54 protein-coding genes (1 of these 54 only partly in view) are annotated in these 56136 nt (G+C 63.6%); 13 read left to right on the top strand and 41 right to left on the bottom strand.

Going from position 1 to position 56136, the window contains the following annotated elements:
• Positions 1–643 carry the beginning of a bifunctional acetate--CoA ligase family protein/GNAT family N-acetyltransferase gene (locus tag ABI660_RS07375; RefSeq protein WP_348066430.1) on the bottom strand. Its footprint begins 2033 nt before the window's first position, so only the first 643 of its 2676 coding nucleotides appear in the window; its start codon is at positions 641–643; its stop codon lies beyond the left edge, outside the window.
• Positions 644–778: 135 nt separating this feature from the next.
• On the opposite strand from ABI660_RS07375, the gene ABI660_RS07370 reads away from it, so the two are divergent.
• The 3 genes from ABI660_RS07370 to ABI660_RS07360 all read left to right on the top strand — a co-directional run bounded on the left by ABI660_RS07370 (position 779) and on the right by ABI660_RS07360 (position 3891).
• Positions 779–1165, top strand: coding sequence for a TraR/DksA family transcriptional regulator (locus tag ABI660_RS07370; RefSeq protein WP_348066428.1), 387 nt, complete (start codon positions 779–781; stop codon positions 1163–1165).
• Between the two features lie 303 nt (positions 1166–1468).
• A complete protein-coding gene (locus tag ABI660_RS07365) occupies positions 1469–2992 on the top strand; it encodes a thymidine phosphorylase family protein (protein ID WP_348066426.1) in 1524 nt (507 codons plus the stop codon).
• Complete coding sequence (locus ABI660_RS07360) at positions 2992–3891, top strand: ribose-phosphate pyrophosphokinase (protein WP_348066424.1); 900 nt, start codon at positions 2992–2994, stop codon at positions 3889–3891. Before ABI660_RS07365 ends, ABI660_RS07360 begins: the two co-directional genes overlap by 1 nt.
• 209 nt (positions 3892–4100) lie before the next feature.
• On the opposite strand, the gene petA is transcribed toward ABI660_RS07360, so the two are convergent.
• Complete coding sequence (gene petA, locus ABI660_RS07355; protein ID WP_348066422.1) at positions 4101–4745, bottom strand: ubiquinol-cytochrome c reductase iron-sulfur subunit; 645 nt, start codon at positions 4743–4745, stop codon at positions 4101–4103.
• Between the two features lie 200 nt (positions 4746–4945).
• On the opposite strand from petA, the gene ABI660_RS07350 reads away from it, so the two are divergent.
• Positions 4946–6283, top strand: coding sequence for a sigma-54-dependent Fis family transcriptional regulator (locus ABI660_RS07350; protein ID WP_348066420.1), 1338 nt, complete (start codon positions 4946–4948; stop codon positions 6281–6283).
• Between the two features lie 160 nt (positions 6284–6443).
• Here the strand turns inward: ABI660_RS07350 and ABI660_RS07345 are convergent, their stop codons facing one another.
• From ABI660_RS07345 to ABI660_RS07315, 7 genes are all read right to left on the bottom strand, one after another.
• Positions 6444–6824, bottom strand: a complete 381-nt coding sequence (locus ABI660_RS07345; protein WP_348066418.1) for a rhodanese-like domain-containing protein — start codon at positions 6822–6824, stop codon at positions 6444–6446.
• 179 nt (positions 6825–7003) lie between these two features.
• On the bottom strand, positions 7004–7450 hold the full coding sequence (locus ABI660_RS07340; protein ID WP_348066416.1) for an OsmC family protein: 447 nt from the start codon (positions 7448–7450) through the stop codon (positions 7004–7006).
• 2 nt (positions 7451–7452) lie between these two features.
• Entirely contained in the window at positions 7453–7677 is a 225-nt protein-coding gene (locus ABI660_RS07335; RefSeq protein ID WP_348066414.1) for a DUF2892 domain-containing protein, read from the bottom strand.
• A 39-nt stretch (positions 7678–7716) separates the two neighbouring features.
• Positions 7717–8988 (bottom strand): FAD/NAD(P)-binding oxidoreductase, encoded by a 1272-nt coding sequence (locus ABI660_RS07330; RefSeq protein WP_348066412.1) that lies wholly within the window; start codon positions 8986–8988, stop codon positions 7717–7719.
• 41 nt (positions 8989–9029) lie between these two features.
• Positions 9030–12326 carry an efflux RND transporter permease subunit gene (locus ABI660_RS07325; RefSeq protein ID WP_348066410.1) on the bottom strand — a complete coding sequence of 1099 codons (3297 nt, stop codon included), beginning with the start codon at positions 12324–12326 and terminating at the stop codon, positions 9030–9032.
• A gap of 7 nt (positions 12327–12333) precedes the next feature.
• Positions 12334–13413, bottom strand: coding sequence for an efflux RND transporter periplasmic adaptor subunit (locus tag ABI660_RS07320; RefSeq protein ID WP_348066408.1), 1080 nt, complete (start codon positions 13411–13413; stop codon positions 12334–12336).
• Between the two features lie 164 nt (positions 13414–13577).
• On the bottom strand, positions 13578–14438 hold the full coding sequence (locus tag ABI660_RS07315; RefSeq protein ID WP_348066406.1) for an MBL fold metallo-hydrolase: 861 nt from the start codon (positions 14436–14438) through the stop codon (positions 13578–13580).
• A gap of 119 nt (positions 14439–14557) precedes the next feature.
• Here ABI660_RS07315 and ABI660_RS07310 point away from each other — a divergent pair, with 119 nt between their 5' ends.
• The gene (locus ABI660_RS07310) at positions 14558–14890 is read left to right on the top strand and encodes a metalloregulator ArsR/SmtB family transcription factor (protein ID WP_348066404.1); all 333 of its coding nucleotides are present in this window, start codon (positions 14558–14560) and stop codon (positions 14888–14890) included.
• Between the two features lie 31 nt (positions 14891–14921).
• Here ABI660_RS07310 and ABI660_RS07305 read toward each other — a convergent pair whose 3' ends face one another.
• From ABI660_RS07305 to ABI660_RS07275, 7 genes are all read right to left on the bottom strand, one after another.
• Positions 14922–15239, bottom strand: coding sequence for a chaperone modulator CbpM (locus ABI660_RS07305; RefSeq protein ID WP_348066402.1), 318 nt, complete (start codon positions 15237–15239; stop codon positions 14922–14924).
• The gene (locus ABI660_RS07300) at positions 15220–16143 is read right to left on the bottom strand and encodes a DnaJ C-terminal domain-containing protein (protein ID WP_348066400.1); all 924 of its coding nucleotides are present in this window, start codon (positions 16141–16143) and stop codon (positions 15220–15222) included. The genes ABI660_RS07305 and ABI660_RS07300 overlap by 20 nt, the downstream gene beginning before the upstream one ends.
• Before the next feature lie 16 nt (positions 16144–16159).
• Positions 16160–16948, bottom strand: a complete 789-nt coding sequence (fnr, locus tag ABI660_RS07295; protein WP_348066398.1) for a fumarate/nitrate reduction transcriptional regulator Fnr — start codon at positions 16946–16948, stop codon at positions 16160–16162.
• Positions 16949–17180: 232 nt separating this feature from the next.
• Entirely contained in the window at positions 17181–17585 is a 405-nt protein-coding gene (locus tag ABI660_RS07290) for a response regulator transcription factor (protein WP_348066396.1), read from the bottom strand.
• Positions 17586–17759: 174 nt separating this feature from the next.
• Positions 17760–18599 (bottom strand): universal stress protein, encoded by an 840-nt coding sequence (locus ABI660_RS07285; protein ID WP_348066394.1) that lies wholly within the window; start codon positions 18597–18599, stop codon positions 17760–17762.
• Positions 18600–18702: 103 nt separating this feature from the next.
• The gene (locus tag ABI660_RS07280) at positions 18703–19347 is read right to left on the bottom strand and encodes a response regulator transcription factor (RefSeq protein ID WP_348066392.1); all 645 of its coding nucleotides are present in this window, start codon (positions 19345–19347) and stop codon (positions 18703–18705) included.
• On the bottom strand, positions 19344–20810 hold the full coding sequence (locus ABI660_RS07275) for a PAS domain-containing sensor histidine kinase (protein WP_348066390.1): 1467 nt from the start codon (positions 20808–20810) through the stop codon (positions 19344–19346). The genes ABI660_RS07280 and ABI660_RS07275 overlap by 4 nt, the downstream gene beginning before the upstream one ends.
• A gap of 140 nt (positions 20811–20950) precedes the next feature.
• Here ABI660_RS07275 and ABI660_RS07270 point away from each other — a divergent pair, with 140 nt between their 5' ends.
• Complete coding sequence (locus ABI660_RS07270) at positions 20951–21421, top strand: universal stress protein (RefSeq protein WP_348066388.1); 471 nt, start codon at positions 20951–20953, stop codon at positions 21419–21421.
• A 35-nt stretch (positions 21422–21456) separates the two neighbouring features.
• Here ABI660_RS07270 and ABI660_RS07265 read toward each other — a convergent pair whose 3' ends face one another.
• The 11 genes from ABI660_RS07265 to ABI660_RS07215 all read right to left on the bottom strand — a co-directional run bounded on the left by ABI660_RS07265 (position 21457) and on the right by ABI660_RS07215 (position 32605).
• Positions 21457–22086 (bottom strand): phosphoribosyltransferase family protein, encoded by a 630-nt coding sequence (locus tag ABI660_RS07265; RefSeq protein ID WP_348066386.1) that lies wholly within the window; start codon positions 22084–22086, stop codon positions 21457–21459.
• 82 nt (positions 22087–22168) lie between these two features.
• A complete protein-coding gene (locus ABI660_RS07260) occupies positions 22169–24688 on the bottom strand; it encodes a cation-translocating P-type ATPase (protein WP_348066384.1) in 2520 nt (839 codons plus the stop codon).
• A 119-nt stretch (positions 24689–24807) separates the two neighbouring features.
• Positions 24808–25089, bottom strand: coding sequence for a hypothetical protein (locus ABI660_RS07255; RefSeq protein WP_348066382.1), 282 nt, complete (start codon positions 25087–25089; stop codon positions 24808–24810).
• Positions 25090–25115: 26 nt separating this feature from the next.
• On the bottom strand, positions 25116–25391 hold the full coding sequence (locus ABI660_RS07250) for a FixH family protein (RefSeq protein WP_348066380.1): 276 nt from the start codon (positions 25389–25391) through the stop codon (positions 25116–25118).
• A 33-nt stretch (positions 25392–25424) separates the two neighbouring features.
• Positions 25425–26855, bottom strand: a complete 1431-nt coding sequence (gene ccoG, locus ABI660_RS07245; RefSeq protein WP_348066378.1) for a cytochrome c oxidase accessory protein CcoG — start codon at positions 26853–26855, stop codon at positions 25425–25427.
• A 13-nt stretch (positions 26856–26868) separates the two neighbouring features.
• The gene (gene ccoP, locus ABI660_RS07240) at positions 26869–27789 is read right to left on the bottom strand and encodes a cytochrome-c oxidase, cbb3-type subunit III (protein ID WP_348066376.1); all 921 of its coding nucleotides are present in this window, start codon (positions 27787–27789) and stop codon (positions 26869–26871) included.
• 99 nt (positions 27790–27888) lie between these two features.
• On the bottom strand, positions 27889–28026 hold the full coding sequence (locus tag ABI660_RS07235) for a cbb3-type cytochrome c oxidase subunit 3 (RefSeq protein ID WP_348066374.1): 138 nt from the start codon (positions 28024–28026) through the stop codon (positions 27889–27891).
• 9 nt (positions 28027–28035) lie between these two features.
• The gene (ccoO, locus tag ABI660_RS07230) at positions 28036–28665 is read right to left on the bottom strand and encodes a cytochrome-c oxidase, cbb3-type subunit II (protein ID WP_348066372.1); all 630 of its coding nucleotides are present in this window, start codon (positions 28663–28665) and stop codon (positions 28036–28038) included.
• 15 nt (positions 28666–28680) lie between these two features.
• Positions 28681–30114: a cytochrome-c oxidase, cbb3-type subunit I gene (gene ccoN / locus ABI660_RS07225; RefSeq protein WP_348066370.1), complete on the bottom strand. Its 1434-nt coding sequence runs from the start codon at positions 30112–30114 to the stop codon at positions 28681–28683.
• A gap of 64 nt (positions 30115–30178) precedes the next feature.
• Complete coding sequence (gene ccoS / locus ABI660_RS07220) at positions 30179–30316, bottom strand: cbb3-type cytochrome oxidase assembly protein CcoS (RefSeq protein ID WP_348066368.1); 138 nt, start codon at positions 30314–30316, stop codon at positions 30179–30181.
• Entirely contained in the window at positions 30317–32605 is a 2289-nt protein-coding gene (locus tag ABI660_RS07215; RefSeq protein WP_348066366.1) for a cation-translocating P-type ATPase, read from the bottom strand.
• A gap of 107 nt (positions 32606–32712) precedes the next feature.
• Here ABI660_RS07215 and ABI660_RS07210 point away from each other — a divergent pair, with 107 nt between their 5' ends.
• Both ABI660_RS07210 and ABI660_RS07205 read left to right on the top strand, forming a co-directional pair.
• Positions 32713–33156 carry a universal stress protein gene (locus ABI660_RS07210; protein WP_348066364.1) on the top strand — a complete coding sequence of 148 codons (444 nt, stop codon included), beginning with the start codon at positions 32713–32715 and terminating at the stop codon, positions 33154–33156.
• A 33-nt stretch (positions 33157–33189) separates the two neighbouring features.
• Positions 33190–33612: a universal stress protein gene (locus ABI660_RS07205; protein ID WP_348066362.1), complete on the top strand. Its 423-nt coding sequence runs from the start codon at positions 33190–33192 to the stop codon at positions 33610–33612.
• Positions 33613–33735: 123 nt separating this feature from the next.
• Here the strand turns inward: ABI660_RS07205 and dcd are convergent, their stop codons facing one another.
• The 5 genes from dcd to ABI660_RS07180 all read right to left on the bottom strand — a co-directional run bounded on the left by dcd (position 33736) and on the right by ABI660_RS07180 (position 38928).
• Positions 33736–34308, bottom strand: a complete 573-nt coding sequence (dcd, locus tag ABI660_RS07200) for a dCTP deaminase (RefSeq protein ID WP_096663150.1) — start codon at positions 34306–34308, stop codon at positions 33736–33738.
• A 218-nt stretch (positions 34309–34526) separates the two neighbouring features.
• Entirely contained in the window at positions 34527–34901 is a 375-nt protein-coding gene (locus tag ABI660_RS07195; protein WP_348066360.1) for an RNA-binding protein, read from the bottom strand.
• Positions 34902–35449: 548 nt separating this feature from the next.
• Complete coding sequence (gene guaD / locus ABI660_RS07190) at positions 35450–36754, bottom strand: guanine deaminase (RefSeq protein WP_348066358.1); 1305 nt, start codon at positions 36752–36754, stop codon at positions 35450–35452.
• 319 nt (positions 36755–37073) lie between these two features.
• A complete protein-coding gene (locus ABI660_RS07185; protein ID WP_348066356.1) occupies positions 37074–38150 on the bottom strand; it encodes a BMP family ABC transporter substrate-binding protein in 1077 nt (358 codons plus the stop codon).
• A gap of 382 nt (positions 38151–38532) precedes the next feature.
• On the bottom strand, positions 38533–38928 hold the full coding sequence (locus ABI660_RS07180; RefSeq protein WP_348066354.1) for a surface-adhesin E family protein: 396 nt from the start codon (positions 38926–38928) through the stop codon (positions 38533–38535).
• A gap of 125 nt (positions 38929–39053) precedes the next feature.
• Here ABI660_RS07180 and ABI660_RS07175 point away from each other — a divergent pair, with 125 nt between their 5' ends.
• The gene (locus ABI660_RS07175) at positions 39054–39833 is read left to right on the top strand and encodes a response regulator (protein WP_348066352.1); all 780 of its coding nucleotides are present in this window, start codon (positions 39054–39056) and stop codon (positions 39831–39833) included.
• 42 nt (positions 39834–39875) lie between these two features.
• On the opposite strand, the gene ABI660_RS07170 is transcribed toward ABI660_RS07175, so the two are convergent.
• The 6 genes from ABI660_RS07170 to ABI660_RS07145 form a co-directional block, all read right to left on the bottom strand.
• Positions 39876–40910 (bottom strand): adenosine deaminase, encoded by a 1035-nt coding sequence (locus ABI660_RS07170; protein WP_348066350.1) that lies wholly within the window; start codon positions 40908–40910, stop codon positions 39876–39878.
• 198 nt (positions 40911–41108) lie between these two features.
• Positions 41109–42260, bottom strand: a complete 1152-nt coding sequence (locus tag ABI660_RS07165) for a BMP family ABC transporter substrate-binding protein (protein ID WP_348066348.1) — start codon at positions 42258–42260, stop codon at positions 41109–41111.
• 49 nt (positions 42261–42309) lie between these two features.
• Positions 42310–43230 (bottom strand): ABC transporter permease, encoded by a 921-nt coding sequence (locus ABI660_RS07160; protein ID WP_348066346.1) that lies wholly within the window; start codon positions 43228–43230, stop codon positions 42310–42312.
• A complete protein-coding gene (locus ABI660_RS07155) occupies positions 43230–44315 on the bottom strand; it encodes an ABC transporter permease (protein WP_348066344.1) in 1086 nt (361 codons plus the stop codon). Before ABI660_RS07155 ends, ABI660_RS07160 begins: the two co-directional genes overlap by 1 nt.
• Positions 44302–45984 (bottom strand): ABC transporter ATP-binding protein, encoded by a 1683-nt coding sequence (locus ABI660_RS07150; protein ID WP_348066342.1) that lies wholly within the window; start codon positions 45982–45984, stop codon positions 44302–44304. Before ABI660_RS07150 ends, ABI660_RS07155 begins: the two co-directional genes overlap by 14 nt.
• 60 nt (positions 45985–46044) lie before the next feature.
• The gene (locus ABI660_RS07145) at positions 46045–46977 is read right to left on the bottom strand and encodes a LysR family transcriptional regulator (protein ID WP_348066340.1); all 933 of its coding nucleotides are present in this window, start codon (positions 46975–46977) and stop codon (positions 46045–46047) included.
• 71 nt (positions 46978–47048) lie between these two features.
• On the opposite strand from ABI660_RS07145, the gene ABI660_RS07140 reads away from it, so the two are divergent.
• Both ABI660_RS07140 and xdhB read left to right on the top strand, forming a co-directional pair.
• Positions 47049–48695, top strand: coding sequence for an FAD binding domain-containing protein (locus ABI660_RS07140; protein ID WP_348066338.1), 1647 nt, complete (start codon positions 47049–47051; stop codon positions 48693–48695).
• 155 nt (positions 48696–48850) lie between these two features.
• Positions 48851–51118, top strand: a complete 2268-nt coding sequence (xdhB, locus tag ABI660_RS07135; protein WP_348066450.1) for a xanthine dehydrogenase molybdopterin binding subunit — start codon at positions 48851–48853, stop codon at positions 51116–51118.
• 128 nt (positions 51119–51246) lie between these two features.
• Here xdhB and ABI660_RS07130 read toward each other — a convergent pair whose 3' ends face one another.
• Entirely contained in the window at positions 51247–52416 is a 1170-nt protein-coding gene (locus tag ABI660_RS07130) for an FAD-dependent monooxygenase (protein ID WP_348066336.1), read from the bottom strand.
• A 78-nt stretch (positions 52417–52494) separates the two neighbouring features.
• Between ABI660_RS07130 and ABI660_RS07125 the strand changes: the two genes are divergently transcribed.
• Complete coding sequence (locus tag ABI660_RS07125; RefSeq protein WP_348066334.1) at positions 52495–53097, top strand: TetR family transcriptional regulator; 603 nt, start codon at positions 52495–52497, stop codon at positions 53095–53097.
• Positions 53098–53496: 399 nt separating this feature from the next.
• The gene (locus tag ABI660_RS07120; protein WP_348066332.1) at positions 53497–54510 is read left to right on the top strand and encodes a phosphotransferase; all 1014 of its coding nucleotides are present in this window, start codon (positions 53497–53499) and stop codon (positions 54508–54510) included.
• A gap of 376 nt (positions 54511–54886) precedes the next feature.
• Here ABI660_RS07120 and ABI660_RS07115 read toward each other — a convergent pair whose 3' ends face one another.
• Both ABI660_RS07115 and ABI660_RS07110 read right to left on the bottom strand, forming a co-directional pair.
• Positions 54887–55555 (bottom strand): SDR family oxidoreductase, encoded by a 669-nt coding sequence (locus tag ABI660_RS07115; RefSeq protein ID WP_348066330.1) that lies wholly within the window; start codon positions 55553–55555, stop codon positions 54887–54889.
• Positions 55552–56136 (bottom strand): SRPBCC family protein (locus ABI660_RS07110; protein WP_348066328.1); only part of this gene is annotated, 585 nt, incomplete at its 5' end. The genes ABI660_RS07110 and ABI660_RS07115, both read right to left, overlap by 4 nt.

Here is a 56136-nt window from a genome sequence, read left to right as displayed (position 1 = left end):
TGAGGATGGCCCGGGTGCCGGGATCGCTGGCCAGGTAGTCAATGACATCGCCGAAATCCACATCTGCGCTGTCGCCCAGCGAGATGAAATGCGAAAACCCGATGCCGCGGCTGTTGGCCCAGTCCAGCATGGCCGTCGCCAGCGCACCCGATTGCGTCACAAAGGCCAGCTTGCCAGGCAAGGCGTTGCCGGGCGCAAAACTGGCATTGAGCCCAATGCCCGGCACCAGAGCGCCAATGCAGTTGGGGCCGAGGATGCGCAACAGGTGCGGTCGAGCGGCGTCCAGCATGGCTTGCTCCAGCGAGAGGCCATCCGCGCCGGTGGCCTGTTTGAGCCCGGCCGACAGCACAATGGCGGCGCGTGTGCCCTTGCGGCCCAGCGCAGCGATGAGTTCCGGCACAGTCTCTGCCGGCGTGCAGATGACGGCCAGGTCCGGCACCTGCGGCAACGACTCGACGTCGCGCCAGGCCGGCGCACCGCCGACGCTGCCGTGCCGCCGGTTGACCGGCCAGACCGGCCCCAAGAACCCGTCGGCGCGGAGGTTGCGCAGCACCACGGAACCCAGGCTTCCTTCCCGGTCGGAGGCGCCAATCAGGGCCACCGAGGCAGGCTGGAACAGGGCTTCGAGGTTGCGTACGCTCATGGAGATCCTTCAACAAAGTAGGCGGGCATGCCCATGCCGGCAGATTAACGCCCGCGCCATCCCTTCACTTGCTCCAGATCAAAGACCCCGGTCGGTGCTGGCTCACAAAATGAACAGTCAGCAACAAGGTCTCCCATGGAAACATATGACAGCACCCTGATGCCGCGCTTCAGCCAGCTCCTGGTGCAGCGCGAGGCTGACCTGCGGTCCATGCTGCAAACCAGCGGCGATCTGCCGGACCAGATGGGCGACGCCGGATCACATGGCGTCATGGATTTCAAGGATGTCGCCATGGAACAGGCACTCGCCACCGTCGATGAAGCCAAGGCCGGGCACGCGGTTCTGGAACTGGAGGAGGTGCTGGCAGCACGCCGTCGGCTGGCTGACCAGAGCTTCGGCTATTGCCTGGATTGCGGCGAAGCCATTGATCTGCGGCGGCTCACGGCCCTGCCTGCGGCGGCGCTGTGCACCGCATGCCAGGCCATTCACGAGCATGAACGGGCTACCGCCATGCGGCGCTGAATCCGGACTTTATCCACCAGCCCCACCTGCCTATGCGCAGTTGCCGGGGGGGCGCCTCGCACTGCGGGCCGGCAATCCGGTGATCCTCGATGCGGCCTTCCCGCCCGAGCGGAACTAGGCGCATGCCTTGGCTCGACCACCGAAGCACTGGCTGACGACGAACAGCGGATTCTGCGAACCGCGCCTGGCCCACCGTCCTGAGAGCCCACGGGCATGCCAGTCCCGCAAGCGTCCCGCGCCGGGCTTGCGCTTTGTCAAGACCGGGCGCGTCTGTCCTGCCTACAGTGACGCGAAGGACCCTTCATGCCAACATCACCTCCGCACACTGTCAACCGCCTGCGGCTGCGCCGTCTGGGCATCGACACCTACCAGGAGCCGGTGCTGTACATGCACCGCGATTGCCCGGTCTGCCACTCGGAAGGTTTCGAGGCGCGGTCTCGCGTGGAAATGCGGCTCAACGGCCACACCATCGTGGCCACGCTCAATGTGGTGAGCGGAGACTTTCTCTCGCCCGAAGAGGCCGGCCTGTCCGAAGCAGCCTGGCGCCTGCTGCACGCGCTCCCGGGCGAAGAGGTTTCGCTGCACCACCCCGCGCCGCTTGAATCGCTGAGCCATGTACGTGCCAAGGTATATGGACGCCGTCTGGGCCAGGCCGCCATTGATGCAGTGATCGGGGACGTGGCCGCCGGGCGTTACTCGGACCTGCAGCTTGCGGCCTTCGTCACCGCCTGTGCAGGCGACCATCTGGACATGAACGAAACCATCGCGCTGACCCGCGCCATGGTCAATGTGGGCGAACGCATGAACTGGGGCGAAGGCCTGGTTATGGACAAACACTGCGTGGGGGGCTTGCCCGGCAACCGCACCACCATGATCATTGTCCCCATCATTGCGGCCTGCGGCCTGCGCATGCCCAAGACCTCGTCGCGTGCCATCACCTCACCGGCCGGCACCGCCGACACCATGGAGACGCTGGCGCCAGTAGACCTGGACGTGGCACAGATACGCCGCGTGGTGGAGCGCACCGGTGGCTGCATTGTGTGGGGCGGCGCCGTTCGGCTCAGCCCGGCGGACGACATCCTGATCCGCGTCGAACGCCCGCTGGACCTGGACAGCCAGGGGCAGCTCGTGGCCTCGGTCCTGTCAAAGAAAGCCGCGGCCGGCGCCACCCACGTGCTGATCGACATGCCGGTCGGGCTGACCGCCAAGGTTCGCAGCGCACATGCCGCCCATCAGTTGGGGCGGCAACTCGAGCAGGTCGGGCAGGCGCTGGGCCTGCAGGTGCGCGTGGTGCAAACCGATGGCGTGGCTCCGGTGGGCCGCGGCATAGGCCCCGCGCTGGAGGCGCGCGATGTGCTGGCCGTGTTACGCCGCGAAACGCAGGCCCCGGCGGACCTTGCGCTACGTTCGCTGCAGCTGGCCGGACAGATTCTCGAGTTCGGCGGTGCCGCACAAACCGGCGCAGGCCTGGCCCAGGCCAGGTCGGTACTGGAGGACGGCCGCGCCTGGCAGAAATTCCAGGAAATCTGCGAAGCTCAGGGCGGCCTGCGCGAGCCGCCGGTGGCTGCCTACCAGCAGCCGGTGACAGCCCTGCACGGCGGCAGCGTGATCGCCATCGACAACCGGCGCTTGGCGCGTATCGCCAAACTCGCCGGTGCGCCCACCGCAGCGTGTGCGGGTATCGACATGAATGTGCAGCTCGGGACGGTGGTCGAACGCGGTGACCCGCTTTTCACACTGCATGCAGCCACATCGGGAGAGTTGGCCTATGCCCTGGAATATGCCACCACGCAGCCCGGCGCCGTCCATGTGATGGAGGAAGCCTGATGCTGGTTCTGGCTCTGCCCGGCGCTGCAGCTCTCTCGGCCGGCCTGGCCAGCCGCCTGCGTTGCGATCATGCCGAACTGCAGTTGCACCACTTCCCCGACGGTGAAACCGGTGTACGTATTGACACGCCGGTCCAGGGTCGCTGCGTCGTGCTGGCCGGAAGCCTGGACCAGCCCAACGGCAAGACCCTGCCGCTGATTTTTGCTGCCGATGCAGCGCGTGAGTTGGGTGCGCGGCAGGTCGGGCTGGTTGCACCCTACCTGGCCTATATGCGGCAGGACAAGCGCTTCCAGCCGGGAGAGGCGGTGACCTCACGCAGCTATGCCCGCCTGCTGTCCGCTTCACTGGACTTTCTGGTGACCGTGGACCCGCACCTGCACCGCATCCACAGCCTGGACGATATCTACACCCTGCGCACACAGGTGGTGCCGGCAGCACCGGTGATCGCGCGCTGGCTGCGCAGCCACGTGCAGGCGCCCTGGCTGATCGGGCCGGACCAGGAAAGCGAACAGTGGGTCGCCGAAGTGGCACGGCTGGCCGGTGCCCCCTGGACGGTGCTGGCCAAAACGCGCCGTGGCGACCGCGACGTGGGTGTCCGGCTGGCCAGCCGCGAGCGCTGGCCCGGGCGAACGCCGGTGCTGCTCGACGACATCATTTCCACGGGCCACACCATGCTGGCAGCAACACAGCTTCTGATCAAAAAGGACCTGGGTGCCCCCCTGTGCATTGCCGTGCATGCGCTTCTTGAAGGCGATGCCGAGCGCCAGCTGCTCGAAGCCGGCGCCACACGCGTGGTGAGCTGCGACACGGTTGTTCATTCCACCAACACCATACGCATGGTTTCGCTGCTCGCCCGTGCCGTGCGCCAGCTACGGACCGACAGGAAGCCTGCTCCATGAGCCCTGAACGCATTGGCTTGGTACAGGGCCATCCAGACGCGACATGGCCGCGCCATGCGCCGGCCGCCTCCTGCATTGCGAGCGGGGAAGAAAAAGGACCTCTCGTGCGCTGCGTCAAGATTGCCAAACCGGATTTGCCCTTGCTGCGCGGCCAACAGGCCGAGCTTTGCTTTCGGACACGGCCTGCAGGGGCACAGGTCACTTCTGAATCAGGTGGCGCTGGCGTCCTCTCCGATCAGCAGCGTGCCCTCCGCGATGTACCGGTGCGGCGGCACCTCCAGATTCGTCGGTGCAGGCTTGTTCTTGAACACCCGCCCCGCCAGGTCAAAGGTGGAGCCATGGCAGGGGCAGAAAAATCCACCCGACCAGTCCGCGCCCAGGCTGGGATTGCCGCTACCGGCAGGCACCTGGTTGGGCGAACAACCCAGGTGGGTGCAAATACCGACGCCCACAAACACCTCAGGCTTGATGGAACGCTGCGGGTTGCGCGCGTAGTCAGGCTGCTGATCTTTTCTGGAATCCGGGTCGGCCAGGCCTGCATCCTGCGAAGCCAGGGCCACCAGCATGGCGTGCGTGCGGCGCATGATCCACACGGGTTTGCCGCGCCACTCGACGGTCTTGATGCCGCCGGGCGGCAGGTCGGAAATATCGACCTCCACGCTGGCACCCATGGCGCGGGCGCGCTCGCTGGGGGCAAAGCTCGACACAAAGGGAACGGCGACAGCCGCCATGCCCACACCCGCCACTGCAGCGGCAAGCAGAACCACCTGGCGGCGCTCCGCATCGTGGGCAGGCCCATCGCCGGCGGGGACGAGGCTGGCTGGAAGTTCGGGAAGAGTGGAGATGGGGGTCATGATGTTCCTCTGTGGTGTCGCGGTGAAGCACTGCGCTTTCGCCGCGGTTGGCCATCACCCTGTTCTCAAGAAACGTGCCGCGGCTGTTTTGAAAAAAAGCCAATCCAATCAAGGGTCGCCCTTTGTTCACCAGATTCACGGCCCTGCCACAGCTGCCATTTTTGGCAGCTCCTGGCAGTTGGCAGTACACCACCGTGAGCATGAAATACCTCGCCGCACAAGTTTTGCCGGAACTGGTGTCTTACCTCGAAGGCCTGCCTGAACCGCACATCCTGCTCAGCGCGCAGTACCGCATCCTCGCGGCTAATGCCGCCTACTGCCGCCAGTTCAGCCCCGGGGCCGAGGTGGTGGGCCGGCTCTGCCATGAGGTCTCGCACCACTTCAGCGTACCTTGCGACCAGGCCGGCGAGTCCTGTCCGCTGGCCCAGTCGCGCGAATCCGGACAGCCTGAGCGGGTGCTGCACCTGCACCACACGCCAAGGGGCGAGGAGTACGTCAACATCGAGCTCGCGCCGCTGCGGAATGATAAGGGCCGGCAAACCTTTTTTGTCGAGAAGATGGCAACGCTGCGCGCGGCGCAGGGCCAGCCTGCAGCGCAGGGCCTGATCGGGCGCGCGCCGGCCTTTCAGCACATGCTGGCGCTTGTCGCCCGCGTCGCGCCGTCGCAGGCCGCGGTGCTGCTGCTCGGGGAATCGGGCACGGGCAAGGAACTGGTGGCCCGGGCAGTGCATGAAACCAGTTCGCGCGCCCAGCGGGTCCTGGTGGCGGTGGACTGTGCCAGCCTGCCCGACAACCTGTTCGAGTCCGAGCTGTTCGGCCATGAACGCGGCGCCTTCACCGGCGCAAACACTGCCAAGGCCGGCCTGGTGGAGGCCGCCAGCGGCGGCACGCTGTTTCTCGACGAGGTCGGCGACATTCCACTGACCATGCAGGTCAAGCTGCTGCGCCTGCTGGAGACCGGCACCTATCGCCGCGTCGGCAACACCGAGTTGCGTCATGCCGACATCCGCGTTGTTGCCGCCACCCATCGCGACCTGGAACGCATGGTGGCCGAGGGGCGTTTCCGTGAAGACCTCTACTACCGGCTGAGCATTTTTCCCATCTATCTGCCGGCCCTGCGCGAGCGGTGCGGCGACATCCCCTTGCTGGCAACCGCGCTGCTGCAACGCGTCGCGTCTGGCAGGCAGCTTTCACTGGCGCCCCCGGCCCTGAAACTGCTGCAGGCCCAGGATTACCCGGGCAATGTGCGCGAGCTGCGCAACCTGCTCGAGCGCGCCTCGCTGCTGTGCGACGGCCAGACCCTGCAAGCCACGCACATTCAGCAGGCACTGCTGTCGGGCCGGCGTCCGCCGGATGCGCGGCGCCGCTCGCCAGAGGCGGGCAACGCGCCCAGACCGGGCGCACTGCGGGTGATGGCGCGGTCGGCCCTGCAACAACTGGTGGCCACGCACCATGGCAGCCGCGCTGAACTCGCAGCCCAGCTGGGCATCAGCGAGCGCTCGCTGTACCGCAAGCTCAAGGCCTTGGGACAGGGCTGAGCCGGCCCAACATCAGGCAGATCTGCTCCTGGATTGATAGCTAATTGTCCAACACCAGTAAGGGCTAGGTGCACTTTTCACTGATGTTTTGGCGTCTTGCAGCCCCGCCGCGAGGGTCAACTACGTCGCCACCTGGCCACGCGGACGGGCTCGAACGCCATCACTCAAAGGACGGCTCTTCCGGTTTGACCACCGGCTTGCCGGCCGCCACCCAACCATCGATGCCGCCGGCTATCGACCGCACGTTCAGGTAACCCATCTCGTGCAGCGCGGCGCCGCACAGCGCGGCGCGGCCGCTGGTCTTGCAGTAAAGCACGATCTTCAGGTCCCTCGGCTGCAGCGCCGGGGTGCTGCTGAACTTGAATTCGAGCAGGCCGCGCGGAACAAGAACCGCGCCGGCAATGTGGCCGGCGGCGTATTCGTCGGCTTCGCGCACGTCCACCAGCACCTCGGCATCGCATAGGACGGCTTCAGCGTCTGACATGGCGATTTCCTGTACGCGGTTTTTGGCAGCGGCGACAAGATCATGGGCGGTTTTCATGGGTAATTCCTGATGACAGAGTGAAGAGTCGGATCCGGCGTATATAACGGATCCAGAAAGTTCAGGGCGCGCGGATTTTTTCGCGGATGCAGCGCGTGGTGCGCCACACGCTCCACAACCCAGGCGGGATCAGAGTTCCCATATGGCGGGTAACGGACAGTGTGTAGACCCGATGCGATTTACTTCAGGCGCCGACCAGCACTGTCAGAAATCTCGATGGTGATCGGAATGCCCTGCCCCACACTCTGGGTGACCGTGCAGAAGGCCTCGAACTGCTCGAGCACGCGGTCCAGGTGCTGCAGCGAGGCCGCTGGCACGCCCAGCGTCAGCTGCGCTGTCATGCCCAGCACACGCAGACGACCTTCCGGGTTGCGGCCCACCTGCGAGGTGATGTCGCAGCGCATCGGCTCCGGGGCCTGCTTGAACTTGCGCAAGGCAAACAACAGCGAATCGCTCAGGCAGTTGCCGACAGCGGCGCTGAGCAGCTGTACCGGCGAGGGCCCGAGGCCGGTTCCCAGCGGCATCGGTTCATCACTGGTCAGCACCGGAATGACCCCGCCAAACTGGATATCAAAGCGGTAGTCCTGCTGCTGGACCAGGCTGACCTGGACAAGGTTGTCGCTCATGCTCAGGCACCACAGGAAAATTTGGACTCGGGCACGCCCAGCTTCTTGAGGATGAAACCGAGCGGGCACATGTTGGTGAACCCGAACTGGAACAGGTTAAAGCCAACAAAGGCGGTGAAGGCCAGGGCCCACTTGCTCACAAACAACGGGCTGCCTTCAACGCCGAGTGCGAGCGAGGCCAGGATGAAGAGGCCGGCAATGATGCGGATGTAACGTTCGACAGTCATGAAAATTCTCCAGGGAGTTAAAAAAAGAAAAAAAGGGCTTCATTTCAGGCGCACGATGCCCAGGAGCTTGAGCACGTACTTCTCATACACCGGCTCCGAGTTGCCGGTTTTCATCTTGCGAATGAAATACTTCTCGAACGCGATCTTGGCCAGGTGCACCCATTTGCCCTTCTTGAACCAGTTCACGTTGCGCGGCGGTATCTGCGGCAGGGCCACAAAGGCCGCCCCCGTGTCGCCCATGTCGGCCAGGCAGATCGCGTTCCAGGTGGCTTTGGCCTGCACCGGCCGGCCGGCAATTTCGTCGGCGATGTTGTGGGTGATCGCGGTCACCATGGTCTCTATCATGTAACCGGTCTTGGGTGCGCCCGTCGGCACCGGCGTGGTCTCCACCGGCGGGATGGCCACGCAGACGCCGGCCGCAAAGATGTTGGGCCAGGCCTTGCTGCGCTGGTGTTCGTCAATCAGCACAAAGCCGCGCGGGTTACACAGTCCCGGCACCGCCGCTACCGCGTCCACGCCCTTGAAGGCCGGCAGCATCATGGACAGCTTGAACGGGACTTCATGCTCCTTGTACAGATTGCCGAGGTCATCGACCTGGGTGACAAACATTTTTCCGTCCTCGACACGCGTGGTCTTGGCGTTGGTGATCCACTTCATGTCGTGGCCGCGCATCTCCGACTCCATCATGGACTTGCTGTCGCCGACACCGCCGAGGCCCAGGTGGCCGATGTAGGGCTCGCTGGTCACGAAGGTGATGGGCACCAGGTGGCGCAGCTTGCGCTTGCGCAGGTCGGCGTCGAGGATGAAGGCGAATTCATAAGCCGGCCCGAAACAGCTGGCCATCGGCATGGCACCGATGACGACCGGGCCGGGGTTCTTGAGGAAGTCCTGGTACGCCGCCCAGAACGCTTCAGCGTGCGCCACAGTACACACGGAATGGGTGTGCCCGCCATGGGGGCCGGCACCGGGCACCTCGTCAAAGCTGAGCTTGGGCCCGGTGGTGATCACCAGGTAGTCGTAGTCCAGGTTGTCACCGCCTTCGAGTGTCAGGCGCCTGGCCTCGGGGTCGATGGTGGTGACGGCCTTGGGCACAAAGTCGATGCCCTTGCGCTCCAGCAGGGGGGCGATCTTCAACACGATGTCGTCCCGCTTGCGCCAGCCCACCGCCACCCAGGGGTTGGAGGGCACGAATTGGAAATAGTCCACCGCGCTGACCACCGTGATCTTGTGCTCGGGCGGCAGCAGTTCGCGCATTTCGTAGGCAGCGGGCATGCCGCCTATGCCGGCGCCCATGATGATGATGTTGGCCATGTCATGTCTCCTTGGTTCAGGTTGAAAAGTCAGTCCGTCGCTCAGGCTTCAATGCGCGCAGCCGGCGGGGCCGCCCGGTGCTGGTACAGCGCGAAATAGAGAACCGGAATGACCACCAGTGTCAGCAGCGTGGACACCAGAATGCCGAAGATCAGTGCAATGGCCAGGCCGTTGAAGATGGGATCGTCCAGGATGAAAAAGGCGCCGATCATGGCGGCCAGACCGGTCAGCGCAATCGGCTGGGCGCGCACGGCGGCCGAGCTCACCACAGCCTCCTTGAAGTCCATGCCCTGCGCCACCTGCAGCTCGATGAAGTCCACCAGCAAGATGGAGTTGCGCACGATGATGCCCGCCAGCGCGATCATGCCGATCATGCTGGTGGCCGTGAACTGGGCATGGAGCAGCGCGTGCCCCGGCATCACGCCGATCATGGTCAGCGGAATAGGGGCCATGATCACCAGCGGCGCGAGGTAACTCCTGAACTGCGCCACCACCAGCAGGTAGATCAGGATCAGGCCCACGCCGTAGGCGGTGCCCATGTCACGGAAAGTCTCATAGGTGATCTGCGATTCGCCGTCCCACTTGATGGCGTACTCGCGATAAGGGTCAGCCGGCTGGTTGATCCAGTATTCGCCCAGTTCACCGGTCTCGGGCAGGGCCGCCTCCGCCAGCCTGGGACGGATTCCGAACAGGCCGTACAGCGGCGAATCAAGCTTGCCGGCCATGTCGCCGAACACATAACTGACTGGCTGCAGATCCTTGGTGAACAGCGGCTTGTTGATGACACCCTGCTCCACCTGCACCAGCTCGGACAAGGGCACCATGCGGCCGTTAGCAGCTTTCATGGGCAGAGCCAGCAGGGCATCGAGCCCGACCTGGCTGTCCAGCGGCAGCTGCAGGCGAACCGGCACCGGGTATTTGGACTGGCCGTCGTGCATGTAGGCGGCATCCGCGCCCGAGAGCGCGCTGTGCACCGTCTGCGCAATCGCCGCCACCGGAATGCCCAGCGACTCGGCACGCTGACGCTGCACCGTGAGGTGGGCGCGCGGGGCGTCTTCCTTGAGCGAGGTGTCGATGCCCACGATGTCGGGCGTGGCCGCAAAGGCGGCGGCGATGCGCCTGGCCAGCGCCTGGCGGCCGGCTTCGTCCGGGCCGTAGACCTCGGCCACCAGCGGGCTCATGACAGGCGGGCCGGGCGGCACTTCCACCACCTTGACCCGGGCCTGATGGCGCGCGCCGATTTTTTCCAGCTCCGGGCGCAGGCGCTGGGCAATCGCGTGGCTCTTGTCGCTGCGGTGATGCTTGTCGACCAGGTTGACCTGCAGGTCGCCCTGCTCGGCCTCGGCACGCAGGTAATACTGGCGCACCAGGCCGTTGAAGGTGATCGGGCTGGCCGTGCCGGCATAACCCTGCAGGTCACGCACCTCGGGCTGCTGCGCCAGAAAAGCGCCCATCTCGTGGAGGGCGGCTGCGGTGTTTTCCAGCGGCGTGCCGGCCGGCATGTCCACCACCACCTGGAACTCGCTCTTGTTGTCAAAGGGCAGCATCTTGAGCACCACCCACTGCACCAGGGTCAGGCCGACCGACAGCAGCAAGGCGGCCAGGATGCCGGCCAGCAGCAACCAGCGCTTGCGCGCGCTGTCGAGCAGGGGCGTGAGGATGCGCGTGAAGAAACGCTGCAGCCTGGGGCCCAACCCGCCCGGTTTCGCGGCGCCTTCATGACCGCGCCCCGGACCGTGCGCCTTCATGAGCTTGAGCGCCAGCCAGGGCGTGACCGTGAAAGCAATGGCCAGAGAAATCGCCATGCCAAGGCTGGAGTTGATCGGGATCGGGCTCATGTAAGGGCCCATCAGTCCGCTCACAAAAGCCATGGGCAACAGCGCGGCAATCACGGTGAGCGTTGCGAGGATGGTCGGACCGCCCACCTCATTGACCGCACCGGGAATGATGTCGGCCAGCGATTTCTCCGGGTAGAGCTGCTGGTGGCGGTGGATGTTCTCCACCACCACAATCGCGTCGTCCACCAGGATGCCGATGGAAAAAATCAGTGCAAAAAGCGACACGCGGTTCAGCGTGAAGCCCCAGGCCCAGCTGGCAAACAGCGTGGCCATCAGCGTCAGAATCACGGCCGCGCCGACAATCACGGCCTCCCGGCGGCCCAGGGCGAAACCGACCAGCAAAATCACCGAGCCCGTGGCAAAAGCCAGCTTCTGGATCAGCTTGTTGGCTTTTTCCGCGGCGGTTTCGCCGTAGTCACGCGTGACGGTGGTCTGGATGTTGGCGGGGATCACCGTGTTGCGCAGCGCTTCCAGCCGGGCATTGGCAGCACGCGCCACATTCACGGCGTTTTCACCGGGCTTCTTGGTCACCGTCAGCGTCACCGCCGGATAGACTTGGCCCGCAGCTGGTGGCGCTGCGGCACCTGGGGTGGCATCCGTCACGGCAGCGCCCGGTGTGAACCACACATAACGCTGCGGCAACTGGGCACCGGCCTCGATGCGGGCCACTTCGCTGAGATAAACCGGCTTGCCCTTGCTGACACCCACGACCAGGGAGCCGATGTCTTCGGCCGATGAAAGAAACTCGCCGGTTTCCACGCTGAGCATCTGGGCCGGCTGGCGCGAAGGGTCCAGCACCGAGCCCGAGGGCATGCCGAAATTGGCGGCGGCCAGCGTCTGCTTGAGCCCCAGGACATCGACCCCGCGTTCGCGCAGGCGCACCGGGTCCAGCCATACATGCACGGCGCGGCCCGGGCCGCCTATGGTCTGCACCTCGCGCGCACCCGGCACGCGCTTGAGCTCCATCTCCAGCGTGCTGGCCACCCGCTCGAGATCGTTGGCGGCCAGCGCGTCCGCACTCCAGAGCGTGACGGCCAGCACCGGTACGTCGTCGATGCCCTTGGGCTTGACGATGGGCGCGAGGGTACCCAGGTCCCGCGGCAGCCAGTCCTGATTGGCGTTGAGCACGTCGTACAGGCGCACCAGCGCCTCGGTGCGCGGCACGCCCACCTTGAACTGCACCGTCAGAACGGCCAGGCCGGGCCTGGCCACCGAATACGTGTGCTCAATGTCTGCAATCTTGCTGAGCACCTGCTCGGCGGGCCGGGCCACCATGTTCTGCACGTTTTCGCTGCTGGCGCCCGGGAAGGGGATCAGCACGTTGGCCATGGTCACATTGATCTGCGGCTCTTCCTCGCGCGGCGTGACCAGCACGGCAAACAGCCCCAGCAACAAGGCCACCAGTGCGAGCAGCGGCGTGATCGCATTGGACTGGAAGGCAGCCGCCATGCGCCCTGAGGCACCGAGGCGGGCGCGACCGGAAGACGTGGAATCGTTCATGGCCACCTCAGCGCGCAGCGGTCTGCGGACGGGCACCGGACAGGCCGGCGCGCACCGGGTCCAGCGCCACACTGTCACCGGCGGACAGGCCGGCCAGCACCTCTACGCCTGCTGCGCCATGGTCGGCGCCGAGACGGACTGCCCGGAGGGCAAAGCCCTGGCCTGCCGCCACGTACACGGCCGTCAGCTCTCCGCGCCGCATCACTGCGGCGACCGGAACAACCATGCGGTTCGAAGCGCCGCCGACAAAACGCACGCGCACCTGCTGCCCGGGCACCAGGCCGCCCGCACCAACAGCAGGGAGCTCCAGACGCCACTCGATAGTCTGGGACACCGGATCTGCCGAGGGCAGCACGCTGCGCGCCACCGGCACCAGCCATTGCGGCGATGCGGACTTTCCGGCCGGCACCTGGATGTCTACCCGGCTGGCCGAGCGTGCGATCTCGCCCAGCGAGGCCGGCACCTGCACCACCGCACGCAAAGGCAGGGGTGCATACAGCGTCAACAGGGGTGTACCCGGCAACGCGAGGTCGCCCGCTTCGCTCAGGGTCTGCAACACCCAGCCGTCGTAAGGCGCAGTCACCCGCGTGAAGCCCTGCGCCAGCGCCGATTGCCGGCCTCCGGCGACGGCCGAGTCGCGTCCGGCCTGTGCGGCGCTGAGCTGGGTATTGGCGGTGTCAAGCGCGGCCTTGCTGACAAAACCCATGGTCTGCAGCTCCCGCGAGCGCTCCGCGTTCGCCCGGGCATTGCGCAGTTCAGCCTCGGCCTGCGCCACCTGCGCCTGGCTGCGCTGGACACCGGTCTGGGTCTCGCGGTCATCAATGGTGGCCAGCAACTGCCCGGCACGAACGCGGTCACCCGCCTTCACCAGCAGCGACGCCACCCGCCCCGATGCCTGCGCCGACAAGGTGCTTTGCTGCACTGGCTGGACCACACCGTCGAGCTCGAAGCCGGTAGGCACCGCCTGCGCGCGGATCTGCACCACGGGCACCTCGACGGCTGCGGCGGCCAGCGCCGGAGCCGCGCCGAGCGCCAGGCTCAACACTGCGGCCAGCGCCTTGAAAACCGTGAGGTGAAGAATTTTCATCATGTTTCCTTTGCCATGCGTACAGCGGCCGCCCGTCGCCCTGCGAACCGAAAGCCTGTTTTTCATACTGGGTTCTGGGGCTGCTTCTGCACTTGCTTCATATCAATCTCCCGCTGCTTTTCCGGCAGGTCGCCTCCCGCCCCGGATGAAAGACCGGCACGCATTCACAGCGCATTGAGTGGAATCTTGAGATAGGACACGCCGTTGTCTTCGGCCGGCGGCATTTCGCCGGCGCGGATGTTGACCTGCACCGAAGGCAGGATCAAGGTGGGCATGTCGAGCGTGGCGTCCCGGGCGGCGCGCATCTTTACAAACTCGACCTCACTCACGCCGTCATGAACATGGATGTTTTTGGCGCGCTGTTCGGCCACCGTGGTTTCCCAGATGGGGGACCGGCCCTCGGGCGGATAGTCATGGCACATGAACAGCCGGGTTTCGGGTGGCAAGCTCAGCAGCCTGCGTACCGAACGGTACAAAGCAGGTGCATGCCCACCGGGGAAGTCGCAGCGGGCCGTGCCCACGTCGGGCATGAACAGGGTGTCGCCGACGAACACCGTATCGCCGATGCGATAGGCCATGCAGGCCGGTGTATGCCCGGGAACCGACAAAGCCTGGGCTTGCAATGCGCCAACGGCAAAGGTTTCGCCGTCCTGCAGCAGGTGGTCGAACTGGCGGCCGTCGGCCCGGAATCCAGGCTCCAGGTTGAAAACGCGCTTGAAGACATCCTGCACCTGGGTGATGGCCGCACCGATGGCGATTTTCCCGCCCAGCTTCCCGCGCAGATAGTGCGCTGCCGACAGGTGGTCCGCGTGGGCATGGGTTTCCAGGATCCACGCCACCTGCAGGTTTTGCGCATGTACAAACGCCACCAGCTTGTTGGCCGAGGCAGTGCGGGTGCGTCCGGACTTCGGGTCGTAGTCAAGGACGGAATCAATAATGGCGCAGGCCGTCCCCGCCTTCTCGCAGACCACATGGCTCACAGTCCAGGTATCAGGATCAAAAAAACTTGTGACGATGGGTGTCATGTTCTACTCTCCTGCTTGTTCAATTTCAGTTTTAACATTATATTTACAGACATTATATTTACAGACATTATATTTGTCAATATAATGTCATTGTCGAAAATCAAAAGGAGTGCCTCCCCATGCCCGCAGACACTGTGATGGATCTCGGCAGCCTGCGCAGTTCCGCCGATGCGGCCTGCCGCCTGATGAAAGTGCTTTCCAACCCGGATCGCCTGCTCTTGCTGTGCCAGCTGGCGCAGGGCGAGATGCGCGTGGGTGAACTGGAGGAACTTGTGGGTGTCATGCAGCCCACGCTGTCGCAGCAACTGGGTGTGCTGCGCGACGAAGGCCTGGTCAGTACCCGCCGTGACGGCAAGTCGATTTATTACCGAATCGACAGCCCGCAGGCGCTGAGTGTGCTGGGGGTTCTGTACGACCAGTTTTGCAGCGTCCCCACAAAAAAGAAACGCTGAGAATCACCCGCCGGCGACGGCAGGGCGGCGGTCAGTCCGGCAGATGTACCTTCAATGTCCGCACCTGGCGCTCCAGCGCCTCGATGCGGTTCAGGTAGCCAAGCAGGAGACCGACCGTAAAAAGGTCCAGGTCGAAATCCTGGCGCAGCTTGCCGGCCGTGCGCAGGGGCATCACACAGTCGGCGCTGAACAAACGCTCCTGCATGGCTCGCTCCAGCGGAACCAGGGCACCATCGTCCACCAGCTCGTCCAGCTCCGCCGGGCTCAGGGCACAAATCCGCGCCAGCTCGGCCAGAGTGACTACCTCGCGCGCATCGAGCCAGGCAACGTCAAGCAGTTGCTGTTCCATGAGATTTCTCCTTGCCCGCACCTGCGCGCGGGTTGAAATGCGAGGTATTTGCCAGTTCCGTGAACAGTTCCCGCTCGCGTTCGGACAATGTGGCAGGCACGTCGATATGCACGGTGGCGTAGAGGTCACCCCGGCCACCGCGGCCGTTGGCCATACCCCGTCCGCGCAGGCGCAGCTTGCGGCCTGAACGTGATCCCGCCGGCACGGTGAGCATCACCGGCCCATCCAGTGTCGGCGCCTCTACCTCCGCACCCAGCGCAGCCTCCCAAGGAGCGAGTGCCAGGTTGAAATGCAGGTCGTGATGGTCGGCGCGAAACACGGGGTGCGGTGCCAGCGTGATGTGAAGGTAAATATCTCCATCGGCCCCACCGTTGAGCCCTTTCCCGCCCTTGCCGCGCAATCTCAGCTTCTGGCCATCCGCGATGCCCGGTGGAATGGTCACTTCCAGCGTACGCCCACCCTCCCCGTCAGCCAGCTCCAGGCTGACGCTTGTACCGCGGTGGGCATCTTCCAGCGGAATGCGGACACTGGTTTCATAGTCGCGCCCGTGCAGGGGAATGGGACCACCAGAGGAAGCGCGACCCCGCCCCATCGCAGCCAGCAGGTCCGCCAGATCGACGCCTTCGAACGCCTGGTCGTTCGCAAAGTCGTGGCGCCACTGCGGCGGCGGCGCGAACTCCTCGCCCGCAGGGCGGCGACCCAGCTGGTCATAGGCCGCGCGCTTTTCGGGATCTTTCAACGTCGCGTAGGCCTCGCCGGCTTCCTTGAAAGAGGCTTCGGCCTCAGGCGCCTTGGACACATCCGGATGATGCTGGCGCGCGAGTTTGCGGTAGGCCTTCTTGATCTGCTCGCTGTCCGCATCGCGCGGCACGCCCAGCGTTGCGTAGTAGTCCTTGTATTTCATGGCGCCATGCGCCGCGTCAATGCACGCGCGTCTCGAAAGCCCGGGTCAGGCCGTCCAGGTCCGTGATGCGGATGTGCCGCTTGTCCACTTCCAGCAGACGCTGCTGTTGAAAGGCCGAGAAAGTCCTGCTGACGGTCTCCAGCGTCATGCCGAGGTAGCTGCCGATCTCGGCACGCGACATCCGCAGGTGGAACTCGCTGGCGGAATAACCGCGCGCCTTCAGGCGCTGCGACAGGTTCAGCAGAAAGGCCGCCAGCCTCTCCTCAGCATTCATGCTGCCGAGCAACACCATGAGACTGTGTTCCCGCACGATCTCGCGACTCATCAGCCGGGTCACCACATGCTGCATGCCGGGATTTACGGCCGCGACTTCGGCGAAATGGGCAAAGGGAATGGCGCAAACTTCGGTGTCTTCCAGCGCCGTGGTGCTGCTGGCATGCGAACCATTGGCCACGCCGTCCAGCCCCATCAGTTCACCGGCCATGTAAAACCCGCCGACCTGCTCGCGGCCATCGGCCAGGGTCAGGCTGGACTTGAAGGTGCCGCTGCGCACCGCGTAAACAAACTGGAAGCGGTCTCCTTCCCGGTACAGCGTCTGGCCGGCTTTCACCTTGCGGCGGCTGAACATCAGGTCATCCAGGCGCTCCACGTCGCTGCCCGCCAGGCCGCAGGGCAGACACAGGTCGCGCAGGTGGCATGTGGAGCAATGCGTCACGAGTGGCGTCACACCCACGGATGCAAGGGTCGCCTGGCGGGGCAGAATACGTACAGGCGTGCTGCTGGCTATCGCCGTGGCTGTGGACATGGTGTTCTCCTTGAGGCTGGGGTATTAAATGCATGGGGCGTAAGGACGCCCAAGTGATGACTGACGTGCAAGGACAGTGCACACGTTGGATCCCCCCTCCTGAGGACAGGGTGCGCCCTTGGAGCAGCAGCGGTCTGTGCGCTGGCACACTCACCCTTCGCGATGGCTTTCACAAAGTCGGACACGGGTCGTCTGATGGTGACGAGGGGGGCACTGGGCATGGCGTTGTCTTTCAGTGAGTCGGAATCAGTGCAGCTCCATGCCGCGACGCTTTTATGACGACGTCCACGAGCTGGTCAAATTCGGTGTTCTTATCGAGAAATGCCATGGCGCCTTCGGCGGCATACCGTTTCCGGTAAGCCGGGCCGGAGTTGCTGCTGAACACCACAAAAGCGACGACCGGCGCTGCCTGGCGAATGGCGCGCAGAACCTCCAGGCCCTGGCCGCCTTCGAGCTGGACGTCCAGCACCACCACATCGGGTGAAGTGGCCAGGATGCCGTCTATGGATGCCTGTGGTGTCCCGGCCTGGCCCACCAATGCGATGGCGCTGGTTTCAAGCATCGCGGCGACGCGATCCCGGATCGGGGCCGAGTCGTCGGCGAGAAAAACTTTGACGGGGACCTGGCTTTGAGACATGGCTCTACTGTCGCCGGAGCCAGTGCCGCAAACCATAGGCTGCGGCTGAATGAAGCCCTCGGAGAAGTCCGGATAAGAGGCGCCGCGCCTCCGAGTGCCACTAGGAATATTCCTAGTGCGAGGTGGGCTTTAGCACCAGCCGCGGGGCCGTGGGCCGGCGCTGCCGCTGCAACTTCAATGCGCCATCAGCACCGGCAAGGTCATGGAGCGCAGCACCGTACGGGACGTACCGCCCAGCACCCATTCGCGCGCGCGACTGTGGCCATAACACCCCATCACCAGCAGATCGGCCTCCAGGTCAAAGGCACGCGAAAGGAGCAGCTCGCCGAGCAGATCGGGCACCTGTGTTTCCCGATGCCAGATGGCCTTCACGCCGTGCAGCGCAAGGTAGCCACCCAGGCTCAGGCCTTCACCGCCGACCGCCTCATCTCCGTCCGACCAGGACAGGATATGCACCTGCGCGGCCCGCTGCAGCAAGGGCAAGGCAGCGCTGACGGCGCGGGCCGCCTCTCGCGTCGGTTTCCAGGCCACCACCACCGTCTCGCCGATGATGGACGGGGCGCCGATGTAGGGCAGAACCAGGGCCGGCTTGCCACTGGATACCAGCACCGACTCGACAAAATCGGCGGGCACGCCGTCTGCCCGTTCTCCCGCCGGGGTTGCTTGCCCCAGCACCAGCAGGTCTGCGTACAGCGCCTGCTGGGCAAATACACCCATGACGGGATCGTTGTCCACTTCGGCCCATGCCGCCTTCATGCCGGGTGCCGCCAGCGCCTTGTCAAATGCAGCCCGGGCCCGGGTATGCAATTCTTCGTCCAGCTCATGCAGGGACGCCGCCACGCCCGACCCAATCTCCGGTGCAAAGGGCAACGCCACAAAACTGGGCGTCACCGCATAAAGCGCCGTGACGGCGGCGCCGTGCACCTGCCCGATGCGGCACGCCGCCTCCAGGCGTTGCGCTGCCTGAGGCGTAGCGTCCAGGTGAACCAGCAGTTGCTTCAGGGAAGTCGTCATGGGTCGCCTCCTTGGTCATTGCGATCCCTTCACCTTAGGGGACATGCAGCACCGCCGGCTTGACAGAAGTCAAGCCCCCCTCGGAAACAGGGTCAAGGCAGGGTCAAGGCTCCAGCGGGTCCGACACGCCGTGTTTGATGGCGTAACGGATCAGGTCACTCTGGTTTTGCAGCCCCATCTTCTGCATCAGGTTGGCCTTGTGGGTGCTGATGGTCTTGACGGAAAGCTTCAGGCGGGTGGCAATGTCCGTCACGGATACGCCGGCCGCGATCAGGCGAAACACTTCGAACTCGCGATTCGACAGCGACTCGTGCGGCGCGGAAGTCCCGCCCGGCATGGCGCTCAGCGCCAGCTGCTCCGCCACCTCAGCGCTGATGAAGGCACCGCCTGCGGCGATCTTACGTATGGCCTGCTTCAGTTGCGCCGGCGCACTCTCCTTGGTCAGGTAGCCGCTGGCACCGGACTTGATGGCGCGCACGGCGTACTGCAGTTCCTGGTGCATGCTGAGCACGAGAATGCGCAGCTTGGGCTTCTCGGCATGCACCAGCTTGATCAGTTCCATGCCGCTGCGGCCAGGCATGGACAGGTCCAGCACCAGCACGTCGAAGTCGGATTCGCGCACGCGCTGCATGACCTCCGTTCCGTCTGCCGCCTCACCCGCCACACGCAGGTCATCCGCCGACGAGACGATGCGTTTGAGACCCTCGCGAACGATCGCATGGTCATCGGCAATCACGATACTGATCATGGGGCGTGCTCTCCTTCAGGCCATGGAATACTCACCTCGACACGGGTGCCCTGCCCCGGCGCGCTGTGAATGCCGACAGATCCCTTGAGCAGCAGCGCACGCTCCTGCAAACCCATCAACCCCAGCGACTGCGGTTTGCGCGGCGCTTCGGTGACAAAGCCACGGCCGTTGTCGCGCACCGTCAGCGAGATCGCGCCGGGGAGCGTGTCAATCAGCACAGTGGCTTCGGTTGCGCCGGCGTGTTTGGCCACATTGGCCAGGGCCTCCTGCACGATCCGGAAGACCGCCGTGGCGTAGGGCTCCTGAAGCTCCAGGTCTTCGTCCGCCGAAAGCGTACAGGCTACGCCGGTGCGCTGGATGAAATTGTGAACCAGCCACTCAATCGCCGCCAGCAGGCCCAGGTCGTCAAGCAGCAAGGGGCGCAGGTCTGCAGCAATGCGCCGCGTTGAAGCCACCATGCCGTCCACCATGGCCAGCATGTCCGAGAGCTTGGCTGTAGCGCCGGACGCGGAAAGCGTGTTGTCGCGCAGCCAGATCGTGTCCATCTTCAGCGCAGTCATGGATTGCGCCAGTTCGTCGTGCAACTCCCGCGCAACGCGGGTTTTCTCCTCCTCACGCGCCACATTGACGGCTGCGGCGAAGGCAGTGCGTTCCTCCTGAGAACGCACGCGTTCGGTGACGTCGCGCAGGATCACCGTGTAAAGCTTTCCGTCGCCCGTGTCGAGCTGGGAGATCGAGGCATCCATGGGAAACTCTTCGCCGCTGGCGCGCAAGCCGTAAATCACGGTGCCATCACCCATGCGTCTGGACGTCACGCCGGTTGCCGAGAAGCGCCGTATATGCGCCCCGTGGCCGGCACGGAAGCGTTCGGGTATCAGCTTGTTCAAGGACTGCCCCAAGGCCTGCTCGCCGGGCCAGCCAAAGATTTTTTCGGCCGCGCGGTTGTACAGCACGATGGACAGCGCCTCGTTCACGGTGATGATCCCGTCCATGGCCGAGTCCAGAAGGGCTGCGAGCCGCAAGTGCTCTTCCTGGGCACGCAGCCGTTCCGTGATGTCACGCAAAATCACGGTGAAAAGTTTCCCGTCGGGCGTGTCCAGATGGGAGATGGACGCATCCAGGGGAAACTCTTCGCCGTTGGCGCGCAGGCCATAAATGACATTGAGCGTACCCATGCGCCTGGATGTCGCCCCGGTGGTTCCAAAACGCGCCACATGCCGGGCATGGTCTTGCCGGAAGCGGTCGGGAATCAGCCGCTCAAGGGACTGCTGCAAAACATCCTGGCGGGGCCAGCCGAAAATCTTTTCGGCTGCGCGGTTGTACAGAATGATCTTTTGCTGTTCGTCCACCGTGATGATGGCGTCCATGGCCGAGTCGAGCACACCCGCCAGCAACGCGGCCGCACTGCCCGGCTTATAGGCCCGGGAATTCGCATCAAGGCTGTCTATCAGGGGGGAAAACATGGCCCAGTGTAGCAATCAGCAAAAGTAGTCATTGCCCCTCAGGCCGTGAAGGAATAGCCGGAGACGGTTGACTCACATCAACCCCCTGCCCAGCGCTCCGTTCAAACTGGAGTTTTTATATGGAACCCCAAGGAGCGGTCATGTACAAGCGAATACTCGTACCCGTGGACGGAAGCGAAACCTCTAACAAGGCCCTGGTAACCGCGCTGCAGCTCGCCAGAGAAGGCAGTGGCAGCGTACGGCTGGCACACGTGATAGAGGATCTGACCTATCTTGCCGGCTACGAGCAGTTCGGGGGATATTCGGGCGATCTGCTCGGGATCATGCAGGAGGCCGGAAACCGCATCCTGCATGATGGCCTGGACATCGCCAAAGCGGCCGGTGTGCAAGCCGATTCGGTGCTGTTCGACAAGCTTGGTGAACGGCTTCCCGAGGTAATTGCAGAGGCAGCCCGGGCGTGGAACGCCGACTTGATCGTCCTGGGCACGCATGGGCGGCGTGGCGTTGGCCGCGCCTTGCTGGGCAGCGGCGCCGAACAGATCCTCCGGCAGGCACCCGTGCCTGTTCTCGTCGTTCGCTCGGCTGAGAGCAGCAAACCCAAACCAGGCTGAAGCGCACGCGGTGGGGAATGCGGCAGCTGGCCGCCTCAGCCGCCGGCCAGCAAGGCGCGCACTTCCTCGTCGCCGGGAAGTTCGAAGTTCCGGTAGTACTGCCCGATGCGGCTGAAATCCGGAGGACTCAGGGCGCAGACAAATTCATCGGCAGCCGTCCCGATACGCTCCTGGGCGCCAGGAGGCGCAACCGGTACCGCCACCACGATCCACGCCGGCTTGGAAGCTCGCAGGGCCATCAAGGCAGCGCACATCGAAGCTCCGGTTACCAAGCCGTCATCGACCACGATTACCGTGCGGCCTTCGATGGGCACAGGCAGCCGCGAACCCCGATAACTCGCATCGCGCCGTGTCAGTTCGGCGCTTTCGGCCGTAATGAGTTGCTCCAGCTGCTGCTGCGTCAGGCCGCTGCCGGCCACGGCCTGGGGATCGATGTAACACGCACCGCCGCTGGCAATGGCTCCCAGGGTCAGCCCGGGGTGATACGGCACGCCGAGTTTGCACACCAACAGAAAGTCCAGCCCGGCGCGCAGGGCGGTGGCCACTTCCCCTCCCACCAGCACTCCCCCGGGCGACAAGGCCAGCACAAGCACATCGCTGCGTCCCGCATAAGCAGGAAGTCTCAGGGACAAGGCATACCCGGCAGCCAACCGATCAGCAAACATGGCGTTTCTGGACTCTCATGATGTTTGGCTAGAGCCTAGGGCAAACGCTGTCTGGAAGGGTTGACCGAAGTCAACGCCCCAGTCATCGCCGCATCTGGGGCTCGGCCAGGCGCCGCCAGCATTCGAGCCACAGGGCTGCGAACAGCAACATGACTGCCGAAGCGCCCAGAGCAGCCGCAGATGGGACAACAAAACCCATGACCTGCCGCAGCCAGGGTACACCCAGCGCGAGCACCAGCATCGCGACAACAGCCACAAACATTCGGGCCACCCAGGGATTTGACCAGAGCAGGCTGTCAGCAATGGGTTTTCGCAAATCACGGTTGGCCAGCACCAGCAGGAACACCCCCAATACGAGGGACACGAAGACGGTCGCACGAACGGCAGTCTCCCCCCACCCCCAAAGACCCAAGACCCATGCGCCGCCCAGCAGAGGAACCGCTACACCCAGTCCCTGCCCGAGCGCATAAACAATGTTGTCTGCGGAAAACGGCGACGCATCACGGGCTCGCGGCGGTCGGGTCATGAGGTCAGTTGCCTCGGGTTCGGCTTCAAACACGATGGAGCAGGCCGGGTCGATCAGCAATTCCAGCAGCACGATCTGCACAGGAAGAAGCAGCAAGGGCCAGTGAAAAAGGACGGGGGCCAATGCAAGCGCAACCACAGGCACATGCACCGCGAAGATAAAACGCGTCGCGGTACCGATGTTGTCGAAGATGCGCCGCCCCTGGCGAATGGCCGCAGTGATGCTGGCGAAGCTGTCGTCCAACAGTACGATGGCTGCCGCTTCCCGCGCCACATCGGTACCGCGCTCACCCATGGCGATGCCCACGTCCGCCGCTTTCAGGGACGGGGCGTCATTGACGCCATCACCGGTCATGCCCACCGTCTCTCCGGCCTTTTGAAGCAACTGCACCAGCCGGAGTTTGTGTTCCGGCACCAGCCGCGCACAGAGATGGACCCGTCCGAGTCGTTGAGACAAGCTGTCATCGTCCATGGAAGCCATCTCGGGACCCGTCAATACATCTCCCTCGCCTGGCAGCCCGACCTGGCGTGCAATGGCACGCGCCGTCGCGGGATGGTCGCCTGTCATCATGATGATGCGTATGCCGGCGGCTTGACAGGCTGCCACCGCGGCGGGAACCTCGGGCCGCGGGGGATCAGCCAACCCCACCAGCCCCAGAAATGTGAAAGTGAAATCATGCTGGCTCGCTGGCCAGCTTCCACCGACCCACTGCCCTTTCGCCACGCCCAGCAAGCGCATGCCTTGGCCCGCCATGCCCTGCGCCTGCCGTTCAATGGCTTGCTGCTCCAGAGAAGAAAGATGACACAGGTCTGCTATGGCTTCGGGCGCTCCCTTGGTGGCGAGTAAATGGCACCCCGGGTCGCTGGCGGGGAACACATGCGTCATCGCCAGAATATCGGGCGACAGCGGGTAGGCATGCTCCGGTCTCCAGTCTGCGTGCACATGCTGGGTGCCGGCCAGATACCTCTGCCCGAAGCCGCGTATAGCCTTCTCCATCGGGTCGAAAGGATCAACTGGCGTGGCCAGCAGAGCAAATTCCACCAGTTCATGAAATGCTCCAGGAAGCACGTCATCTGCATCACCCGGGAAATGCGCACCCGCCACCCAGAGCTGCGCCACGTCCATGCGGTTGAGAGTGAGGGTCCCGGTCTTGTCCACCGCCAGCACCGTGATGGCTCCTAGCGTTTCTACAGCGGTTGTCCGTCTGGTCAGGACCTGCTGACGCGACAGCCGCCACGCACCGAGGGCCAGAAATACCGTGAGAACCACCGGAATTTCCTCCGGCAATACAGCCATTGCCAGCGCCACACCCAGCAGCACGCTCTCCAGCAGCGAACGCCCGTCCCACAGCCAACCCAGCAGAACCAACGCCACAGCCAGCCCCAGTCCCAGCATGGCCAGCCGCCGCACTATCCTTCGTGAAGCCTGCTGCAGCTGCGAAGGAACCAGCGCAGTGGATGCCAGCGCCGCACCAATGCGCCCGACTGCCGTGTGTGCACCCGTAGCACGCACGCAGGCGACACCCACACCGCGCGTAACAACGGTACTTGCGAACAGGAAGGAATGGGCATCGCTTCCGGGCATTTCCATCGCCAGATCAGCAGCCCCCGGCAATTTTTCCTGAGGTACGGCTTCACCGGTCAGCAGGGATTCGTCGGTGCCCAGCTGACCTTGCAGCAGCACCGCGTCCGCTGCAATCCGGTCGCCCTCGTGTAACACGAGCAAGTCACCACGGACCACCTCGCCGCTCGAGATGCGCAACTCGCGCCCCGCGCGGATCACCATGGCACGCGGAGCCGACAGATCACGCAAGGCCTCCAGGGAGCGCTGTGTCTTGCGTTCCTGGGTCAGCGCGAGGCCGATGATGACAAACACCGAACCCAGTAAAAAAATTGCTTCGGCCGTATCGCCGATCAACAGGTAGACCGTCCCTGCAGCGAGCAACATCAGAAACATCGGCTCCAGTACCACACCAGCGGCAATGCGCAGCAGCGGCTTGGGTACACTGCCCGGCAATGTGTTGGGGCCATCAGCAAGAAGTCTTGCGTACGCCTCTTCCTGGGTCAGCCCCTCCAAAGATCTTTGGGTCGCTTGGGTCGCCTGAGGCAGTCCCCTGGAGGTTGGCGGATGCCGGTCTTGTACCATGACGCCAGCCTAAGCCCAGGCGTCCAGCCCGGCTTGATCTGTCGCAAAGGCTATTGCGGCCGGCAGTTGTCCGGTCGTTCACCCGGAAGCATGGGGCAGCGATTGACCTCAGCCGATGACATGCCAAGCAGGTTGGTCAGCGCACTGGAGACCGTGCAGATCGCCCAGAACACAAAAAATGCAGCGGTATACACGCCCTGGCGCGAGAGGCGCAGCGGCTCACCCGACCAATGGAGGTCACCCGGGTCAAGCATGGCAAAAACCAGCAGTTCCAGCGCGCACGCACCCAGGAAGGCGGGCCACGCAATCCACATCAATTTCTGGCTCCACATGGCGGTCTCCTTGGAATACGTATGAATCAGCGAGCACCAATGGCAGGAGGCGTGGCCGCATGGTTGCGGCCCTGCACGGCTGGCATCAAGGCCTTGTCCTGCGCCGCCAGCGTCTTGTTGATCTCGACGCCGCGGCGGTAATAGTCTTCAGCCACCACCGGATCCGGGTAGCTGACAGCTATCCACGCAGTGGCGAAACCAGCCACAACCACGGCGGCTGGCCCGGCAATAAGCAGCCAGACGTGGCCGTGTTTCCACCAGGGAGGAGTGACCACCGGTGGCGTTTGAAGCATGGGGTTCATGACGGTTCCTTGAATCTGTTGATGCCTGTTCCGTCAGCGCGAAACGAGAAATACCGACTTCTCAGCCAGATGGGACTGACCTGCTGCATCACCTATGCTGAACACGATCGGATGCGAGCCGGGGGTGGCCGACCCATAGGGAATCTGCAAGCGCACCGCAACCCAGCGCGACTCCGCCGGACCGACATCGACCTCGGCATCCGATGCCAGCGCCAGGCCCTCCAGCCCGGCGGCGGCGATACGGTAGCGCTGCGGCTGCTCGGTGGCATTCATGATCTGCAGGCGGTAGACGTTTTCGAGCTTGCCCCCGGCAACAATGCGGGACAGCGCGGCGCGGTCGCGCACCACGTCTACCTTGAGGGGCGTACGCGCTACCAGGCTCCAGAGCAGGCCCACGCACAAGGCGAGCAGCACGGCACCATATACCAGCACACGCGGGCGCAGCACACGTTTGACGATTTCCGGACCGCTCCACTTGTTCGCCATCGCCGCCTGGGTACTGAAGCGGACGAGGCCCCGCGGGTAGTTCATCTTGTCCATGACTGTGTCACAGACGTCAACACAGGCCGCGCATCCTATGCATTCGTACTGCAAGCCTTCGCGAATGTCGATGCCGGTCGGGCACACCTGCACACACAGGGTGCAATCCACGCAGGCGCCCAATGACAGGGCCGACGCATCCGCCTTGCGCGAGCGGGCGCCGCGCGGCTCGCCTCGCGCTGTGTCGTAGCTCACGATCAGCGTGTCGCGGTCGAACATGGCGCTCTGGAAGCGCGCGTAGGGACACATGTATTTGCACACCTGCTCGCGCATGAAACCGGCATTGCCATAAGTTGCAAAGCCGTAGAAGAATACCCAGAACGCTTCCCATGGCCCGATGTCCATCTGCAGGAAATCCATGCCCAGTTCGCGGATCGGCGAAAAGAAGCCCACAAAGGTCAAGCCGGTCCACATGGCCAGGCTGATCCAGAGCAGGTGCTTGAGCCACTTCTTGGCGAGTTTTTGTGCCGACAGCGGTGCACTGTCCAGCCGCATGCGCGCGCTACGGTCGCCCTCCACCTTGCGTTCAATCCAGAGAAAGATTTCGGTGTACACCGTCTGCGGGCAGGCAAAGCCGCACCACAGGCGTCCCGCCACGGCCGTGAAAAGAAACAGCGACAGCGCGCTGACAACCAGCAGGCCGGTCAGGTAAATGAAATCCTGCGGGTAAAGGACGAGGCCGAAGATGTAAAACCTGCGCGCGCCCAGATCGAAGAGCACAGCCTGCCGCTGGCCCCATTCCAGCCAAGGAAGGCCGTAGAACACCAGTTGGGTCAGGAAGACAAAGCCCCAGCGCCAGCGCGAGAACAGGCCACTGACCGATCTTGGATAGATCTTCTTCTGCGATTCGTACAAGGACTCAGACGTGTCGTCGCCTCCCACGGGAACGATGGGAATGATCTTGCGGACGGACGATGGTTGCAAGCGACCCTCCGGTTCAGAGTTTTGCCGCAGGGACAGGCTTGTTCGAAAGGCCCCAGACGTAAGCGGTCAGTACCTGGATCTGTGCCTCGGTCAACTTGCCGGTCTGCGCCGGCATCTCGTTGATCTTGCCCTTGTTGATCATGGCGACAATGGCCTGTTCACCCCAGCCGTGCAGCCAGATGTCGTCGGTCAGGTTAGGCGCACCCAGCGCCTGGTTGCCCTTGCCGTCCATGCCGTGGCAGGCGGCGCAGGCGGTGAATTTCGCCTTGCCAAGTTGCGCACGCACGGAGTCGTGCGGGCTGCCGGACAGGCTGAGCACGTAGTTCGCCACATTCTTGACGTCATCGGGCGTCCCAACAGCCGCTGCCATGGGCGGCATATTGCCCTGCCGACCGGCCTTCAGCGTCTCTGCAATTTTCTCCGGCTGGCCGCCGTGCAGCCAGTCGGTGTCTGCCAGGTTGGGAAAGCCCTTGCTGCCGCGCGCATCCGAGCCATGGCATTGCGCGCAGTTGTTCATGAACAGGCGCTCACCCACGGCCATTGCCACCGGGTCTGCGGCCAGTTCGGGAGGCTGCTTGGCTGTGAACTGGGCATACAGCGGCTCCAGATCCTTGTTGGCGCGCTCCATCTCGGCGGTGTACTCGCCGCGGGTGCTCCAGCCCAACTGGCCGCCATAACTGCCCAAGCCGGGATAAATCACCAGGTAAGCCAGGCCGAAGACGATGCTCAACACGAACATCCACATCCACCATCGGGGCATGGGGTTGTTCATCTCGCGCAGGTCGCCGTCCCAGACGTGGCCCGTGGTGTTGTCGCTGCGAGCCACCATCTTCTTGCGGGCGGTGATCCAGAGCAGCAGCAGACAGGCCACAATGCTGACCAGGGTCAGGACGGCGACATACACCGACCAGAAGTTTGCATTGAAATCGCTCATGAGGTCTCCTGCGCTGTCGCCTCGGCACCGGTGGTAGCCGGCCCGGAGGTCAACGAAAAAATGTAAATGTGAATGGGGTTGTCCATGGGCCTGTTCCGTTCAATCCTGCTCGAACGGGAGGCGGGCAGCCTCGTCGAAGCGTGCCTTGTTGCGGCTCGAAAAAGCCCAGTACCAGATACCGATGAAAGTGGCAAAGCTCACCAGGGTGGCGATGATTCGCAGGGTGGTCACGTCCATGATGTTTCCTTATTTGAGCGTCCGGCCCAGCACCTGCAGATAGGCAACCAGGGCATCCATTTCGGTTTTGCTGGCAACGTCCTGGGCCGACTGCGTGACCTCCGCATCGGTGTAGGGAACGCCGACCATGCGCAAGGCCTTCATGCGAGGCGCCATGCCAGCGGGATTGACCGTGTTCTTCTCGAGCCAGGGGTAGGCCGGCATGTTGGACTCGGGCACCAGATCACGCGGATTGGTCAGGTGAATGCGGTGCCACTCGTCGCTGTATTTGCCGCCCACGCGATGCAGGTCGGGCCCGGTTCGCTTGCTGCCCCACTGGAAGGGGTGGTCATAGACAAACTCGCCGGCCACCGAGTAATGGCCGTAGCGCAGTGTTTCTGCGCGGAAGGGCCGGATCATCTGCGAATGGCAGTTGTAGCAGCCTTCGCGAACATAGATGTCGCGCCCGGCCAGTTGCAGCGCCGAATAGGGCTTGATGCCCTGGATCGGCTCGGTGGTGGACTTCTGGAAGAACAGCGGCACGATTTCGACCAGGCCGCCCACGGCAATCACCAGGAGGATCAGCACGATCATCAGGAAATTATTGGTCTCGACCTTCTCGTGTGTGAAGCCGGCGGTGGAGGTGTTTTTTTCAGTCATGGAATAGGGCTTTCTTCAGGCGTGGACAGGTGCGGGCACCATGACGTTGACCGAGCGTCCTCCGGCCACGGTCATCCAGGTATTCCAGGCCATGATCAGCATGCCGCTCAGGTAGAGCACGCCGCCGATCACGCGGACCACATAGAAGGGATACGTCGCCTTGACCGACTCGACAAAGGTGTAGGTCAGCGTGCCGTCCGCGTTGATGGCGCGCCACATCAGGCCCTGCATCACCCCGGCGATCCACATCGCGGCGATGTAGAACACGATGCCGATGGTGGCTATCCAGAAATGCGCCTCGATGGCCTTGACCGAATACATCTGCTTCTGGCCAAAGAGACGCGGGATCATGTAATAGAGCGTGCCCATCGAAATGAGCCCCACCCAGCCCAGCGCACCCGAATGCACATGGCCCACGGTCCAGTCGGTGTAATGCGACAGCGCATTGACGGTCTTGATGGACATCATCGGGCCTTCGAATGTGCTCATGCCGTAGAAGGACAGCGACACGATCATGAAGCGCAGCACCGGGTCATCACGCAGCTTGTGCCAGGCACCGGACAGCGTCATGATGCCGTTGATCATGCCGCCCCAGCTGGGTGCCAGCAGGATCAGCGAGAACACCATGCCGACCGACTGTGTCCAGTCTGGCAAGGCGGTGTAGTGAAGGTGGTGTGGACCCGCCCACATGTAGGTGAAGATCAGTGCCCAGAAGTGAACGATGGACAGCCGGTAGCTATAGACCGGACGCTCGGCCTGCTTGGGAACGAAGTAATACATCATCCCGAGGAAGCCGGCGGTCAGAAAGAAGCCAACGGCGTTATGCCCGTACCACCACTGGATCATCGCGTCCTGCACACCGGCATAAGCCGAGTAGGATTTCATCCAGTCCGCCGGCACCGCTGCGCTGTTGACGATATGCAGGATTGCCACGGCAAGGATGAAGGAACCGTAAAACCAGTTCGCGACATAGATATGCCTGACTTTGCGCATGCCGATGGTGCCGAAGAAAACAATGGCATAGGCCACCCACACCAGCGTGATCAGGATGTCAATCGGCCATTCGAGTTCCGCGTATTCCTTGCCCTGGGTATAACCCAGCGGCAGGCTGACCGCCGCGGCGACAATCACCGCCTGCCAGCCCCAGAACGTGAACGAAGCCAGCTTGCGGGCAAACAGCGGCACATGGCAGGTGCGCTGGACCACGTAATAGCTGCTGCCGATCAATGCGCAACCGCCGAAGGCGAAGATCACGGCGTTGGTGTGCAAAGGCCTCAGGCGTCCGTAGCTGAGCCAGGGAATGCCGAAGTTGAGTTCGGGCCAGGCCAGCTGGGCGGCAATGAACAGCCCCACCAGCATGCCCACCACGCCCCAGACCACGGCCATCAGGGAAAACTGCCGAACGACGGTGTCGTCGTAGATCGCGGCGGATGTTTGTTTGTCGTTCATGAAGCACCTGTTTACGTGATGCTTCAAGTGTCCCTGCCGTGAGGAGGGTCTGAGTTGATGAAAGTCAATCTGAACGCAGAATTCGCTCGCCTTCCTGTTCCAGTGCATCGAACTGCCCACGCCAGACAGCCCAGCCCAGTCCGGCGATGATCAGCAGCGCAAGCATGACGGACAGGGGAATCAGAAGATAAAGAATGTCCATTCAGAAAGCCTCCTGCATGCGGGCCAGCCGCGCTGAATTGAGCACCACCAGCAGCGAGCTGGCCGCCATGCCCAGACCGGCCAGCCAGGGCGGCATGAAGCCGAGAATGGCCAGCGGCACGCACACGGCGTTGTACAAGGCTGCCCACCACAGGTTCTGGCGCACGATGGCATGGGTGCGGTGCGCGTGCCGCAGCAACGCAGGCACGGCTGCCAGCTGGCCGCCCACCACAATGAAGTCAGATCTGGCCTGTGCCAGCGGCACAGCCTGGCCCATGGCAACAGACACGTCGGCGCAGGCCAGCACCGGCCCGTCGTTCATGCCGTCGCCAACCATGGCCACACGCCGGCCGCGCTGCTGCAGCCCACGCACATGAGCCAGTTTGGCTTCCGGCGTGTGCTGCCCGTGGGCTTCGTCGATGCCTGCGCGTGAAGCCAGCCGCGCCACAGCGGCTATCAGGTCACCCGAGAGCAGTTGCACTTGCAGACCCAGAGCCCGCAGTGCATCCACGGATGTCTTGGCTTCCGGCCGCAAGGCCTCGTCCATGTCGAAACTGGCGAGCCAGCCGGCTTCATCCGACAAATGCACCTGCGGGCCGTTGGCAGCCTGGACAAACGGCGGTATGTCGCAAAAGACAGCCGACCCTAGCCGCATGGCGCGTGGCTGTGCGCCCACCCCGGAAGAAGAAACGCGACCCTGCAGCCCTTGGCCGGGAACCTCGGTGACCTCAGTCGCGGTCCCGGACGCAGCGCCGGCAGCCTGAACAATCGCCCGAGACAGGGGATGCAGGGAATGCTGCGCCAACGCAGCCGCCATCCGCAAGGCCTGCGCCGGGTCAAGGCCCTCACGGGTCCGGCCGACGCGCACGGTCATGCGGTCCTCGGTGAGTGTGCCTGTTTTGTCGAACACCACCGTGTCCACCGCCGCACAGCTGTCAAGCGCCTCCAGCCGGCGCACCAGCACACCGCGCCGTGCGAGCGCACCCGCAGCGGCCAGCGTTGCGGCCGGTGTGGCAAGTGACAGCGCGCAGGGGCAGGTGACGATCAGCACCGCCACGGCCACGCTGATCGCATGCGCCGGATCGCTGGGCCACCACCAGAACGCCGCAGCTGCGCTGGCCAGCAACACCAGCAAAACAAAAGGTCCGGCCATACGGTCGGCAATGCGCGCCAGCCGCGGCTTCTGCACCGAGGCCTGCTCCATGAGCGCCACCATCGCGGCATAACGCGTGTCCCCACCGGCGCGCTCCACCCGCACCATGAGCATGCCGCTCAGGTTGTGACTGCCGGCAATCACCGCACTGCCGGTGCGCCGCTGCAGTGGCGTGGATTCGCCGGTGAGCAGCGCTTCGTCAACCTGGCTTTCACCCGCCGTCACTGTGCCGTCGGCCGGAACCACATCACCGGGCAAGAGGCGGATCAGGTCACCGGAAGCGAGGCGGCGCACCGGAACGCGCTCAAACACACCATCGGCGCCCTGCCGCTCCACGCTGTCGGGCAGGTTGCGCATCAGTGCTTCCAGCGCGCCGGCAGTGCGGTCACGCAAACGCTGCTCAAGAAGACGCCCGGACAGCAGGAAAAACACAAACATGGTGACCGAGTCGTACCAGACCTCGCCACCCCAGGGCGAGGCCGGATCGAAGGTGGCGGCCGAACTGGCACCGAACGCGATGAGGATGCCAAGAGCCACCGGCACGTCCATGCCTATGCGCCGGTTGCGCAGGTCGCGCATTGCCGCGGAAAAAAATGGCCAGCAGGAAAACAGCACCACCGGCAAGGTCAGCACCCAGGAGGCCCAGCGCAGCAGGCCCTGCGCTTCGGCCGAGATATCACCTGGCTCGGCAATGTAAGCCGGGAAGGCATACATCATCACCTGCATCATGCAAAAGCCCGCGACCAGCCAGCGCCAGAGCATCATGCGCTGGGCCTGGATACGTGGCGCCGCAGTCAGCATGTCGCCCGCGGGCAAGGCGCCATAACCGGCGCGCTGCAATGCGGCAAGCCAGGCCGAGGGCCGGCCTTGGCCGGGTGCCCAGGCCACACGGGCCACGGCGCTAGCACCGTTGACCTGCACGCTTTCGACGCCGGGGAGTTTTTGCAGCACCTCTTCGACGGTGAGCGAACAGGCCGCACAATGCATGCCCTCGATCGCGAGGTAGGACTCCCAGAGGCCCGGCCGCCCGGGCAGCGGACGGCTGAAACCTTCCCACTCGGCACGGTCGTCCAGCGCGGACCAGCGCGAGGCCTGCCGAGCGGCGCCGCTATCGACCAAAAGGGTGGCAGTTTGCATGGAGCAAGCCTACCGTCGGACAGGAGCGCCCGCTTGACATGGATCAAGCGTGCGGGACAATGCCAGCCCTAAGCTGCAAACGTCGCATCAACCCAGGAGAACACGCCATGTACAAACGCATCCTCGTCGCTACCGACGGTTCCACGCTTTCGAAGAAGGCCGTGCGCAGCGCCATTGATCTGGCCAGCGCTGTTGGCGCGGAGCTGGTCGCGCTCTACGTGGTACCCCGGTACCCGGTCAGCTATTTCGAAGGAGGTGTCACCATTTCGTCGCAGGACGTGGCCCGCACCGAGAAACAATGGGCGGACAAAGGCAAGGCCGTGGTGGAAGCCGTCAAACTCGCGGCACAGGGCGAAGGCATCAAGGCCAGGGCGGTCATCGCGTCTTCCGACCTGGTGGCCGAATCGATCATCAGCGCCGTGAAAAAGCAGAAATGTGACCTGGTCGTCATGGCCTCCCATGGACGCAAAGGCATCAAACGCATTTTGCTGGGCAGCGAAACCCAGCATGTGCTGACGCACAGCAGCGTTCCGGTGCTGGTGCTGCGCTAAACTGGTTCCATCAAGTACAAGGAGAAAAGAAAAATGAGAATCCTCTTCGCCGCCGACGGCAGCAAATACACCAAAAAGGCCCTGGCTTTTCTTGTCACGCATGAAAGCCTGGCCGGCCCCGACGATGAGGTGGTGGTACTCAATGTGCAGCCGCCGGTTCCGCCGCGCGTCAGGGGTATGGTGGGTGCCAGCACCGTCAACTCCTACTACGAAGACGAAGCCAGAAAGGTGCTGGACCCCATCGAGCGATTCCTCAAACGCCACAAGCTGCACTACCGCACCACCTGGGTTTCAGGCTCTCCTGCAGCGGAAGTCGCGCGCGCTTCAAAGCGCGAGAAGGCCCACATGATTGTCATGGGCACCCACGGTCACGGCATTCTCGGCCGCGCCGTCATGGGCAGCGTGGCGCAGCGCGTGATCACTGATTCGGAAATTCCCGTTCTGCTGGTCAAGTAGAAATAGCAAACACGGTTAATCACCGTTGCGTTCAGCCGGATAAACCGTACGCTGCATCAAAAAAAGCCGACTGTGTCGGCTTTTTTCATGGCGATTGCGAACGCTTCGAGACCCGCTGACAGCTCAGGCCTTGGGCAACGTTACCCCGACCTGCCCCTGGTACTTCCCGCCGCGGTCCTTGTAGCTGACTTCGCAGACGTCGTCGGGGTCGCTCTCGAAGAACAGCACCTGCGCGCAGCCTTCCCCGGCGTAAATTCTGGCCGGCAGCGGCGTGGTGTTGGAAAACTCCAGCGTCACATACCCTTCCCATTCGGGCTCGAAAGGCGTGACGTTGACGATGATGCCGCAGCGGGCATAGGTGCTTTTTCCCAGGCAGATGGTCAGCACATTGCGCGGGATGCGGAAGTATTCCAGCGTGCGGGCCAGCGCAAAGCTGTTGGGCGGAATGATGCAGCTGTCGCCATGGAAGTCGACAAAACTTTTTTCATCGAAATTCTTCGGGTCAACCACCGTGCTGTGGATGTTGGTGAACACCTTGAACTCGGGTGCGCAACGGATGTCGTAGCCATAGCTGCTGGTGCCGTAGCTGATGATTTTCCTGCCCTCACTCTCGCGGATCTGGCCCGGCTCGAAGGGCTCGATCATGCCGGTGGTCTCGGCCATGCGGCGTATCCATTTGTCGCTTTTGATGCTCATGCCAAAGTTTCCTCAGTTGGACTCGATTGTAGGCAAGCCGCTGGACGATCTGGCTGGCCACATATCACTATGCATTTGATAGCTGACTGCGCCCGTCCATCGAGTGCTGGAGGCCGATTCAGCATTAAATCCAATGCTCGCACGCCTTCCGGGGCATGGTTGCGCCAGGCGAAAAAAAACCGGCAGGGATGCCGGTTTTTTCAACTGAGGTGAAGACTTCAGTAGTTGTTGCGTCCGCCACCGCCGTAGCCGCCGCCACCACCGCCGCCGCCGCCATAACCACCGCCGCCGCCTTCGCGACGACCGCCGCCACCGCCACCACCACCGAAGCCGCCAGTGCGCGGCTCCATGGGACGGGCTTCATTGACCACCATGTCACGGCCATCAACGGACTTGCCGTTCATGCCGCTAATGGCTGCCTGGGCTTCCGCGTCGCTGGACATCTCCACAAAGCCGAAGCCCTTGGAGCGGCCGCTGTCGCGGTCCATCATGACTTTGGCCGACGAGATCGTGCCAAATTCGGAGAAATGTTGTTGCAGGGAATCGTCGTTCACCGAGTAGGAGAGGTTGCCGACGTAAAGTTTTTTGCCCATTTTGGGACCTTTCAAAAAAAGCTTGCGCACTTGAATCAAACGCACGAAGCGGGTATGACGGCTTTGGTTAAAAAACCGGTCAAGGAAACTGACGCCTGGCCGGAGCCAGCGTGCAGGTGGACGGAGAGTCCCTGTACCGGAGGTCAATCCGGAACCTGGCTCAGGTCATAAATTCGGTCGGGAGGGGAAAAAGAGACCGGGGGTGAAGCTCGCCGCTGGGGGAGTTTGACGACCGGGAGGGCCGGAACTATCGGCCAAAAGGTGCGGAGCGGCAATGAGGTGCCACGGACCGTGTCAGACTACAGCTGCTGCAAGGTAAGCAAATTGCAACAGCGCATGTATTTTACTCCCGATTGGGGATTGGCGCTTGGCTATCTGTGCACCTGCCAAGTCTGTCGTGGCACAGTCGCACAGACGAAGCGCCCATGAATGGCATCTCGAGTCAGAGAAATCTCTCGATCTGCGCCCTCAGGGCGCTCTAATTTTGATAGCTGCTTGCGCCCGCCCCATAAAGGCTGGAGGCTTATTTCTCTTGAAAACAGCGGTTCTCAGGCCCTCAGGCCTCGGGCCGTCTGTACCTGCGAAATCACAGTGCGTTCAATCACCCGGTCGTCGCCCAGCACGATCAAGGCAAACAACAGCTCGTCCAGGCTGCCGGCCTGCGCGGTCTTGCGCGCCAGCAATGGTGTGGCCTGAGGGTTGAGCACCACAAAATCGGCCTCACAGCCGGGCAGCAGGTTGCCCACCACACCCTCCAGGCCCAGTGCACGCGCAGCGCCTGCGGTGTGCTGCCACCACAGCTGCTGCGGCTTGAGCGACACGCCGGGCTTGGTCTGCCCTTCCCGGCCCACGTAATACGCGGCGAGCATGGTGTGAAACGGGCTGAAACTGGTGCCACCGCCCACATCGCTGGCCAGTCCGTACAGAAAGCCCGCACGCTCGGCGGCGGCGTAATCAAAAAACCCGCTGCCCAGAAACAGGTTGCTGGTCGGGCTGACGGCCGCGGCCGTGCCGGTGGCCCGCATCAGCGTGCGATCCTCGTCGTCGATGTGGATGCAGTGAGCATACACGGCGCGCGGCCGCAGCAGGCCGAACTGCTCATACACGCTGAGGTAGCTGCGTGCCTGCGGATACAGCGCGCGCACCCAGGCGATCTCGTCCCTGTTCTCGGCCACATGCGACTGGATCCACACGTCGGCGTATCTGGCGGCCAGCTCACCCGCACCACGCAACTGCGCTTCGCTGCAGCTGGGTACAAACCGCGGCGTGATGGCATAACCGAGCCGGTCCACCCCGTGCCAGCGCGTGATCAGCGCCTCGGTGTCGAGCAGGCTTTGCTCGGTTTCATCGCGCACGCCATCCGGCGAGTGCTGGTCCTGCAGCACCTTGCCGGCAATCATGCGCAGGCTGCGGCGCTGGGCCTCGCCGAGCAGCGCGTTCACCGATGCCGGGTGCGAGGTGGCAAAGGCCAGCGCCGTCGTCACGCCGTGGCGCAGCAATTCATCCACGAAGAACGTCGCCGACTCGTTGCTGTGCGCCGCATCCGAAAAACGGCTTTCATGCGGAAAGGTGTAATTCTCCAGCCACGGGAGCAAACCGTCAGCGGGCGAGCCGATGACGTCGAGCTGCGGGTAGTGGATGTGCATGTCCACAAAACCCGGCGCGATGATGCGCCCAGGCAGGTGGGTAATGTCCAGACCGGGAAAGCGCGGCGCCAGCGCGCTGTAGCTGCCCACGGCCTGCACGACCTGGCGGCCAGCGGCGTCCGGGCCGACCACCAGCAGGCCGTCGGTTTCCAGGTGAGCTTGCCCCGGATGGGGAAAGGAAAGAACGGAGGCGCGCCAAGCTTTCATGCTCAGGGCCTGCTCACACTATTTATACAAGTGCGAACGTGATGAAAACAGCGCCAATCAAGGCGCGCGACGACACCCAGACCGGGTGTCTGGGTTAGGAGCGCAACGCCGAGTGGCGTTGTTTTCACCCCGTTCCCTCCGGGTTGCGGCCAAAAAGGCCATGCGCAGCGTTGCAAAGCCTTGCCGGGCTCCAGCCCGGCTGCATTTTTCGCCTCGCGCATGACCTTTTTGACTCGCAACGCATCTTGCATAAATAGTGTGAGCAGGCCCTAGGTTACCGCAGCTGCGGCGTCCGGCGATATGCCGGCCCGCATAAGGTTTATTTGGCCAGCTTGCCCTGCACGCCCTGCACCAGGAAGTTCATTCCCAGGATCTGCTCGTCGCTCAACACCTTGCCGGCGACCAGCACCTGCTGACCTTCGTTGTCGGTGATCGGGCCGGCAAAGGGCCGCAGCTTGCCTGCGGCGATGTCCTTCTGCCGCGCCAGTACCTCGTCAGCCACTTTTTTAGGCACCTTGGGGCCAAAGCCGTCGACGCGGATCATGCCCTCCTTCACACCGCCCCAGACGGCGCCGCTTTTCCAGCTGCCGTCCAGCACCGCCTGCGCGCGCCGAGTGTAGTAGTCGCCCCAGCGGTGGGTCACGGCCAGCAGCTGAGCGTCGGGCGCCACCTTGCGCATGTCCGAATGGTAGGCAATCGCCAGCTTGCCGCGCTCCTGCGCCGCGCTCATCACCGCCGTCGAGCCGGTGTGAAAGGCGATCACTTCCACGCCCTGGTTAAAGAGCGTCATTGCGGCATCGCGCTCGCGCGGCGGGTCAAACCAGGCGCCCAGCCAGACCACCTTTACTTCAGCCTTTGGATTGACCGACCGCATACCCAGCGTAAAGGCATTGATGCCCTGGATCACCTCGGGGATGGGAAAGCCCGCGACATAACCGGCGCTGGACGCGAGACGGCCGGCGGCGATGCCGGCCAGGTAACGGCCCTCGTAATAACGCGCATTGGCGACCGCCACATTGGCTGCGGTCTTGTAGCCAGTGATGGACTCGAATTTCACGTCCGGGAAGTCTTTCGCCACCTTCAGTGTCGGCTCCATGTAGCCGAAGCTGGGTGTGAAGATCAGGCGGTGGCCCTGGCTGGCCAGGTCGCGGATCACGCGCTCGGCGTCAGCGCCTTCCGGAACGTTTTCAACATAGGTGGTTTTCACCCGGTCGCCCAGCGTCGACTCGACGGCCTTGCGGCCTTCCTCATGCTGGCGCACCCAGCCGGCTTCGGTCAGCGGCGCAACATAAACGAAGCCGATCTTCAAAGGCTCTTTGGCGGGCAGAGGCGTTTGGGGAAAAACGGGAGAAATAAAACAGGCGGCCGCGAGCGCGGCAGCGAGGTTTTTATACATGGTGGTCCTCTACATGGCCCCGGAAAACAAAAAACACCAGCGCGCCGGGACAGCACGCGGGTGAAAAGCTATTTTAGCCGGGAGTCATCCCCTTCTCTTTACAAGCAGGGGCCGCGGGACTGGCTTTGCCAGACCGCAGGCGCAGCGCCCCCTCGGGGGGCAGCGACCCACACGCAGCGAGGGAGCGTGGGGGCTAAATCCACCGCGGGTCCGGCTTTGCCGGCCCGCAGGCGCAGCGGCCACCGAGGGGCTGGAGCCTGCGGCTCCAAAGCTGCTTGAGCAGCTTTGGACAGGCGACAGAGGCGAAGCGTCTCGCGAGCCGCGGCCTGCAAGGCCTCGGGAGTTACGCGAAGCGAACGACCGTGGGGGCCAACATCACCGGCTAGTAACTGATACAGGCGATGTCCAACAAAGCCTGCTGAAAAGGCTGCCCGGCCACCGGCTCCCAGCGGCGCGGCGCCGGGTCTTCAAACACCGTCTCACCCAGGCCCATCTGCTGCGACAGCAAGGCCACGGACAGCAGGCGCGAGCGCTGGTGCCTGCAGTCGAATTCGCTGTGATGCAAGCGGGAGAAGTATCCTTTTTCGTCGATGATCTGCACCAGCTGGTAGTCCATCAGCCACCACATCTTGACCAGACCGCCCTTGCCGCCCGTTCCGCGCAGGGTGGTCCGGTCGATGTAGGTAATGACCGCCGGGTCCACCATCACCGGGGTCCACTGTGCCGCCGCCCCCGTGCACAGACACAGCAACCCGAAGAGAACGGCACACGCCTTCATCGCTACGGGATGCGCAGCCTCTCCATACACGCGTATGCTTGAGTGGTCAGCAAATGTGACAGGCCGTGGCGTAAGCGGTAGATAATCGCGGAAAATGGAAACCTCATCCAAGGAAGCCAGCGAATATGCATGACAACGACGTTTATACGCTTACTCCCCGCGGGCAGGAAGAGCTTCGCAGCGGTGCGACCACCTTGGGGCCGGCAGAAATCGAGCTGCTGGTCCGCATCGATGGATCACTGACGCTCAAACAGCTGCGGGCCGGCATGGCCGCCGAGAGCGAGGCGGCGTTCCATGGCCTGGCCCTGACGCTGCGCGACAGAGGCTTGATCACGCTGGCAGAGGTGGACCCTTTTACCGAACAGTTCAACGCCCGGATGAACCAATTTGTAGTGAACGAGGCAGAAGCCGACACCGGGGCAGCCTCCCTGAAAAAAACTGGCTATTTTGTGCGAATCGCCAGGCCGCGCAGCCCGGCCCCCCCGAAGCAGCCGGGCGAGCGTTTGTCTGCGATCGTGGTGGACGACGAGCCCATGTTGGCCAAGTTCATCCAGAGTTACCTGTCTTTTGAGGGCTTTCAGGTCCGGTTGGCGAGCAATCGGGCAGAAGTCGTTGCTGAATTCCGTAAGCTCCCCGTGCCCGACCTGATTCTTCTCGACGTGGTGCTGCCCGATGCCGACGGTTTCGACATCCTGCTCCGGCTGCGCCAGCACCCCTCGCTCAAGAATGTGCCGGTGATCATGCTGACAGGCAAGGCCACGCGTGAGGCGGTGCTCAAGGGCCTGGCTGGCGGTGCAGACGGCTATGTCACCAAACCCTTCGAGGCTGACGCGCTCATGCACGTGGTGCGTACCGTGCTCGGGCTGCCAGACGAGCCCAAGGGGCCCGGTCTCTCGCTGGTTTGAGCCTGCCAGTCCGGTGACTGGCCGGGTGAGCACAAGCAGGGGCTAGCGAAAAGACTCAAAACAGGCGTCCAGCCCTTCGATCTGGCTGCGCTTTTCGGCCTCGCTGGTAAAGCCTGCTTCAAAACTGTTGCGCGCCAGGGTGTAGGCGTGCTGCGCATCCATGCCGGTGGCAGCAAAAGTCTGCGTGAAGTTGTCGTTCATGTAGCCGCCGAAATAGGCCGGATCGTCCGAGTTCACGGTGGCAGCCAGCCCCGCATCCAGCAACTGGCGCAGGTTGTGCTGCGCCAGGTCCGGAAACACACACAGTTTGAGGTTGGACAGCGGGCACACCGTGAGCGCAACGCGGTCTTTCGCCAGTCGCTGCATCAGCGCCGAGTCTTTGGCGGCCTGCACGCCGTGGTCGATACGCTCGACCTTGAGCAGGTCTAGCGCTGTCCAGATGTATTCCGGCGGGCCCTCTTCGCCCGCATGCGCCACCAGGTGCAGGCCGAGTTCGCGGCAGCGTGCAAACACACGCGCAAACTTCTCGGGCGGGTTGCCGACCTCGCCGGAGTCCAGCCCCACACCGATGATGAGGTCTCGGTAAGGCAGGGCCTGCTCCAGCGTCTCGAAAGCTTCTTCCTCGCTGAGATGGCGCAGGAAGCACATGATCAGTGCTGCGCTGATGCCCAGCTCTTGCGCATCGACGCAGGCGCGGTGCAGCCCCTTGACCACCGTCTCCATGCCGACCCCGCGCGCCGTGTGGGTCTGCGGATCAAAAAACAGTTCGGCATGAACCACATGGTCAGCCGCAGCCTTCAGAAAATACGCGCGGGCCATGTCGTAGAAATCCTGCTCGGTCAGCAACACGCTGGCGCCGGCGTAATAGATGTCCAGAAAACTCTGCAGATTGGTGAATGCATAGGCACTGCGCAACGCCTCAACATTGGCATAAGGGAGTGCCACGCCGTTGCGCTTTGCCAGCGCAAAAATCAGCTCCGGCTCGAGCGAACCTTCGATGTGGATGTGCAGCTCGGCCTTGGGCATCAGGCGCAACAGCTCGGGCAAGCGGTCCGAGGCAACAGGTTTGAGGTTCATCGCAAATTCCAAAACAAAAAAGCTGCACTAAAGCAGCTTGAAGCACAACGCCTTGCTCCTTCTCCCTCTGGGAGAAGGTTGGGATGAGGGTAGCTCGCGGTTCATGAAGCAACTGCAGTAGTCACGCGACAAACCCTCACCCCTACCCTCTCCCCTACCCTCTCCCCTACCCTCTCCCGAAGGAGAGGGAGTAAAGACTCAGTTACCCGGGACTTTGCCTTCCACGCCCTTGACGTAAGACTTCAGGCCACCGAGGAACTTGTCGTCAGCCACCGCATCCTTGGCCACCAGCTCTTTGCCGGTGTTGTCCATGATGGGGCCTTTCCAGATCGCGAAGCTGCCGTCTTTCAGGCCGGCCTTGATCTCGTCGATGCGTTTCTTGGTGTCGTCAGGCACGTCGGCAGCAATTGACACCATGTCGATGGCGCCTTCCTTCACGCCCCACCAGGCCTGGCCGGTGGTCCATTTGCCATCCAATGCATCCTTGACGGCCTTGACGTAGTAAGGGCCCCAGTTGATGACGGCAGAACCCAGGTGGGCCTTGGGACCGTAGGCGGTCATGTCGGAGTCCCATCCGAAGGCACGCTTGTTCATTTTCTCGGCGGTCTGCAGCACGGCCGACGAATCGGTGTTCTGGAACAGCACGTCGGCGCCGCCGTTGATCAGCGCGGTGGCGGCTTCGGTTTCCTTCGGCGGGTTGAACCACTCGTTGACCCAGACCACCTTGGTCTTGACCTTGGGATTGACTGACTGCGCACCCAGCGTGAAGCTGTTGATGTTGCGCACCACTTCAGGAATCGGCACCGAGCCGACCACACCGAGGTTGCCGCTCTTGCTCATCTTGCCGGCAATCACACCGGCCATGTAAGCGCCTTCGTAGGTGCGGCTGTCATAGGTGCGCATGTTGTCGGCGGTCTTGTAGCCGGTGGCGTGCTCGAACTTCACGTCCTTGAAGTCGGCGGCGACTTTCAGCATGGGCTCCATGTAGCCGAAGGTCGTGCCGAAGATCAGCTTGTTGCCCTGGCTGGCCATGTCGCGGATCACGCGCTCGGCATCTGCCGACTCGGGCACTTTTTCGACGAAGCTGGTGACCACCTTGTCGCCGAATTCCTTGTCGATCGCCTTGCGGCCGTTGTCGTGCGCAAAAGTCCAGCCGCCGTCGCCGACGGGCCCGATGTAGGCAAACGCGATTTTCAGCGGCTCGGCCTTGGCCGGCGCCGGTGCGGCAACAGGTGCGGCGGCCGGTGGCGGTGCTGGCTCTTCCTTTTTGCCGCAGCCCATCAGCGCGGCTGAAGCGACTGCGGAAAGTGCAGCCAGCTTGAGCAATGAACGTTTTTGCAAGTCAGTCATGTCGTCTCCTGTAGCGACGGTAAAGCCAGAGTTTGGCGAAAAAACCCGATTATGAACCGGGGTAGAAAGGTTTTCCAATCGATGTCGGCATGTTCAGCCTGATCCAGCGCGGGTTGCGCGAGATCAGCACCAGCACCACGATGGTGGCCAGATAAGGCAGCATCGTCAGGAACTGGGGCGGCACATCCACCCCCAGCCCCTGCAGGTGAAACTGCAGCATAGTCACGCCACCGAACAGGTAAGCCCCAAGCAACACCCGTGCCGGGCGCCAGGTGGCAAAGGTGGTCAGGGCCAGCGCAATCCAGCCCTTGCCGGCAATCATGCCCTCCACCCACAGCGGCGTGTAGACCACCGAGACGTAGGCCCCCGCCAGGCCGCACAGCGCGCCGCCCGCCACCACGGCGGCCAGCCGGATACGCCGTACCGGGTAACCCAAAGCGTGCGCCGACTCCGGGCTTTCGCCCACCGAGCGCAGCACCAGGCCGGCGCGCGTGCGGTACAAAAACCAGATCAGGCCGGCGGTCAGCGCCATGGCGATGTAAACCATGGGGTGCTGGCGAAACAGCGCCGGCCCGACAAAAGGCAGCTCACCCAGCCAGGGCAAGGGGTAATGGCTTTGCTCGGGCAGTTTTTCCTGCACATATTTGATGCCGGCAAATGCGGAGAAGCCCGCACCAAACAGGCTTAGCGCCAGCCCCGTCGCGTACTGGTTGGTGTTGAGCCAGATCACCAGCACGCCAAAGACCGCGGCCAGCACGGCCCCGGCCGCCATGCCGGCCAGAAAACCGAGCCAGATGTTGCCGCTGTGCACCACGGCGGCAAAGCCGGCTATGGCGGCGCACAACATCATGCCCTCGGCGCCCAGGTTGACGATGCCGGCTTTTTCATTGATCAGCAGGCCCAGCGAAGCAATCGCCAGCACGGTGCCTGCGCTCAGGGTGGCCGCCACCAGCAGCGCGGTGGAATCCATCAGCGGGCTCCCTTCATGGAAACAGCTGTGCTGCGTGTCCAGCGCACCCTGTAGGCGATCAGTGTGTCGCAGGCCAGCAGGCTGAACAGCAGCAGGCCCTGGAACACGCCGGTGAGCGACTTGGGCAGGCCCAAGCGAGATTGAGCAAGTTCCCCGCCTATATAGAACATGCTCATCAGGATGGCCGAAAACACCATGCCCGCCGGGTGCAGGCGCCCGACAAAAGCCACGATGATGGCGGCAAAACCATAACCGGCCGGCACATAGGGTGTGAGCTGGCCAATCGGTCCGGCCACCTCCAGCGCACCGGCCAGGCCGGCCGCACCGCCGGAAGTCAGCAGCGCCACCCACAGCGCTTTGCGCGAAGAAAAACCGGCATACCGTGCAGCCGCCGGGGCCAGGCCGCCCACCTGCTGGGCAAAACCGGCACGGGTGCGAAACAGGTAAAGCCACAAGGCCACCGCGCCCGCCAGCGCCAGCAAAATGCCGATGCTCACGCGCGAGCCCTGCATCAGGCGCGGAATTTGGGTCACCGCCTCAAAGGTTTTGGTCTGCGGAAAGTTGTAGCCCTGCGGGTCTTTCCAGGGGCCGAACACCAGGTAGCTGAGCACCATGTCGGCCACATACACCAGCATCAGGCTGACCAGAATTTCATTGGCGTTGAAGCGGTCGCGCAGCAGCGCCGTGATGCCGGCCCAGACCATGCCGCCCAGCATGCCGGCCGCGATGATGGCCGGCACAATCCACGGCCCGGTGCTCTTGTCGGCCAGCAAGGCCACGCCGCCGGCTGCCACCGCGCCAATGACAAACTGCCCCTCGGCGCCGATGTTCCACACGTTCGAACGAAAACACACAGCCAGTCCCAGCGCGATGATCAGCAGCGGCGTCGCCTTGACCATCAGCTCGCTCAACGCATAGGGCGACTTGATCGGTTCCCAGAAAAAGACCTGCAGACCGCGCATCGGGTCCTTGCCAAGTGCCATGAACAAGATCACGCCGATCACCACCGTGACCAGCAGCGCCAGCAGCGGCGAACCGAAGCTCCAGTACTTCGATGGCTGCGGCCGGGCTTCAAGCTTGAGCATGGTTGTCCCCTTCAGCGTCGCCCCTCACCCCAGCCCTCTCCCCGGACGGGAGAGGGAGCGAAGGCCCTCCTCTTTCTCTTCCTCCCACTCCCTCGCCCCTTTGGGGAGAGGGCTGGGGTGAGGGGTCGCTCCACAGCCCGCTCATCCATTGCCCCACCAGCTCCACCGACGCATTGGCGCGCGGCAAGGCCGGCGAGATCTGGCCCTTGGCCATCACGTAAAGCCTGTCGCTGATATCGAACAATTCTTCCAACTCCTCGCTGACCACCAGCACCGCACAGCCGCTGTCGCGCAGCTTGAGCAGTTCGCCGCGAATTTGTGCCGAGGCCCCCACATCCACGCCCCAGGTCGGCTGCGACACGACGAGGAGCGTGGGTTTGGCCTCGACCTCCCGGCCCACCAGGAATTTTTGCAGGTTGCCGCCCGACAGCGACTGCGCCGCCGCCTGCGGGCCACCGGCCTTGACTTGGTAGCGCGCAATGATGCCGGCCGCCTGCGCCTGCAGGGCGCCCAGGTGCAGCCAGCCGCCGCGGCCCACGGCATCGCTGCGCGTGAGCAGCAGGTTGTGCGCCAGGCTCAGCGTCGGCACCGCGCCGCGTCCCAGCCGTTCTTCCGGCAGGAAATGCAAACCCAACGCGCGGCGCGACGCCGGGCCCAGCCGGCCCACATCCTGCCCGGCGATCTGGATGCTGCCGGCCGCGGCCCGGGTGTCTTCACCCGACAGCGCATACAGCAACTCCTTTTGCCCATTGCCCGAAACGCCGGCAATGCCGACCACCTCGCCGGCGCGCACGGTCAGCGCCACCTGCTGCAGGTCCACGCCAAACTGGTCTTCCCGCGCCAGGCTCAACTCGCGCACCTCCAGCACGGCGGCGCCGGCGGCCCTCTCGTGATGCTCCAGCGCCGGCGGTTCGGCGCCAATCATCAGGCGGCTCAGCGAAGCGTTGCTCTCCTCGCGCGGATCACACACGCCGGTGACCTTGCCGCCGCGCAGCACCGTGCAGGCCGTGCACAAGGCGCGTATCTCGTGCAGCTTGTGGCTGATGTAGAGGATGCTGCAGCCGCGCGCGGCCAGCTGGCGCAGGGTGACAAACAGGTTTTCCACGGCCTGCGGCATCAGCACCGAGGTCGGCTCGTCCAGAATCAGCAGCTTGGGGTCGGTCAGCAGCGAGCGAACAATTTCCACGCGCTGGCGCTCGCCCACACCCAGCGTGTGCACCGGCCGCGTGGGCTCCAGCTGCAAGCCGTACTCCTGTGTGGTGGCCATGATGCGGCGCGACACCTCCGCAAGGCTCAGGCTTTTGTCCAGGCCCAGCCAGACGTTTTCAGCCACCGTCAGTGTGTCAAACAGGCTGAAGTGCTGGAACACCATGGCGATGCCCAGCGCACGTGCTTCCTGCGGGTTGCGAATCACCACGCTGCGGCCGTCCACCTCGACCTGGCCGGCGTCGGGCTTGACCGCGCCGTAGATGATTTTCATCAGCGTCGATTTGCCGGCGCCGTTTTCGCCGAGCACGGCATGGATCTCGCCGGGCTGGACCGTCAGCGAGACATCGCTGTTGGCCACCACCGCGGGGTAGGCCTTGGTGATGCCGGTAAGCCGCAGGCGCGCCGCGACAACGGAAGGCGAGTCGGAAGCCGGGTCGGAAAGAACTGAGGAAGCAGGCATTGTCTCTTGGTTTTTATATGTGTTTTAAGGCTCTAGCCCTTATGCATCAAGCGCGAACAGCTATTCTTTTCGTAGCGCAGCGGCCACCGCCTTGACGCGGTCACGCAGCCATTTGGCCGAAGCCGAGGCGTGGGTGCGTTCATGCCAGAGCTGGTAATACATCATGCGCGGGAAGTCGACCGGGCACGGCAGGATTTTCACCGGCAGCGTTGCCGTGTAGCGCTCGCAGTACTGGCGCCCGGTGGTCAGCACCAGCAGGCTGCCGGCCACCATGGCCGGAATCAGGCCGAAATGCGGACAGCGCACGGTGATGTTGCGCTGCAGGCCCAGCTTGTCCAGGTGCACATCAATCACGCCCTTGGCACCCGGGTGCGTGGGCGTGGGGGCCACATGCTCGGCGGCCAGCCAGCTCTCGCTGTCCCAGCCGCGGCGTGCAGCCGGGTGATCTTTGGCCACCAGGCACACCACCTCGTCGCCAAACAGGCGCGCCATGTGCAGGTCGTCGGGCGGTGCCGGCCAGTTGCCGACCACGATGTCCACCTCGCCCTGCGCCAGACGCGTGCGGTAGTCGGACTCGCCCGACAGCGGTTGAATGTCCACATGGCACAGCGGCGCCAGGTTCTTGATCTGCGCCACCAGCTGCGGCAGGAACAGCGGGTCCATGTAGTCGCTGCAGGCCAGGCTGAAGGTGGTGGTGGCGGTGGCCGGGTCAAAGCCGCGTGCGTCGCTGAACAGCACCTCGGCCGCGCGCAGGATGCGCGCCGAAGGCTCCACCATGCGCAGGCCCGCATCGGTGGGTACCATGCCGGCTCCTGAGCGCACCAGCAGCGGGTCGCCCGCCAGCTCGCGCAGGCGCTTGAGCGCCGCGCTGACGGCGGGTTGGTACATTCCAAGGCGAATGGCGGCGCGCGAAACGCTGCGTTCAGTCAGCACGGTGTTCAAGACCCTTATGAGATGGAGGTCTATCTTGTCGAATAAGGCCTGGTCCTTCATACCTTTTTATACATTGCCTTGATATGGGGGCCGGTATACCGACCCGAGCCAAATAGTCTTACCCTGTTGCCATGCCCATTCAGCCATCCCTTAAAACCATCCAGTTCGTCCGCGGGGGCCAGGTGGTCGCGCTCGCCAATGTACCACCCAGCCGCACGCTGCTGGAGGTGCTGCGCGAGGACCTGGCCTGCACCGGCACCAAGGAAGGTTGCGGCGAAGGCGACTGCGGCGCCTGCACCGTGGTGCTGGGAGAAGCGGTCGACGGCCGCATCCGCTACAAGGCCGTCAACAGCTGCATCAAACTGGCGCATTCCATCGACGGGCAGGCGCTGTGGACAGTGGAAGACATTGCCGGTGCAGATGGCGGCCTACATCCGGCTCAGCAGAGCATGGTGGACAGTCACGGATCGCAATGCGGCTTCTGCACCCCCGGCTTTGTCATGAGCATGTTCGGCATGTACCAAAACCATGTGTGCGAAGGCCGCACCATCACGCGTGAGTTGGCGCAGCAGGAGCTGTCGGGAAATTTGTGCCGCTGCACCGGCTACCGGCCAATTTTTGACGCCGCGCAGCAAATGGCGTCGCTGCCAGTTGCCACGGTGGACGAAACCGATTTGCTATCAAAACTGGAGCTGCTCGCGCCCGCCCACAAAGGGCTGAAGGTCAATTTTGCTTATAACTCCCCACGTACGCTGGCAGAGCTGTTGGCGGCCCGCGCCGCGCATCCGGGCGCGCAAATCGTCGCCGGCTGCACCGACGTCGGCCTGTGGGTGACCAAGATGCACAAGGAGTTCAGCGACGTGCTGGACGTGACCCGCGTGGAAGAGCTGCGGCGCATCGAGCGCTACGAGCACCACATCGCCATCGGCGCCGCCGTCACCCTGAGCGACGCGTTTGCCGCACTGGTGGCCGACCGGCCGCAACTGCAGACCTTTGCCAACCGCTTCGCCGGCCTGCCGGTGCGCAACGCCGGCACCCTGGGCGGCAACGTCGCCAACGGCTCGCCGATTGGCGACTCGATGCCGCTGTTGATTGCACTCGGCGCCAACATCGTGCTGATGAGCGTGCGTGGCCACCGAGAGATGCCGCTGGAAGCGCTGTACACCGGCTACCGAAAAAACGTGATGGCGCCCGATGAGGTGCTGGCTTGGATCAAGGTACCGCTGCCTGGCGCCCCTCACCCCAGCCCTCTCCCGCAAGCGGGAGAGGGAGCCAGACTTGCTCCCTCGCCCTCCCGGGGAGAGGGCGGGGGTGAGGGGCCGGCACCGGGGCAGGAGTTCCTGCGCGCCTACAAGATCAGCAAACGCTACGACGATGACATCTCCGCCGTCTGCCTGGTCATCAATATGCAACTCGCCGGCGGCAAGGTGGCGAAGGTCAGCATGGGCGCAGGTGGCGTTGCCGCCACCCCAGCCCGCGCCATCAAAACCGAAGCCTTCCTTCGCGGCAAGCCGTGGACACAAGCCATTGTCCGCGAAGCCATGCAGATATTGCGCGGCGAGTTCCAGCCCCTGAGCGACATGCGCGCCTCTGCCGGCTACCGCAGCGAGGTGCTGGGCAACCTGCTGCAGCGCTTCTGGCTCGAAAGCCAGGGTTTGCAGCAGATCAACCTGGAATCAGTTGTCATCCCGGACTTGATCCGGGATCCACGGCCCGCGGCCTCGCCCACATGGATTGCGGATCAAGCCCGCAATGACAAGCCAGGGGTACAGGCATGAACAAACGCGACGCCAAGTTCACAGCCGCAGCAAAAGACAGCGGCGACTTCACAGCTGCCACGGGCGGCGGCCCCGGCGGTGCGGCCGATGCCGGAGAGCGCAACATCGCGCCCGCCACCGAATCACCGCACGCCCCCGCCACGCCCGGCCCGGCCATGGGCGCATCGCGACCGCACGAAAGCGCCCGCGCCCAGGTGGCCGGCAGCGCCACGTATGTCGATGACATCCCCGAGGTCAAGGGCACACTGCATGCCGCGCCCATCCTGTCCACCGTCGCACACGGGCGCCTGCGCGGCGTCGACGCCAGCGCGGCGCTGGCCATGCCCGGCGTGCGCGGCGTGGTGCTTGCGGCCGACATTCCCGGCGACAAGCTGCTTGCCACCTTTGTGCACGACGAGCCCATCTTTGCCATCGACAGCGTGCAGCACATCGGCCAGGTGATTGGCCTGGTGGTGGCCGATACGGTGATGCAGGCGCGCCGCGCCGCGCGCCTGGTGAAGCAAAACATCGAGGCGCTGCCGGCCCTGCTCGGCCCGCGCGCCGCCCACGCCGCGCAAAGTTATGTGCTGCCCAAGGTGGTGGTGCGCCGCGGTGAGCCGGAAGCTGCGCTCAAAAAGTCAGTACACACACTCACAGGCCAGCTCGAGGTCGGCGGGCAGGAACACTTCTACCTCGAAGGCCAGGTCGCCTACGCGCTGCCACTGGAGCAGGACCAGTGGTGGATTTATTCCAGCACCCAGCATCCCGGCGAGATTCAGCACTGGGTGGCGCATGCGCTGGGCATCGAGAACAACGCCGTCACCGTCGAGTGCCGGCGCATGGGCGGCGGCTTTGGCGGCAAGGAAACGCAGGCCGGCCACCTGGCCGTGTGGGCCACGCTGGCGGCGCGCAAGTTCAAATGCCCGGTCAAGCTGCGGCTGGATCGCGACGACGACTTCATGGTCACTGGCAAGCGCCACCCCTTTGCCTACGACTACACCGCCGGGTATGACAACACCGGGCTGCTGACCGCGCTGCAGCTCACCATGCTGGCCGACTGCGGCTTCTCTGCCGACCTGTCCGGCCCGGTCGCCGACCGCGCTATCTTCCACGCCGACAACGCCTACTTTTTGAGCGACGTCGAGATTGTTTCGCACCGCTGCAAGACCAACACACAAAGCCACACCGCCTTTCGCGGCTTCGGCGGTCCGCAGGGTGTGATCGTGATCGAGTCCATCCTGGGCGACATTGCGCGCAAGCTTGGGCTGGACCCTTTCGATGTGCGTATGCGCAACCTCTACGGCATCAGCGAGCGCAACGTGACGCACTACCAGATGAAGGTCGAGGACAACATCCTCGCCCCCATGCTATCGAAACTGGAGCAAACTTCTGGCTATCGGCGCCGGCGGGAGGCTATTTCGGCATGGAATGCGGCCAGCCCCGTCATCAAGCGCGGGATTGCCATCACGCCGGTCAAGTTCGGCATCAGCTTCACCGCCACCTTTTTCAACCAGGCCGGCGCGCTGGTGCATGTGTACACCGACGGCAGCGTGCAGGTAAACCACGGCGGCACCGAGATGGGCCAGGGCCTGAACACCAAGGTCGCGCAGATCGTCGCCGACGAGCTGGGTGTGCCCTTCGAGCGCGTGCGCTGCACAGCTGCCGACACCAGCAAGGTGCCCAATGCCTCCGCCACCGCCGCCAGCAGCGGCACCGACCTGAACGGCCGCGCCGCCCAGTACGCCGCCCGCAACGTGCGCGACAACTTGGCCTCCTTCGCAGCGGGCCTGGATGGTTGCGGCGCGGGCGCAATCCGCTTCCAGGGCGGCAAGGTGATCTCGCCCAAGGCGACGCGCAGCTTTGACGAGGTGGTGAAAGCCGCCTACGCCAACCGCATCCAGCTCTGGAGCGACGGCTTTTACCGCACGCCCAAGATTCACTACGACAAGACCACCCTCACCGGCCGGCCCTTCTATTACTTCAGCTACGGCGCTGCCTGCAGCGAAGTCGCCATCGACACCCTGACCGGCGAAAGCCGCGTGCTCAAGGTCGACATCCTCCACGACGTCGGCACCAGCATCAACCCGGCCCTGGACATCGGACAGATCGAAGGCGGCTTTGTGCAGGGCATGGGCTGGCTCACGACAGAACAGCTGGTGTGGAACGACAAGGGTTACCTCGCCACCCACGCGCCCAGCACCTACAAGATCCCCGCCACCGGCGACATCCCCGAACACTTCAAGGTCGATCTATGGCCCGAAGCGAACCGCGAAGACAACGTAGGCGGCAGCAAGGCCGTCGGCGAGCCGCCCTTCATGCTGGCGATCAGTGTGTATGAGGCGATGCGGGAAGCGGTCGGGGCGGTAAAGGCGGGGGATGAGCCTGCGATGATGGTTGCGCCGGCTACGGCTGAGAATGTATTAAAGGCCGTCAAGTATCGGTAACGTTTGATTGCCGCCAGTCAACCGATGACCGTCTCTTCGACGAGATGCGACCGTCATGGCCCGGTGTTTTCGGCCAACAGTGGACGTCGCCGCATACGAGCAGACGTCCGATCCAATTGCTCCCGCAGTTACCGATACGCGAGGCCGGACAGCTGCCAGGCCAGCTTGCGCCGGAAGTTCGGAATGCGGGCCACCAGTGAAAGCAGGACGTTGCGCAGCCCGCGAAGGGCGCGCGGCGCGGTGGCCATGCGGGTCAGCCGGTCCGCCAGTGTGACCACTTGTTGCGCAATGGGCCTGCGCCGGGCTTCGTAGGCGTCCAGCGCCCCATCGTCTCCCGCCAAGGCAGAAACCAGCGCGTCACCCAGCGCCACCGCGTCCTGAATGCCGATGTTCATGCCCTGGCCTCCGGCCGGGCTGTGCACATGGGCCGCGTCGCCTGCGAGCAGCACCCGTCCCCGGCGGTAGGCGGCAGCGATTCGGTGATGGACCCGAAAGCGGGAGCCCCAAAGGACCTCCTGAACCACGGCACGCGTGGCCTGCGGTCCGCGAGCGTCCAGCAGGGCTTGCACATAGGCCGTATCCGGTTGCTCGGGGGCGTCGTCCACGGTCGCGACGATACGATGCGTCCCGCCCGGCAAAGGCGCCACCACAACCATCCCCTCCGGCGAGAAGAAGAGGATCACTTCATTCTGGGGAACGGCCTCGTTCGCATCCAGCCTGACGTCGGCCAGCACGAAGGTCTCGCCGTACGTGCCACCCTCGAATGCGATCTCGGCCTGCTGGCGCACAACACTGTGCATGCCGTCGGCGCCCACCATGAAGCGGGCCTGAACCTGGCTGCCGTCGCTCAGGGTGGCCTGGACGCTGGTGTCGTCCTGCGAAAACGACTGCAGCGAACACGGGCGCCGAACTGTCGCGCCCAATTCGCTTGCACGCTCCAGCAGCACGGATTCGGTCACGGCCTGAGACACCATGAGCGTGTACGGGTACACAGACGGCAGGCCATCGAATTCGATCGGCACCAGGATGCGGTCGCGGTCGCGGACCGTGAAGCGCTGGGCCTGCAGCCCAAGTGCCACCAGCCGGTCCGACACGCCGAGGGGCTCGAGCAGCTCAAGGGTGCGCGCATGGACAACCGCGGCGCGCGAGGTGTTCGCGCCTTCCGCCTGGGCGTCGATGATGAGCGTTTTCACGCCTTGTGCGGCAAGCGCTGCGGAGAGCGCAAGGCCGGTGGGGCCCGCTCCGACGATCAGAACGTCGGTCTGCGCGGTAGGGATTTGGGATTGGATCTGGGACATGGCGTCTTCCTTTCGGTTTGGGTTAATATGTCAACGAGCGTTGATTATTTCGCCTCACCCCATGAAAGTCAACAAGTGTTGAAAAATAAACCTTCCAGCAAGCCAAACCTCCCGGCAGAGCCGCCGCTGAAGAAGTCGGACCGCACACGGGCCGCCATCCTTGAGGCGGCCCGGTCGCTCTTTTCCGAACGCGGCTACGACGGCACCACGGTGAGGGAGGTCGCAGCGGCTGCCGCCGCCGACCCAGCCCTTGTCATTCGCTATTTCGGGAGCAAAGAGGAGCTGTTCGTGCGCGCCACCGAGTTCGAGCTGCACTTGCCGGACGTCGCGGCCATGAAAGGCGGCAATGAAGGCGAGGCGCTGGTCCGCCACTTCTTCGAGATCTGGGAGCTGGGCCCCTCTGCCACGGCGATGACCATCCTGCTTCGCTCGGCCGTCACGAATGACGCGGCGGCAGACAAGATGCGGGAGCTGTTCAGGCAGCAGGTGTTGCCTGTGGTTGCGCGCAGCGGCTCTCGGACCACGGCCCCCCTGCGGGCCGGGCTGATCGCCACCCAGTTGCTCGGACTTGCCCTCTGCCGCTATGTGCTGAAGCTTCCGGGTATTGCCACGGCGACGCCAGAGGAGCTCACGGCCAACTTGGCGCCGACGGTTCAGGGCTATCTGTCGGGCAAGAAATGACGGAATAGGCGAGAGCAACGCCCGGGTCAGCTTCCGGCTGAATCTGGCATGTTTCGATGACGTGCCCCCAAACAGAGCAATTGGTGGAACGACAAGGGTTACTTGAGCTTGTGGGGATGGTTGCGCCGGCTACGGCTGAGAACGTGCTGCACGCCCTGTTCAATCTGTCATTGCCGGCTTAACCCGCAATCTTGCCGCGCACTTTCGACGTCCTACCTTACTATTAAATTCATAGCTGCTTGCGACCGCACAGCAAGGGCTAGAGGCAGATTTTTCTTGTAACTCACTCTCAAAGCGTCCGGCGCAGCACCCCGCTGTCACTTTCCACCCGCGACGAGTGCGCAACGTCCGGACGTGGCAGAATCGCCCGCCCAGCCAAAACACAAAAAAGGGACAGTCATGAGTCTTGCCATTGCGCAGTCAACACCCACAGGGGCGGCCATTGGAGGCGTTGTATCGAAAGCCTATGCCTTCGGAGAAGTTGTCGAATGCGAGCTCTTGCGGCGCAGCTTCAATCAGGTCTACGGTCTCAAATTTGCCGATGGGCGCCGGGTTGTGGCGCGCCTGAGCGCCGAGCGGCCACGCGGCGCGCCAAAGGTCGAGTACGAAGCCGCTCTGCTTGGGCACCTGCGCGCGCGCAATGTGCCGGTGGCCAACTGCCTTCCCACGCGCGACGGAACAGTGGCCACGATGGTGACGCTGCCCGAAGGCGAACGCCCCCTGATGCTTTTCGAGCATCTTGATGGGGAAATGACTGGCGAGGCACTCCCGGACGTTGAAGCCTTCGGCCGCGGGCTCGCCAGGCTTCACGATGCCGCGCAAGATTTTGTTGCCACCGAGAGCCACTACACACTCGATTTGAACTACCTGCTTGAGTCGCCGCTGCGGCTGCTGCTAACGGCCCCAACGATGACTGAAGAACTGCGAACCCAATTCACCGAGCTTGGAAGCCGTCTCCACCAACGCATTTCCTCCATGGATGGCTTGACGCAGGTCGTATGTCACGGAGACTCGCACGGCCAGAACAATTTCGTGACCTCAGGCCAAGGCGAAGATCGCGTCGCGTCTTTCTTCGACTTTGACGACGCCGGACCGGGCTACCTCGCCTTTGAGCTGGCCGTTTATGCGTGGAGCACGCACCCTCATTCGGTCAGCGGGAAACTTGACGAGAAAGCGCTAGCCCGATGGCAGCACTTCATCGCTGCCTATCGAAAGGAGCGCCCCATCCCCGCTGCCGACCTGCAGGCGGTTCCCGCCTTCATGGCAGTGCGCCATTTCTGGCTCCTGGGCGAGTACGCCGGCCGCATTCCTATTTGGGGTTCCCAGGCCATGCCGACGGCCTACCTTCGCAAGCAGTTTGAATTGCTGACGAACTGGGAAACGTTGACCATTCCCGAGTCAAATCTACCGTAGTAGAGATCGACGAGGTATTTCACTACAAAATTCATAGCTACCAGCCCTTATACGGCATGGGCTTGAGGCCAACTTCTTGTTTCTAAAACCCTCGAAAACGGCTATGCAGCTGGGTTGAAGAGGGCAAACGGAGCGCCTGCACGACGTCACCATCGATGCGCGCCTTCATCTGACATGGCAGCTTTGCCGACTTCGACCTGTGGTTAAGCACACCGCGTCACACGCAACCATTTCCTGGACGTGAAAATGTGATTTACCTTGGGCGGAAGAGCCGCAGCGCTCTCAAGCCCTACCTACTTGTCTAGAGTTGATTTCGAGGGTGCGATTGGGATGCGATCGGGACACGATCGCATCCCCGGATATTGAGAAGTGCGGCTCACCAGGAAATGAGAGGTGAACGCCCCAGCCAGGTGTTGGTTTGCACCTGTTCAAGGACGAAGCCCGCCACGTCTGCCCTCGCGATGGTTCCGCCATGGAAACCAGAGAGGTCTGTCAACGCGCGAATCTCTTTCTGCGGCGGCTTGTCGTTCAGCACGGATGGCCGCACCAGTACCCAGTCCAACCCGCTGCTCCTGACGATCGCTTCCTGTCTATCCTTGTCGGCGTACACCTTGCGCAGTAGGGCTGGGAGAATCAATCGGTCGAAAACGAACCCTCCATGACCGGCGCTGTCGCCTGCGCCCATGCCGGTGATGCACACGAGGCGCGAGACCCCGGCATCCTTCATGGCGCTGACAAGTGCTTTCGTTGCCGAGGACAGGAGGGTCACCTCACGAAACGGGCTAACCGGTGTGCCCAGGGCACTGACGACGGCATCCCTGCCCTCCAGCGCCTTGCGCAACGCCGCTTCGTCGCGGGCGTCGCCGATAAAGATTTCCGCGCCCTCCAGGCCGCTCGCCTTTTCGGGGGAGCGCACCATCGCGCGAACCTGGTACCCGCGCGAGAGGGCCTCCTTCACGATCAGTCGGCCTGTGCCGCCTGTCGCGCCGAGCACCAAAAGCTTTGGGCGTGCCAGATCGGCTTGCCCAGACTGGACCGGGTTCATTGCACACCTCCTGGCAACTTGCCTTGAGAGAGCAGTTCGCGCGTGCGTTTCAGCGTTGACAGCAGGGCTGCCTTGTAACCCTTGTCGCTGTCGAATTGCGCCTGTTCGGCCTGCTCCTCGGGACCATTCGGCTCTTTGCCGCGCAGGCCGATGTAGCAATAGAAGCGAAGCTGAAGTTGGCCCGATTCGTCTTCAAAGAGTTCGTTGATGATGGTGCCTTCGCGCGGACCGGTGGCCTGGAAGAAGGTCACCTTGCTTTGCGGCTCGAAAGTAATAATTTCACGAAGATCACTGCCGGCGATGGTCGCTTCGCGCACGATGTGGGTTTTGCTCTCTTCCACAACCTCGCAGTAGGTGCACAGATTCGGTGGAAGAAAAAGCCGCGCATCGCGCGCCTTGAGGACCAGCCCGGCCCACGCCTGGGCACGCGTGAGTGGCGTCTCGCCTTCTGGATTCACCTGAACGGTGGCGGTCGAATAGATCATGATGGTTTCCTTTGTTTGTTGGAGCTGCTCTACGCTGGCGATCAGGCCGATGCCGAGGTCTCGGCGGCAAACTCGCGGTACGAGCGTAGCGGGCGG

The organism is Polaromonas sp., assembly GCF_039930745.1.
Classification (GTDB): Bacteria; Pseudomonadota; Gammaproteobacteria; order Burkholderiales; family Burkholderiaceae_C; genus Polaromonas.
Note: the sequence above shows the minus strand (reverse complement) of the source record. Positions and strands in the feature narration are given on the sequence as shown.

Excerpts from the sequence above, each read along its gene's own strand:
- ABI660_RS07180 (WP_348066354.1), bottom strand. The coding sequence starts at position 38,928 with ATGAAGGCGTGTGCCGTTCTCTTCGGGTTGCTGTGTCTGTGCACGGGG.
- ABI660_RS07310 (WP_348066404.1), top strand. The coding sequence starts at position 14,558 with ATGCCCGCAGACACTGTGATGGATCTCGGCAGCCTGCGCAGTTCCGCC.
- ABI660_RS07195 (WP_348066360.1), bottom strand. The coding sequence starts at position 34,901 with ATGGGCAAAAAACTTTACGTCGGCAACCTCTCCTACTCGGTGAACGAC.
- ABI660_RS07255 (WP_348066382.1), bottom strand. The coding sequence starts at position 25,089 with ATGTGGAGCCAGAAATTGATGTGGATTGCGTGGCCCGCCTTCCTGGGT.
- ABI660_RS07185 (WP_348066356.1), bottom strand. The coding sequence starts at position 38,150 with ATGTATAAAAACCTCGCTGCCGCGCTCGCGGCCGCCTGTTTTATTTCT.
- ABI660_RS07290 (WP_348066396.1), bottom strand. The coding sequence starts at position 17,585 with ATGTCTCAAAGCCAGGTCCCCGTCAAAGTTTTTCTCGCCGACGACTCG.
- ABI660_RS07265 (WP_348066386.1), bottom strand. The coding sequence starts at position 22,086 with ATGTTTGCTGATCGGTTGGCTGCCGGGTATGCCTTGTCCCTGAGACTT.
- ccoP (WP_348066376.1), bottom strand. The coding sequence starts at position 27,789 with ATGAGCGATTTCAATGCAAACTTCTGGTCGGTGTATGTCGCCGTCCTG.
- ABI660_RS07365 (WP_348066426.1), top strand. The coding sequence starts at position 1,469 with ATGCCAACATCACCTCCGCACACTGTCAACCGCCTGCGGCTGCGCCGT.
- ccoS (WP_348066368.1), bottom strand. The coding sequence starts at position 30,316 with ATGGACATTCTTTATCTTCTGATTCCCCTGTCCGTCATGCTTGCGCTG.
- ABI660_RS07315 (WP_348066406.1), bottom strand. The coding sequence starts at position 14,438 with ATGACACCCATCGTCACAAGTTTTTTTGATCCTGATACCTGGACTGTG.
- ABI660_RS07345 (WP_348066418.1), bottom strand. The coding sequence starts at position 6,824 with ATGAAAACCGCCCATGATCTTGTCGCCGCTGCCAAAAACCGCGTACAG.
- ABI660_RS07305 (WP_348066402.1), bottom strand. The coding sequence starts at position 15,239 with ATGGAACAGCAACTGCTTGACGTTGCCTGGCTCGATGCGCGCGAGGTA.
- xdhB (WP_348066450.1), top strand. The coding sequence starts at position 48,851 with ATGGGCGCATCGCGACCGCACGAAAGCGCCCGCGCCCAGGTGGCCGGC.
- ABI660_RS07350 (WP_348066420.1), top strand. The coding sequence starts at position 4,946 with ATGAAATACCTCGCCGCACAAGTTTTGCCGGAACTGGTGTCTTACCTC.
- ABI660_RS07325 (WP_348066410.1), bottom strand. The coding sequence starts at position 12,326 with ATGAACGATTCCACGTCTTCCGGTCGCGCCCGCCTCGGTGCCTCAGGG.
- ABI660_RS07370 (WP_348066428.1), top strand. The coding sequence starts at position 779 with ATGGAAACATATGACAGCACCCTGATGCCGCGCTTCAGCCAGCTCCTG.
- ABI660_RS07300 (WP_348066400.1), bottom strand. The coding sequence starts at position 16,143 with ATGAAATACAAGGACTACTACGCAACGCTGGGCGTGCCGCGCGATGCG.
- ABI660_RS07215 (WP_348066366.1), bottom strand. The coding sequence starts at position 32,605 with ATGCAAACTGCCACCCTTTTGGTCGATAGCGGCGCCGCTCGGCAGGCC.
- ABI660_RS07170 (WP_348066350.1), bottom strand. The coding sequence starts at position 40,910 with ATGAACCTCAAACCTGTTGCCTCGGACCGCTTGCCCGAGCTGTTGCGC.
- ABI660_RS07155 (WP_348066344.1), bottom strand. The coding sequence starts at position 44,315 with ATGCTCAAGCTTGAAGCCCGGCCGCAGCCATCGAAGTACTGGAGCTTC.
- ccoN (WP_348066370.1), bottom strand. The coding sequence starts at position 30,114 with ATGAACGACAAACAAACATCCGCCGCGATCTACGACGACACCGTCGTT.
- ABI660_RS07280 (WP_348066392.1), bottom strand. The coding sequence starts at position 19,347 with ATGATCAGTATCGTGATTGCCGATGACCATGCGATCGTTCGCGAGGGT.
- dcd (WP_096663150.1), bottom strand. The coding sequence starts at position 34,308 with ATGAGCATCAAAAGCGACAAATGGATACGCCGCATGGCCGAGACCACC.
- ABI660_RS07335 (WP_348066414.1), bottom strand. The coding sequence starts at position 7,677 with ATGACTGTCGAACGTTACATCCGCATCATTGCCGGCCTCTTCATCCTG.
- ABI660_RS07205 (WP_348066362.1), top strand. The coding sequence starts at position 33,190 with ATGAGAATCCTCTTCGCCGCCGACGGCAGCAAATACACCAAAAAGGCC.
- ABI660_RS07150 (WP_348066342.1), bottom strand. The coding sequence starts at position 45,984 with ATGCCTGCTTCCTCAGTTCTTTCCGACCCGGCTTCCGACTCGCCTTCC.
- ABI660_RS07120 (WP_348066332.1), top strand. The coding sequence starts at position 53,497 with ATGAGTCTTGCCATTGCGCAGTCAACACCCACAGGGGCGGCCATTGGA.
- ABI660_RS07250 (WP_348066380.1), bottom strand. The coding sequence starts at position 25,391 with ATGAACCCCATGCTTCAAACGCCACCGGTGGTCACTCCTCCCTGGTGG.
- ABI660_RS07115 (WP_348066330.1), bottom strand. The coding sequence starts at position 55,555 with ATGAACCCGGTCCAGTCTGGGCAAGCCGATCTGGCACGCCCAAAGCTT.
- ABI660_RS07175 (WP_348066352.1), top strand. The coding sequence starts at position 39,054 with ATGCATGACAACGACGTTTATACGCTTACTCCCCGCGGGCAGGAAGAG.
- ABI660_RS07210 (WP_348066364.1), top strand. The coding sequence starts at position 32,713 with ATGTACAAACGCATCCTCGTCGCTACCGACGGTTCCACGCTTTCGAAG.
- ABI660_RS07145 (WP_348066340.1), bottom strand. The coding sequence starts at position 46,977 with ATGAAGGACCAGGCCTTATTCGACAAGATAGACCTCCATCTCATAAGG.
- petA (WP_348066422.1), bottom strand. The coding sequence starts at position 4,745 with ATGACCCCCATCTCCACTCTTCCCGAACTTCCAGCCAGCCTCGTCCCC.
- ABI660_RS07340 (WP_348066416.1), bottom strand. The coding sequence starts at position 7,450 with ATGAGCGACAACCTTGTCCAGGTCAGCCTGGTCCAGCAGCAGGACTAC.
- ABI660_RS07330 (WP_348066412.1), bottom strand. The coding sequence starts at position 8,988 with ATGGCCAACATCATCATCATGGGCGCCGGCATAGGCGGCATGCCCGCT.
- ABI660_RS07360 (WP_348066424.1), top strand. The coding sequence starts at position 2,992 with ATGCTGGTTCTGGCTCTGCCCGGCGCTGCAGCTCTCTCGGCCGGCCTG.
- ABI660_RS07285 (WP_348066394.1), bottom strand. The coding sequence starts at position 18,599 with ATGACGACTTCCCTGAAGCAACTGCTGGTTCACCTGGACGCTACGCCT.
- ABI660_RS07130 (WP_348066336.1), bottom strand. The coding sequence starts at position 52,416 with ATGTCCCAGATCCAATCCCAAATCCCTACCGCGCAGACCGACGTTCTG.
- ABI660_RS07275 (WP_348066390.1), bottom strand. The coding sequence starts at position 20,810 with ATGTTTTCCCCCCTGATAGACAGCCTTGATGCGAATTCCCGGGCCTAT.
- ccoO (WP_348066372.1), bottom strand. The coding sequence starts at position 28,665 with ATGACTGAAAAAAACACCTCCACCGCCGGCTTCACACACGAGAAGGTC.
- ABI660_RS07320 (WP_348066408.1), bottom strand. The coding sequence starts at position 13,413 with ATGAAAATTCTTCACCTCACGGTTTTCAAGGCGCTGGCCGCAGTGTTG.
- ABI660_RS07160 (WP_348066346.1), bottom strand. The coding sequence starts at position 43,230 with ATGGATTCCACCGCGCTGCTGGTGGCGGCCACCCTGAGCGCAGGCACC.
- ABI660_RS07165 (WP_348066348.1), bottom strand. The coding sequence starts at position 42,260 with ATGACTGACTTGCAAAAACGTTCATTGCTCAAGCTGGCTGCACTTTCC.
- fnr (WP_348066398.1), bottom strand. The coding sequence starts at position 16,948 with ATGTCCACAGCCACGGCGATAGCCAGCAGCACGCCTGTACGTATTCTG.
- ABI660_RS07270 (WP_348066388.1), top strand. The coding sequence starts at position 20,951 with ATGTACAAGCGAATACTCGTACCCGTGGACGGAAGCGAAACCTCTAAC.
- ABI660_RS07235 (WP_348066374.1), bottom strand. The coding sequence starts at position 28,026 with ATGGACGTGACCACCCTGCGAATCATCGCCACCCTGGTGAGCTTTGCC.
- guaD (WP_348066358.1), bottom strand. The coding sequence starts at position 36,754 with ATGAAAGCTTGGCGCGCCTCCGTTCTTTCCTTTCCCCATCCGGGGCAA.
- ABI660_RS07140 (WP_348066338.1), top strand. The coding sequence starts at position 47,049 with ATGCCCATTCAGCCATCCCTTAAAACCATCCAGTTCGTCCGCGGGGGC.